Raw genomic sequence first — 57671 nt, 5'->3', positions numbered from 1 at the left:
CTCGCTGATGGCGGGAGCGGGCTCATGAGCCCGGCCCTGGCGCTGGGGGCGACCGGCTTCGGTCTGATTGCCGTGTGTTACGGCTTTGCCCGCTTCGCTTTCGGGCTCTTTCTGCCGCAGATTGATGCCGATCTCTCGCTCTCCTCCACCCTCAGCGGGCTGATCTCGGGCGGGGCCTTTCTGGGCTACTGCCTTGCCATTACCTTGTCGGCCTGGCTGACCGAACGGCTCAGCGCCCGGATCGTGGCTGTCGGCGCGGCGCTGGTAGCCGCAGTGGGCATGGCCGGCATGGCGCTGGCCCCCTCGGCGCCCTGGCTGGCCGCGGCGGTCATGCTGGCCGGCGCCAGCACGGGGCTGGCCTCACCGCCCATGGCGGCCGCTGTGGCGGCCGCGGTTCGCCCCGAGCGTCAGGGTGCGACCAATACGGTCATCAACGCCGGCACCGGGGCGGGCGTGGTGATGTCCGGGCCCGTGGCGCTGATGATGGGCGATCAATGGCGACTGGCGTTTGCAGGTTTTGCCGCCGCCGCCGTGGTGCTGGCGATCGCCGCTGCCTTGTGCGTGCCGAACGATCCCGGTCGCGACCGGAAAACCGCCGGCGGCCTGCCTGCCCTCAACGGCCCGCTCAAACATCTGATTGTCGCTGCCTTTTTGATGGGTGCTTCCAGCACCGCGCTGTGGTCCTTTGGCGGGCAGCTGGTGTCGCTGCGGCTGGACTGGGGCAGTACCGGCGCCGGACTGCTCTGGATCGCCATCGGTGCGGCGGGCATGGTGGGGGCGCTGGCAGGCTCTCTGGTGGCCCGCTTTGGCGTGGACCGGGTGCATCGCGTCTTTCTGATCGCCATGGCAGGCGGCATCGTGATGGTCGGCATGGAAGGCACCACGCCGGCGCTGGCCCTGAGCGGCGGTGTGTTGTTCGGCCTGGCCTATATCATGATTACCGGGGTCTATCTGGTGTGGGGTGTCGAGGCGCTATCACAGCGTCCGGCGACCGGACTGATGATCGGCTTTCTGACCATTGCGATCGGTCAGACGGCCGGGGCACCAATCTTCGGCGCGCTGATGGAGATGCTCTCCCCTCAGTACGCCGTCATCCTCTTTGCCGGACTGGCGCTAACGGCAGGGGTGGCCCGAGCGGACCAGCGACCTGCGGCCCGAACTGCCGTCAAAAAAAATGCCTGACGCGCGGGCAGGCATTGATGCATCTCGGATCGGAAAGGAAAGCGAGCGCTCAGCGCCCGTCCTTGCCCTCATCAAGCTGGGTGACGATCGGGTGGCTGATGCAGCGATCGACCAGGTCGGTCGAGGCACCGATACGGTCGGCCACTTCCTGAATCGACATGCCCTGATCGATGTGCGGCTTCAGCGACATGCCCAGATCCGCCACCGGGTTGTTGCTGTGCTCATGGCCGCCCGGCTCGGCATCCGGCCCGGTGTCGGTAGCGGCTTTGGCATCCTCGATCATGGTGCGCGTGACGTCTTCAAGTCTTTGAACAATCGGCATGACAGCTCCCTGTCTCCAGTGCGTGTTTGTGCAGCGTAGACGAGGGCGGCCGACACTTCGAACGCCCATTCGGGTCGGCGGTTACCCTCTAGCGGGTGTGCTTGAGAAAATCCCTGAGCACCACGGCGTTGTTGCACTCCTCGTCCTTTGCGGCATAAAGCAGCGTCAGCCCTTCCTTTTGGGCGTGCTCGCGCAGGGTCTGGGGAAGCGTTGAGTCCCCCTCGCGCAGCTCCTTGCGGTAGGCGTCATAAAAGCCCTCCCAGCGGTCGCGGTCGTGGCCGAACCACTTGAGAAGATCCTTCGAGGGCGCGATGTCGCGATACCAGTCATCGATGTGAGCGTCCTTTTTGGCCACGCCCCGCGGCCACATGCCGTCGATCAGCACCCGATGGCCGTCATGTTGGTCGACTGGATCATAAATGCGCTTGAGCTGAATCTGCATGTCGCCTCCTGCCGGTGTTGCCGCGGGTTTGATGTCACTGTGCCCTTTCAACATTAGCAGGGGCACATTGAGCTTTCAGGGTCGCTTTTTGCCGCCCCTTGCAAGGCCGGCAAGCCCTTCTAAAGGCTTAAGGAAATCACAATACAATGCCTTGATTGTTATGATATAACTTATCAAATATAGAGCCATCCAGACGGTCAGAGGCGTGCGTTGAACATGTCGGGAAATGACGTGCTAAAGGTCAATGAGCTGTGTATCCGGGTGGATGGCCAGCCGGTGGTGAGCGACCTGTGCTTTCACGTTGCCGCCGGTGAGCGGGTCTGCCTGCTGGGGCCGTCGGGGTCGGGCAAGTCGCTGACGGCCGGCGCCATTCTGGGGCTGTCGCCGCACTCGGTGCATGTCGATGGCAGCGTGTGCATCAACGGTGTGGAAGTGGCCGATATCCGCGCCACCCGCCGCCCGGTGCAGTCGCGCTCGGGGATGGTGTTTCAGGACACCCACTCGGCGCTCAACCCGCTGGTCAGCGTCGGCACGCAGCTGCGCGAGCCCTTCATGCGCTTTCACGGCCTCTCCCGCAGGGCCGCCGACGAGGCGGTCGTGACCCTGCTGCGCGGCATGCAGATGGCCCACGTCGAAGAGATTCTCAAGCGCTCGTCGGCCGAGCTCTCCGGCGGCCAGCGCCAGCGCATCTGCATGGCGCTGGCACTGGCCTGCAAACCGGCACTGATCGTTGCCGATGAGCCCACCACCGCGCTGGATGTGCTGACTCAGAATGAGGTGTTAAAGCTTTTGCGCGAGTGCACCGGCACGGCGGATACCCCGGCGCTTTTGTTTATCTCCCACGATATCGGCGCGGCCTGCCGGCTGTGCGAGCGCGCGGTCATCATCGATGAGGGCCGGCTGGTCGAGAGCAATACGCTGACCCACATCATCGCCAACCCGCAGCACCGTTTTACGCGCCAGCTGGTACGCGCGCTGCACGACAGCGCCCCGGGCCGGCCGCCCTTTGCCCCCGACTTCGATGCCCGCGAGGGGCTTTTGTGCACGGCGTAGATTCCGACGACGCCCCGGTGCCGCTGTTGTGTGCCAACGGGCTCTACAAGCATCTTCACCCGCCGAGCCTGGCGTTCTGGCGCGCGCGACAGGCCCGCACGATCCTGCGCGATATCCACCTGTCGATTCAGGCCGGCGAGCGCATCGGCCTGGCCGGCGTTTCCGGGGCCGGCAAGACCACGCTGTTGAACCTGCTGCTGGCGCTGAAAGGCGCCGATGCCGGGTCGATCACCTGTCAGGGGCGGGCCGTGCGCCCGGCCTCGGTACGCGCCCTGCGCTGGTATCGCCGGCTGGTGCAGTACATCCCCCAGGACCCGGCCGCCTCGCTCGACCCGCGCATGAGCGTGCGCGATCTGATCCGTGAGCCGCTGGTGCGCTTAAGCGTTGAAGGCAATCACACCAGGCGCATCGATGAGGCGCTCGACCGGGTGGGGCTGGATCGGAAATTTCTAAGCCATCGCCCCGGCGCGCTGTCCGGCGGTCAGGCTCAGCGCGTGGCGATCGCCCGCGCCGTGGCCCTGCGCCCGCGACTGCTGCTGGCCGATGAGCCGCTCAGCGGGCTGGATCTGCCGGTGCGCGCCCGGGTCATGCAGCTCTTTGACGACATGAGCCGCCTGGATGGCACGGCCTTTGTGATCATCTCCCATGATCTTGCCGTCATGCCGCGCCTGTGCGAGCGCACGCTCATTTTGCACGACGGCGCCATCATCGAGGACCGCCCCACGGCGGCGCTGTTTGAAGCCCCCGCGCATGAGCACACCAAAGCGCTGGTGCACGCCGCGCATCTGGATCACGACATCACGTCGATGATGCCGGCGACGCCTGCGACCGCTCTTTATCCCGTTTCTTGATACCGACTGCCCAGGAGATCCGTCTTGATCCTTCGTCACGCGTTTTATCTGCCCGCCATGGCGCTGTCACTGGCCCTGCTCACCGGCTGTCAGCAGGAGGAGGCCTCCGAGGAAGATAGTCGCGCTGATGACGGTGACGACCGTGTCCGCGTGGCCATGCTGCAGCCGCCGCGCTCGGGGCTCAATCCGCTGACCGATGACGCCTTCAAGCTGTCGCGCTGGCGCACCGCCGAGACCCTGATTCGTCTTGACGATGACAGTGACCCGCAGCCGTTTCTCGCCACCGACTGGGAACAGCTCGACGAGCGCACCTGGCGCTTCGAAATTCGTGATGATGTGACCTTTCATGACGGCACGCCGCTCACCGTCGAGCAGGTGGTCAAGTCGCTGACGGCGGCCACCAACGCCGTACCGCGCCCGCGCATTCTCGATGGCGTTAAAATGACCATTGAGGCCGACGGCGACAGCGCCGTGCGGGTGCAGACCGAAACGTCCGACCCGCTGGTGCCCAATCGCCTTTCCAGCCCGCAGCTGGCGATCATGGCCGAAAAGGCCTACGGCGAGGATGGCCGGGTCAACCCGATCGAGGCCGGTACCGGACCGTTCGTGTTGAAGGAGATCAACGGCACCCAGAGCGCCCGGCTGGATCGGTATGACGACTACTGGGGCGAGCGCGCCGAGCTTGCCGGCATCGATGCCGACTACGTGCCCGACGGCACCGCCCGTGCCGCAGCGCTGCGCACCGGCACCGCCGACGTGGTCGAGGCCGTGCCGGTCTCCCAGGTCGCGCTGGTCGACCCGGAACTGGTGCATGAGGTACCGATGCCGCGCACCAACACGCTCTATCTCAATACCGACAAGGGCCCGTTCCAGGACCCGGCGCTGCGCGCTGCTGCCCGTGAGGCACTCGATCGGGCGGCCATCGTGAGAACAGTCTACGAAGGGCGCGCCGATGAGGCGAAGGGTCTGCTGGGCCCGGCGCTGGCCTGGGCCGACGGTCTGCGCTCGCCGATCGAGGGACGTGCCGATGCCGCCGACCCGGATGGCGCCGACATTACGCTGGGCACCTTTACCGACCGGGCCGAGCTGCCGGAAGTGGCGGTGCTGCTGGAGCAGCAGCTCGAGGCGGCCGGTTTTGACGTTCATCAGGAGGTTCGCCAGTACGCCCACATCGAGTCCGACATGCTCTCCGGTCAGTTCGACGCCTTTATTCTGTCGCGCGCGACCATGCTCGACTCGGGTGATCCGGTCGCCTACATGTACAGCGACTTCGCCTGCGAGGGCTCCTTCAACATCGCCCAGCTCTGCGACCCGGCCGTCGATGAAGCGCTGGCCCGCGCTGCTGACCTGCCGACCGGCCCCGAGCGCCGCCAGGCGATCATCGACGCCGAGGCCGCCATCCTGAAAACCGATGCCGCGGTGCCGATGCTGCACGAGCGCGTCATTCAGGGCGAGTCACAGCGTGTCTCGGACGCCGTGCGTGACCCGCGCGAGCGCGAGCTGATCACCGAACACACGCGCCTTGACGGCGCCGCTCGTTGAGACGCCGGGCATGAGTACGTCCAGCGTCGGTGTGGCGCCTTCTTTTGCCCTGATATCCGCGCTGCGCGCGCTGGTGCCCACTCTCTCCCGGCTGGTCACGCTGGCCGCGGTGGTGGTGCTGGTGGGGCTGCTGCCCTGGCTGTCCGGGCGCGACCCGGCGCTGAGCATCCTGCGCGCCCGCGCCGGCGATCAAAACCCCACGCCCGAGGCGCTGGACGCCATTCGCGCCCAGCTCGGGCTCGACATGGGGCCATGGGAGAAGCTCGGTCACTGGCTCGGGGGGCTGATGCACGGCGATGCCGGCGTGTCGTGGATTTCGGGCGGGCCGGTGCTGCCCGGCATGCTCGAGGCCACCGGGGTGTCCTTGATGCTGATGTGCGGCGCTCTGCTGGTCGCGCTGGTGACCACCGTATTGCTGTGTGTGACGGCCGTGCGTCGCGGCCTGATGGGCGAGCCGGCACCCACCTCGGGCGCGCTGGGGGCCACGCTCACCGCGCTGCCGGAGTTTCTGCTTGCTGCCATTTTGCTGGTCATTTTTGCCGCCGGACTTAATTGGCTGCCGCCCTATGGCTGGGGCGCGCCACGTCACATGGTCCTGCCCTCGCTGGCACTCGGCCTGCCGGCCGGGGGTTTGCTGGGGCGATTGTTCAGCGATGGCCTGACCGCCAGCTTCTCCGAGCGCTGGGTCGCGACCTGGCACGTGGCGGGGTTCACACGCCGGCGCATTGCCCTGGCCGTGCTCAAGCGCACCCTGCCGAGTCTGCTGCCCCAGGTCGGACTGGTGATCGTCGGGCTGACCGGCGGGGCGATTGCGGTCGAGCAGGTGTTTTCGATTCCCGGACTCGGCCGAGCGACGCTGGGGGCGGCCTCGGCGCAGGACCTGCCGGCGCTGCAGACCGGCATCCTGCTGTTGCTGGCCATCGCCGTGGTGCTGGGCGGCGCGGCCGGCCTGGGCCGCACGCTGCTGCTGGGGCGCACCCTGCGCGCCGGTGCCATGCCGGTGACGCATCATGAGCCTCATCGCGGACGCTGGCCGTGGCTGGTGCCAGCGGTGGTGGCGCTCGCACTGGTAATCATTATTGTGGCCGGCATGGGCCGTGACCCGCTCACTTCCAGCTATCTGCGCCTGCAGACGCCGAGTCTGGCTCTGCCGCTGGGCGCCGATGGCACCGGGCGCGATATTCTCGCCCGCGTCAGTCACGGCGCGCTCTCCACCATGGGCATGGCGCTGGTGGTGGTCACGATCACCCTGATACTGGGCATTTTGATCGGGCTGATGCCACGGCTGGCGGCCGGGCCCATCGAGGTCACCAACGCCACCCCACCGGTAATTGCCGGGCTGGTCGTGGCCGGGCTCATGGGCCCGAGTGCCGGCGGCGCCATTCTGGCGGTCACGCTGGTGAGCTGGGCACCGCTGGCAGCCCATACCGCGGCGCTGGTCACCGAGGTGCAGGGCCAGGCGCACGTGCGCATCACGCCCATGCTGGGGGTGGGCAGGCTGCGTCTGCTCACCCGCTACGTGCTGCCGGCGGTCATCGGCCCGGTCTTTCGCCACGCCATGCTGCGCCTGCCCGGCATCGCGCTGGCGCTCGCCGCACTCGGCTTTCTGGGGCTCGGCCCCCGCCCGCCGGCGCCGGAGTGGGGGCTTTTGCTGGCCGAGGGCATCCCTTACCTGGAGCGTGCCCCCTGGGCGGTGCTGGTCCCGGCGCTGGCGCTGGTGCTGATGTCGGTACTGGCCGTGTCGCTGTCGAGTCTCTGGCGGCGTGGCTGAAAACGCCTGAATGGAAACAACAAGGGCGCCCCTCATGTGAGGGGCGCCTTTTTAATGGGTCACGATTGATCGACACTTGAAAAGCTGGCCGAACAGATCGCGTAGAGGTCATCGGCCCTGGACGCAGCCTGCAAAAAAACAAAAACTTACCAGGTTTCGCTTAAGGTGATCGAAACGGCACAAAACATTTCACTGTCTTTATTAGCATGTTCTTGCTTTAAAAAAATACCGATAACGCAGGGATTTATGACAAATAAAGGGCAACGAATCGAGTGGATCGATGCGGCAAAGGGCGCATGTATCCTTGCCGTGATCCTCTATCACTTCAATATCTTCATCTATCAGGGCGTTCACGAAGGACACGCCATTGCCACGGTATGGAACATCGGTATTTCGGCACTGAAACCGCTGCGAATGCCGCTGTTCTTTTTGATTTCCGGCTATCTGGCCAGCACCGGTATTACACGCCGCAGCTGGGGGCGGATCAGAACCAAAAAGATTGCCTCTCTTTTGTGGGTGTACGTGCTTTGGTCGGTTATTTACTGGGCCGCGGTATCGCATCTGCTGCCTGCCAATCCGTGGCACGACAGCAGCTTCGATGCCGGGCTGACTCTGCCGCTTCTGCTGGAGCGTATGCTCACTGCCAATATCTCGCTGTGGTATCTGTATGCGCTGGTGCTCTATTTCGTGCTGGCCAAGGTGCTGCGCTCTGCCGTCGTGGCGATCGGGTTGGGGGTACTGGCCAATATCGCCATGTACTTTGTCATTGACCCCGAAAACTGGGGCATGCGCAGCCTGATCGGCTATTTTGTCTTCTTCGCGCTGGGCGCCTACGCAAAAGACATCATTACCACGCATTACTCGGCGTTCAATCTGAAACGGTTTGTTGTCACGACGGCACTAACGCTTGGTGGGCTGGCCACGGCCAGTCACTTCAGCGCTCTGACAGCCCCGGGGGTGGAGATGCTGCTGGGGCTTGTGATGGTGTCGACGGTGATCGACCTGTTTGCTCTGGCCTGTCGTCATATCAACATGAAGTATTTGTGCATGGTGGGTCGGCAGACGCTGCCGATTTATGTCATGCACCGGCTGCTGCTTCGCTTTATTTCCCCCTATATGCCGGATACCGTAAATACCTTTCTGCTGGTGATGGAACCGATCATTGCCACCATGGCCGTTGCGGCAGCCTGTCTGTTCATTTATCACGCTCTGCTGCGCATCAGAGGCGGACGGGCGCTGTTCACCATGCCCCATACCCTGCGTCGCGTGGCCTATCGTACCGGGGTTTTGAAGCCGGTCTGAGAACCGCGCGGTAAAAGGTCATGAAGAGGCGCCCCTCGATGAGGGGCGCCTTTTTGATGTGACCTGCGCAGGATCAGTGACGCGCGTGCGGCGTGGCTCCCGGCTGGATCATGAAGAGGTCTTCGCCGGTTCCTGCACGCTGTCGTTGCCCTCCCCGTCGAGCCATTTGACGTGATGCATGCGCCGCACCACCACGAACTCGTCGCGGTTGGAGCCGACGGTGCCGTAGTAGTTGAAGCTGTAGGAGAGCTGCGCGTAGCCGCCGATCATGTGCGTGGGCTTGGGGCACACGCGGGTGACCGAGTTGTGGATGCCGCCGCGGGTGCCGCTGATCTCCGAGCCCGGCACGTTCACGATTCGCTCCTGGGCGTGATACATCATCGCCATGCCGGTCTTGACCCGCTGGCTGACCACGGCGCGCGCGGCAATCGAGCCGTTGGCGTTGTAGAGCTCGATCCAGTCGTTGTCCTCCACGCCCAGCGATTTGGCATCATCCTCGGAGAGCCACACGATCGGCCCGCCGCGGGACAGCGTGAGCATCAAAAGGTTATCCGAGTAGGTGGAGTGGATGCCCCACTTCTGGTGCGGCGTAATCCAGTTGAGCACCCGCTCGGGGTTCTGGTTGCCATCCGGGCGCTTGACCCCGGCCATCGCCGCGCGGGTGTCGATCGGCGGACGATAGGTCAAAAGGCTCTCGCCGAAGGCGCGCATCCAGGCGTGATCCTGATAGAACTGCTGACGACCGCTCAGGGTGCGCCACGGGATCAGCTCGTGGACGTTGGTGTAGCCGGCGTTGTAGGAGACGTGCTCATCCTCGAGCCCTGACCAGGTGGGGCTGGAGATGATCTTGCGCGGTTGGGCGACCACGTCGCGGAAGCGAATCTTCTCCTCGTGCTTGGGCAGCGCCAGATGGGCGTGTTCGCGTCCGGTGATTTTGGAGAGTGCCTCCCAGGCGCGCACCGCCACCTTGCCGTTGGTCTCCGGGGCCAGGGTCAGAATCATCTCGGCGGCATCGATGGCGCTGTCGATGATCGGGCGACCCTTCGCCGGGCCTTCGGACTTGCAGCGGTTGAGCTTGCCGAGCAGGTCGATCTCGGGGCCGGTGGGCCAGCTGATGCCCTTGCCGCCGTTGCCGAGCGTGTCGAGCAGCGGCCCGATCGAGGTGAAGCGCTCATGGGTGGCCGGGTAGTCGCGCTTGACCGCGATCAGGTTGGGCATGGTGCGCCCGGGGATCGGATCGCACTCGCCGCGTTTCCAGTCGCGCACGTCCACCTGCGCCAGCTCCCCCGGGGAGTCGTGCTGCATGGGCTGGGTGACCAGATCGGTCTCCTCGCCCAGATGCCCCACGCAGACCTTCGAGAAGGCTTTCGCAATGCCCTTGTAGATCTCCCAGTCGCTGCGCGACTCCCAGGCGGGGTCGGTGGCCGCGGTGAGCGGGTGGATGAAGGGGTGCATGTCCGAGGTATTGAGATCGTCCTTCTCGTACCAGGTGGCCGTGGGCAGCACCACGTCGGAGTAGAGACAGGTGGTCGACATGCGAAAATCGAGCGTCACCAGCAGATCGAGCTTGCCCTCGGGGGCCTCATCGCGCCATTCGACCTCTTCCGGCAGGGCGCCGCCCATTTCGCCGAGATCCTTGCCCTGCAGCCCGTGGGTGGTGCCCAGCAGGTACTTGAGCATGTACTCGTGGCCCTTGCCGGAGCTGCCCAGAAGGTTCGAGCGCCACACGAACAGGTTGCGCGGGAAGTTCTGCGGGTTGTCCGGCTCCTCGGCGGCAAAGCGCAGCTCGCCACTCTTGAGCTGATTGACCACGTAGTCGTTGAGCCCCTGACCGGCGGCCTCGGCGGCACCGGCCAGGCGCAGCGGGTTGGTGCCCAGCTGCGGGGCGGACGGCAGCCAGCCCATGCGCTCGGCGCGCACGTTGAAGTCGATCAGGCTGCCGGAATAGTCCTCGCGGCGGGCCAGCGGCGAGAGCAGGTCCTTGATCTCGACCTTTTCAAAGCGCCACTGGCTGGAATGGTTGTAGAAAAACGAGGTGCCGTTCATCTGGCGCGGCGGGCGGTTCCAGTCCAGCCCGAACGCCAGCGGCAGCCAGCCGGTCTGCGGGCGCAGCTTCTCCTGACCCACGTAGTGGGCCCAGCCGCCGCCGGTCTGACCGATACAGCCGCACAGGATCAGCATGTTGATCAGACCCCGGTACTGCATGTCCATGTGGTACCAGTGGTTGAGCCCGGCCCCGACGATGATCATTGAGCGGCCGTGGGTCTTGTCGGCGTTGTCGGCAAACTCGCGCGCCAGCCGGGTGACCTGAGCGGCCGGCACACCGGTGATCGCCTCCTGCCAGACCGGCGTGTAGGGGCGCATCTGGTCGATCGAGGTGGCGCCGTCATCCTCGCTGCCTTCCAGTGTCAGGCCCTGATCGATGCCGTAGTTGGCCACCATCAGGTCAAAGACCGTCACCGCCAGCACCTGGCGGCCGTCGGCCAGACTCAGGCGCTTGGCCGGCAGGTTGTGATAGAGCACGTCATTGCCATCGACGTGGTTGAAGTAGTCATGACGGATGTGACCGAAGTAGGGGAAGCCGACCCGTGCCACCTCGTCATGGGCGGGGACCAGCGACAGGCGCAGGTGGATGTCGGCGCCGTCGGCGTCGCGCTGCTCCAGGTTCCAGCGGCCCTTGCCTTCCTCGTTCTCGCCCCAGCGAAAGCCGATCGAGCCGCGCGGCACGACCAGCTGGTCGCGGGTTTCGTCCCAGCCAACCGTTTTCCACTCGGGGTTGTTGTCCTGCCCCAGCGCCTCATCAAAGTCGGCGGCGCGCAGCTGGCGGCCTGGCACGAAGCTGCCGTCTTCCCGCGCTTCCAGCTCGACCAGCATCGGCATGTCGGTGTAGTGACGCACGTAGTTGGTGAAGTACTCGCTCTGCCGCTCGAGGTAGAACTCCTTGAGAATCACGTGGCCCATCGCCATGCCGAGCGCCGAGTCGGTGCCCTGGGTGGGGCTCAGCCACTCGTCGCAGAGCTTGGCGACTTCAGCGTAGTCCGGGGTGATGGCGACCGTCTTGGTGCCCTTGTAGCGCACCTCGGTGAAAAAGTGCGCATCCGGGGTGCGGGTCTGGGGGACGTTGGAGCCCCAGGCGATGATGTAGCTCGAGTTGTACCAGTCGGCGGATTCCGGCACATCGGTCTGCTCACCCCAGGTCTGCGGGCTGGCTGGCGGCAGGTCGCAGTACCAGTCATAAAACGACAGGCACACCCCGCCAATCAGCGACAGATAACGGGCGCCGGCGGCGTAGGAGACCATCGACATGGCCGGGATCGGCGAAAAGCCGGTGATGCGGTCCGGGCCGTACTGTTTGGCGGTGTAGACGTTGGAGGCCGCCACCAGGGTCTGCATCTCCTCCCAGTCGGCGCGCACAAAGCCGCCCATGCCGCGAATCTTTTTGTACTGTGCGGTTTTGGTCGGGTCTTCGACGATCGAGGCCCAGGCATCGACCGGGTCCGGATGGGTTTCGAGCGCCTCGCGCCACAGCCGGATCAGCGCCTTGCGCACCAGCGGATACTTGAGTCGGTTGGCGCTGTAGAGATACCAGGAGTAGCTCGCCCCGCGCGGGCAGCCCCGGGGTTCATGGTTGGGCAGGTCCGGCCGGGTGCGCGGATAGTCGGTCTGCTGGGTCTCCCAGGTGACCAGACCGTTCTTGACGTAGATCTTCCAGCTGCACGAGCCCGTGCAGTTCACCCCGTGGGTGGAGCGCACCACCTTGTCGTGCTGCCAGCGGGCGCGATAGCCGTTTTCCCACTCGCGGCTCTCTTCGCGCACCTCACCGTGACCGCCCGCAAACGGCGTGCGGATCTTTTTCATGTACTGCAGTCGGTCGAGAAAGTAACTCATGGGTCAGTCTCCTTGGGCGTGCCTAGCAGGGGGCCGGGGCGTTACGACGGGCGTAATACCACCAGGTCAGCGCCATGCAGCTGAGATAGAAGAAAATGAAACCGTAAAGGGCCGGCGCCACGCTGCCGGTCATGTCGGTGGCGGTGCCGTAGGCCCTGGGAATAAAGAAGCCGCCGTAGGCCGCCATCGCCGAGATAAAGCCGAGCACGGCGGCGGATTCGCGATTGGCCTCGGTGCGCACCTGATCGAGCCGGTCGTCGCCCAGGGCGTTGCGGCGCTGGTTGAAAAAGATGACCGGCACCATGCGATAGGTAGAGCCGTTGCCGATGCCGGTGGCGACGAACAGCACCATGAACATCGCAAAAAAGCCGAGGAAACTGCCGCCCTGGCCTTGAGCCAGAGAGGCATCGGGCAGGCAGGCCAGTACGCCGAACACGCCCAGCGCCATCAGCGCGAAGTTCCATAGCGTCACCCGGGCACCGCCGAGCCGGTCGGAAAGCCAGCCGCCCAGCGGTCGGGCGAGTGCCCCGACCAGCGGCCCCAGAAACGCATAGCGGGTCGGGTCCACGGCCGGGAACAGCATGTTGGAAAGCAGCGGAAAGCCCGCGGCAAAGCCGATGAAGCTGCCAAAGGTGCCCAGATACAGCCAGCTCATCAGCCAGTTGTGCTTGCGCTTGAAGATCACCGCCTGATCACGGAAGGAGGATTTCGCCGAGGCGATGTCGTTCATGCCAAACCAGGCGGCCAGGGCGGCAATGACAATCAGCGGCACCCAGATAAAGGCGGCGTTTTGCAGCCACACCGGATCGCCAGCATGTGCGCCCTGTTGAGTGATCAGCGGGTCACCGGCCAGCGGGCCCAGCGCACTGGTGGCAATCACCAGCGGGCCGATCAGCTGCAGCGTCGAAACCCCCAGGTTGCCCAGGCCCGCGTTGAGACCCATGGCAGTGCCCTTTTTGGCCTGCGGATAGAAAAAGCTGATGTTGGCCATGCTGGAGGCGAAGTTGCCGCCGCCGAAGCCGCACAGCAGCGCCAGAATCAGCATCACGCTGTAGGGGGTATCCGGATGCTGCACCGCCACGCCGATCCACAGACACGGCAGCAGCAGCGAGGCGGTCGAGAGGGCTGTCCAGCGCCGTCCGCCGAAAATCGGCACCATGAAGCTGTAGAAGATGCGAAGCGTTGCGCCGGACAGCGACGGCAGCGCGGCCAGCCAGAAGAGCTGATTGGGACTGTAGCCAAAGCCGAGCTGCGGCATGCGCACCACCAGGATGCTCCAGATCGACCACACCGCAAAGGCCAGCAGCAGGTTGGGAATCGAGATCCACAGGTTGCGTCGGGCAATGCGCGCCCCGGTGGTCTGCCAGAAGGTCTCGTCTTCGGGGTGCCACTCGCTCAGCACCAGCGAGCGGGGCGCGGCAAGCTCGGGCAGGTCGGTGCTGCGCGGTGTTTTCCCCCAGCTCTGGTGGTCGGCGCGGCTGATGGCGTAGTGCATCCACGCAAGGGCTGCGATCACCACCACAAACAGCAGCATGAAGCAGCTCTGCCAGATGCCCACCACGTCGTTGAGCATGCCGAACGTCAGCGGCAGCAGAAAACCGCCCAGCCCGCCGACCATGCCGACCACGCCGCCGACCGAGCCGACGTGATCCGGGTAGTAGACCGGGATGTGCTTGAACACCGCCGCCTTGCCCAGCGACATGAAAAACCCGAGCACGAAGATCAGCACGATAAACAGCGACAGCGGCGTGCCCAGTGAAAAGCCGACCTCGCCGCGCACGCCGTCGACCACGAACCGGCTCGGCGGATAGCTCAGCACCAGCAGGCACAGCGCCGAGACGCCCAGCGTCCAGTACATCACCCGGCGGGCGCCGATGCGGTCCGACATCACGCCGCCCAGAATGCGAAACAGTGAGGCCGGCACCGAGTAGAGCGCGGCCACCATGCCGGCCGCGGCGATGCCCAGGCCGTAGACTTCCATCAGGTAGTGGGGCAGCCACAGGGCCAGCGCCACGAAACCGCCAAAAACAAAGAAGTAGTACAGCGAGAAGCGCCACACGCGCAGCTCGGCAAGCGGCGCCAGCTGAGTTTTCAACGGCACCGGCGCCCGGCGCTGGGCGTGCTGCGGGTCTTCTTTCGCCAGCACCCAGAACGCCACGCCGGCCAGCGCCAGCACGGTGGCATAGACCAGCGCCGTGCCCTGCCAGCCCATCGCCAGCAGCAGAAAGGGCGCGGCGAAGTTGGTGATGGCGGCACCCACGTTGCCGGCACCGAAAATGCCCAGTGCCGTGCCCTGCTTGCCGGCGCTGTACCAGGCCGAGGTGTAGGCGACCCCGACGATAAAGCCGCCGCCGGCCAGCCCCACGCCCAGCGCTGCCAGCAGCAGCATGGCGTAGCTATTGGCAAAGGTGAGCAGGTAGACGCAGGCGGCGCTGACCAGCATGAGCAGGCTGAACACCCGGCGCCCGCCGAAGCGGTCGGTCCAGATGCCCAGCAACAGCCGGCTGATGGAGCCGGTGAGCACCGGCGTGGCCATCAAGAGCCCGAGCTGCGTATCGGACAGGCCGAACTCCTGCTTGAGACGGACCCCGATGATGGAAAAGATGGTCCAGACCGCGAAGCACAGCGTGAAGGCCAGCGTCGAGAGACCCAGTGCGCGCTGCTGCTGCGAGCGTGGGGGGGATGCGGTGTCTGCGCTCATGATGGTGCCCTCTTTGCCCTGGTAATGGCGTTGGGGCTACTGTGCGCGAGATAGCGCGAGCGCTTTTGATCGTTGTCAAAATAGATTCGTCAAAATAGCGTTAAATCAGTGCGTTATCTCATTGGCGATAGTGACCGACGCACGCGCAGGTCACTGAAGGAAAAGCCCTTTACGGACGCATCTACCTCCTTGGAGGTAGGCAGGTTGCACAGGAGAACGCCATGGGGGTATTCACCCGGTTTGTGCCTTCTCATTACGCCCTGAGCCTGACGCTGGGGCTGATCCTGGCGGGGGTGTCGCTGCTGGCGCTGGGCGGGATGGTGGCCAGCGGCTGGCTGGCGGACACGGCGCGCCATGACGCCCGGGTGATCAATCAGGCCGGTTCGCTGCGCATGCAGACCTGGCGGCTGATGGCGCAGGCCCCCACCGCTGACCCCGCGCAGTGGCAGGCGCTGTTAAACGGCATCGATGACACCTGGCAGCACCTGGATGACGCGGTGCGCCGCGAATACGACGATGACGTGGCCCGCCGCGCGGGTGGCCTGCGCCTTGAATGGGGCAGCACCCTGCGCCCGGCCATGCGCACCCCCGAGCTGGCCGCGCGCGTCGATCCGGGCCGTATTACCGCGCACGTCAGCGATCTGGACGCGCTGACCGGCGAGCTGCAGACGCTGGCCGAGGCGCGGATTACCCGCCTTCGCGCCCTGCAGGTGGTGCTGCTTTTGCTCACCCTGCCGCTGATCGGCTGGGGGGCGTATCAGCTCCACTGGCACGTGCGCCGCCCGCTGGGGCGGCTTTTGAACGTGATCGAGGCCCTGCGCGCCGGCGAACTCAAGGTCCGCAGTGGCTACTGGCGCAACGACGAGATCGGGCTGCTGGCGGCCACCATCGATGATATGGCCGGTCAGCTCGATCTGTTCTACTGCCGTCTCAACGATCAGGTCGAGGACCGCAGTCACCGGCTCGAGCAGAGCCATCTGGCGCTGACGCTTTTATATGACAATGCACGCTATCTGGCCATGACCGCCCCCGAGGCGATCGATCCCGAGCTGGCGCTGCGCCCCTTCGAGGCGCTGATGGCCCCGGCGGAACTGACCCTGCTGCCCCACCAGGACGACGGTGAAGAGGAGGCCGGCGCCTGGCGCTTTCCCCTGCAGGGCGATGCGGAGACGCCGCTGGTGCTGGTGGCCCGGCTGCCCGGCGGGGCGCCGCTGCCGGGCTGGAAGGGGCGGATCTGCGAGACGCTGGCCGATCATCTGGGGGCGGCGCTGGCGCTGCGTGCCCAGGGGCGCCACCGGCGTCGGCTGGCGCTGATGGACGAGCGCGCCGTGATCGCCCGCGAGCTGCATGACTCGCTGGCGCAGTCGCTGAGCTATCTCAACATTCAGGCCCTGCGGCTGGCCCGCGCCCTGCCGGACACTACCGACAGCGACGCCCCGGCCATTCTCGGCGAGCTGCGCGAGGGCATCGATCAGGCCTACCGCCAGCTGCGCGAACTGCTGGTCACCTTTCGCCTGCGCCTGACCGAGCACGGCATCAACGCCGCCGTGCAGGCCACGATTGAAGAGTTTGCCGAGCGCGGTGCGCTGGCGATCGACACCACGCTTGCGATTGGCGATGACGTCTTGTCCCCCGATGCGGAGCTGCATCTGGTGCAGATCCTGCGCGAGGCGCTGGCCAACGTGGTCCAGCACGCCCGGGCGCAGCGGGTCACGGTGACCCTGATCGATCAGGGGGGCTGCATCGATCTGGCGATCGAGGATGACGGGGTGGGCCTGCCCGAGCACCCCACCCGCACGCATCATTACGGCACCATCATCATGGAAGAGCGCGCCCGCAGTCTGGGCACCACGCTGACGCTGGCCCGGCGCGAGGCGGGCGGCACGCGGGTAGCACTGAGCTTTATCAATGGGGCCACATCTCAGGAGGCACCGCAGGATGAATAATCACGACATGAGCCCTGACGACATGAGCCACCGGGCGACGCCACGCGGCGTACTGGTGGTGGATGATCACCCGCTCTTTCGACGCGGCGTGCAGCAGCTTCTGGCCATGAGCGCGTCGCTTTCGCTTGCAGGCGAGGCCGACAGCGGCGCCGGGGCGCTGGATTTCTGTACCCGTCATGTCCCGGATCTGATCCTGCTGGACATGAAGATGGCGGGCATGGACGGCATCGAGACGCTGACCCGGCTGCGCGAGGCGGGCGTGACGGTACCGATCGTGATGCTGACCGTCTCCGAGGAGCAGGACGACGTGCTGGCCGCGATTCGTGCCGGCGCTACCGGCTATCTGCTCAAGGACACCGCGCCGGAAGAGCTGCTGGCGGCCATCGAGGCGCTCGATGAGCAGGAGGATGCCTTTGATCCGCGCCTCATGGGGCTTTTGACCCGGGCGCTGCGTGAACCGGCCCCCGGCCCCGAGGCACTGATCGCGCGTCTTACCCGGCGCGAGCGCGACATCCTGCGCCTGATCGCGCGCAGCTATGCCAACAAGGAGATCGGCCGGCGCCTGGACATCAGCGAGGGCACGGTCAAGGTCCACGTGCGTCACCTGCTCAAGAAAATGGGCATGCGCACCCGCACCGAGGCAGCCGTCTGGGCGGCTCAGGAAGGCTGGAAATAGCGCTGGAAACAAGCACTAAAAACAGGTGCGGGGCTGGTCAGACCCTGCGCACCCGGCTAGTCTGGCGGGCCCTATCGCATGACTGGAGTCTTCCATGCTGAAACCGTTACTGCGCGGGTGCCTGCTGGCGCTGCCACTGCTCTCTCCTCTGGCACTGGCCGATGCCGACCACCCCCATGTCGAGATCCGGACCAGTCAGGGCGATATCGAGCTGGAACTTGACGCCACCGCGGCGCCCAACACGGTGGAGAACTTCCTGCGCTACGTCGAGGATGACTTCTATCAGGGCACCATCTTTCACCGCGTCATCGACGGTTTCATGATTCAGGGCGGCGGCATGACGGTCGACATGGCAACGAAGAAGACCCGCGACCCCATCGCGCTGGAAGAGAGCGAGCTCAAGAACACCCGCGGCACCATCGCCATGGCGCGCACCGGCCAGCCGGATTCGGCCACCAGCCAGTTCTTCATCAACCTGGTCGATAACCCGGCGCTGGACTACCGCAACCTCTACGAGCCCGGCTACACCGTCTTCGGTCACGTGGTGTCCGGCATGGACGTGGTGGATGCCATCGCCGGCGCGCCCACCGCTCAAAAGGGCCCGCACGCCGACGTCCCCCGGGAGCCGATCACCATTCTGGACGTCGAACGGGTGGAGTGATTCCCTCTGATTGCGACCCATCATGATCACGGCCCCGCCCCCCCCTTTCAGGGGGCCGGGGCCGTTTGATGACGGGTGCGCTACCCGGTGGCCAGCGCTACCTCATGATCAGTGCAGCTGACCGGAGGGACCGAAGTATTCGAAATAGCGATACGGCGTATCAACGCCCAGCGCCGCCAGTTCGGTGTCGATATCACGCATGAAACCGGTGGGTCCGGTGAAGTAGCAGCTCGGTGTGGCGTCGCGGGGCAGGTAGTCTGCCAGCAGCGCGCGATCGAGGATGCCCTTGTGGCGCTCGTCTTCGGGCGTTTCCGGGTGGCTGTAGACGTAGCGATAGGTGAGCAGGGTGCCGTACTGCTCGGTCATCGCCTTGAGATGCTCATGGAAGGCGTGAACCCGGGCATTGCGTGCCGCGTGCAGATAGACCACCTGGCGGCCGGCCTCCAGCGCCTGCGCCATCAGAGACAGCATCGGGGTCTGGCCGACGCCACCGCTGATCAGCATGACCGGGGCGTCGCGGTCGTCGAGCACCATCTCACCCACCGGCGCCAGCAGTTTGACGTGATCGCCCACCTTGACGTGATCATGCAGGTGGCGACTGGCACGCCCCTGGCCTTCGCGCTTGACCGAGATGCGGTAGACGTCATCCCCCGGACTGGAGGTCAGGCTGTACTGGCGCAGGGCCTGCTCGCCGTCGATGTCGAGCGACACGCCCAGATACTGTCCCGCCTGGAAGGTACGCACCGGCTGGTTATCGAGTGGCTTGAAGTAAAACGATACGATCTCCTCGCTCTCCGGCACGCGATCGACCAGAGTGAAGTCGCGCTCGCCGCGCCAGCCGCCCGGCGCGCTCTCCAGTTCCTGATAGGTGTGCTCCTCGGCAGCGATCAAGCGATCGGCAAATTCCCAGTAGAGCCCGCTCCAGGCTTCAAAAATCTCGGGCGTGACGGCGTCACCCAGCACCTCGCCGATCGCCGCCATCAGGCACTCGGCGACGATGGCGTACTGATCGGGCTGCAGGTTGATCGCCACGTGTTTGTTGACGATCGGGGTCATGAGCCTTTCAAGCGCCTCGGGGTCGTGACGGTTGAGTGCGTAGGCCACCACCGAACGGGCCAGCGCCCGGGGCTGCTCGCCGGTCTGCTGATGGCGCATGTTGAACATCGAGCGCACGTGCGGATAGCGCTCGAACATCAGCGGATAGAAGGTCATGGCGATGGTTTCGGCGTTCTCGGCCACAACCGGTGCGGTGGCGTTGATGACGTCAAGCTGCTTCTGGTTAAGCATGGCGCGCTCCTGGCGGTGAGATAGCAATATGAGACACCGTTGATATCGCAATCGCCGTGCCAGGTATTCAATGCTGCGGCAGCCTGCCGCATCTCTCCCGCCTTGAAGCCCGCGCGAGGCGGCGCGCGCCCCCTCGCATGTCCCCGCACGCCGGGGCGGCGCTGGTGTCCGTGCCGTCATCATTGTCATAATGACATTGTTCTGGCATGTCAAAATGACAATTGGCCATGAGGAGTGTCGATATGACCATCTTTTCGAGAGCGCTGCGGGAGCTGCTGTCCGCGCTAAGCGACGGCAAGCCTCTTGATGCCCTGCACGCGCAGTGGTCGCACGTGCTGGCCGCGCTGGTGCGTAACTATCCGGCCGATGCCTGCACGCTGATGGTCAGCGTCGAGGGCGGGCTGCAGCCGGTGGCGGTGCTGGGCATGGATGAAGAGGTCTGCGGGCGTCACTTCTCCCTGCAGGCGCATCCGAGGCTCGCCGCGATCGCCGCACATCCGCAGGTCTGTCGCTTCCCGCGCGACTGTGCCCTGCCGGACCCCTTCGACGGCCTGCTCGATGCCGATCTCACCCACGTGCACGACTGCATGGGTGTGGCCCTGCGCGATGGCGACCGGCTTCTGGGCATGCTGACGCTGGACGCGCTGGTGCCCGACCAGATGGCCGATATCGATGACGAGGAGCTGATGGCGGCGGCAGAGCTGCTGGCCACCTGCCTGCGCCTGACCGGGCAGCTCGAGGATACCCGCTCGCGGCTCAATCAGGTGCTCTCACCGGAGGAGAGCGCGCCGCTGCAATCTCCCGGCTGGCACAGCCCGGCCATGGCGCGGCTGTACGAGAGCATGGCGCTGGTGGCGCCGACCGATCTGAGCGTGCTGCTGCACGGCGAGACCGGCGTGGGCAAGGAGCGGCTGACGCGCTATCTGCACGAGCGCTCGCGGCGCTGCAACGGCCCGCTGGTCAAGGTCAACTGCGCCACGCTGCCGGAATCCCTGATCGAAAGCGCGCTGTTTGGCCATCGGCGCGGGGCCTTTTCCGGCGCCAGTCGCGACCATCGCGGCCATTTTGCGATGGCCGATGGTGGCACCCTGATGCTTGATGAAATCGGCGAGCTGCCGCTCTCCCAGCAGCCGCGACTGCTGCGCGTGCTGCAGGAAGGCGAGATTCAGCCGCTGGGCAGTGATCAGGCCATTAAGGTCAACGTGCGCCTGATCGCCGCGACCAATCGGGACCTGGCCGAGGAAGTGGCCGCCGGGCGCTTTCGCGAGGACCTGTATCACCGCCTGAGCGTCTTCCCGCTACGCATCCCGCCGCTGCGTGAGCGCCGCGAGGATATCCTGCTGCTGGCCGGCCATTTCTTGGAGGACAACCGGGTACGGCTGGGGCTGGCCAACCTGCGATTGGACATCAGCGCCGAGCAGGCACTGCTCGCCTGGCACTGGCCCGGCAACGTGCGTGAACTTGAACACACCCTGAGCCGGGCGGGCCTGCGGGCGATGGGCGAGGCACGGCCCGAATCGCGTCGAACGGCGGTGGTGCGTATCGGGGTCGCGCATCTGGACCTGCCGCTTGAGGCATCTTCAAGCCATGACATCCCAGGCACCGCCATGTTATCCACACCGTCACGGCCGCAACCGGCTGTGGATAATACGCTCTCCCTGCGGGAGGCCACCGATACCTTTCAGCGCCATCACATCGAACAGGTACTCACCGCGCATGATCACAACTGGGCTGCCAGTGCCCGGGCGCTGGACATGGACAGCGCCAACCTGCACCGTCTCGGGCGTCGTCTGGGACTCAAATAGGTGCGATTCGAGGCTGCGAAACGCAGATGTTTCACGTGAAACATCTGCGGTGGCCTCTGCCAGAAATGACAACGCCCGCCTGGGTTGCAGGCGGGCGTTTTTGTTCAAACCCTTTCCATCAGGACCCTGTTAGACCTCGACGCTCAACGTGACGTCGATATTGCCACGGGTGGCATTGGAGTAGGGGCACACCACGTGGGCCTTTTCGACCAGGTCGTTGGCCAGTGCTTCGTCCATGTCGGGCAGGCGAATATTCAGCGCCACTTCGATACCAAAACCGGTGGCGATCGCGCCGATGCCCACCTCGGCGCCGGCCCAGGCATTGCCCGGCAGGGTGACCTTCTGCTCGGACGCCACGTGCTTGAGCGCGCTCATGAAGCATGCGGCATAACCGGCGGCAAAAAGCTGCTCGGGGTTGGTGCCATCACCGCCGGCGCCGCCCAGCTCCTTCGGGGTGCTCAGGACAACATCGAGCTTCTCGTCAGAAGAGACGGCGCGACCTTCACGGCCGCCGGTGGCCTGAGCGCTGGCGCGGTAGAGTACCTTTTCGATCGACATGGTTATTTCCTCTGTTCCTGGTTTCGAGCTATTAAATAGCACGCTATATAAATGGACAAAAAAAGGTCAAATACTGTCCAGGTGTCTTTTAAGGTCGTTGAGCTGATCGCGCAGCGCCTTCATTTCCGGTTCCGAACAGCCCGTGGCCCGCTGAGCTTCGATAGGCAGGGCCCGGGCCTGTTCGCGCAGCGCGTGGCCCTTGTCGGTCAACGATACCTCGACCTGGCGTTCATCTTCACGTGAGCGCGCTCGCCGGACCAGCTCAACCCCTTCAAGACGCTTGAGCAGCGGCGTGAGCGTGGCGGAGTCCAGTGACAGCCGTTCGCCGATGCCGGAAACGGTCAGGTGATCCTCCTCCCACAGCACCAGCATGACCAGATACTGGGGATAGGTGATGTCCAGCCGCTTGAGCAGACGCCGGTAGAGCTTGCTCATGGAAAGCTGCGCGGCATAGAGCGCAAAGCAGAGCTGAGACTCCAGTGCCAGCATGTCGCCGTTTTGATCGAGGTTATCGTTGTCGTCTGTCATGGCCGTAATTTATATAGTGCGCTATTAAATGACCAGCGATTTAAATCTATAAGCGTCATAGTACTGGCGCTGAAAATGTCATGACGATCAGGGAATTGCCGTGTCGGCGCATATCCTGATGGCGAAAAGCCATCGCAAACAATAACCTGTATCAGTATTGACGCGCCGGCGCGCCACCACGGGACGCGCCGGGCAGAGAGGATCAGTCGATCAGGAAGTCGAACTTTTCACGCAGGGATTCCCAGCTGTCCCTTGAGTTGGCCGCAATCATGAGCCCCTGGTGGATCGTGGGGTTATAGGGCGTGCCATCGAGCAGGGCGGCGTAACCGCCGGCCTCCTGCAGGATCATGATGCCGGCGGCGTGATCCCAGGGCATCAGCTTGGCAGTCAGCATGAAATCCACGAAGCCGAAGGCCATGGTGCGGTATTCGTGGCAGGCGCAGCCAAAGGCCATCATGCGGGCGAAATCGGGGAAGAGCCCGGCCAGATCGTACTGGGTCTCCTTCGGGAACAGGCGCAGCGAGGTCGAGCCCACCATGTTGGCAAGCTTTGAGGTGTCGGACACCTGCAGGCGCCGCTGGGTGCCGTCGGGGCGGCCATACCAGGCGCCCTCCCCCTTGCGCGCCATGACCCAGTCATCGACCAGCGGGTCATAGAGCAGGCCGAACACGGTTTCGCCGCGGCTGACCACGGCCAGAATCACGCCGAACTGATTGAGATTGCGCGCGAAATTCCAGGTGCCATCGATCGGATCGATGATCACCGCCATCTCGGCGCCAGCAATGGTGTTCAAAAGCGTTTCGTCTTCGGCCACCGCCTCTTCGCCCACGATGGTGGCCTCGGGAAAGGCTTCGGAGACGCCGCGGGCGATGACCTTTTCGGCGCTCTTGTCGGCAATGGTCACCAGATCATCCGGGCCGGACTTGGTGTCGATGGCGTCAGGATCGAGCATGCGAAAGCGCGGCACAATCTCGGTTCTGGCAGCGTGACGAACGATGTCGATAAGCGTCTGGGCAGCGGCCTGATCCAGGGTCATGACGGGGCTCCTTGGTAAGGGGTGACAAGTGGGTATGCAACCATCGCCGGACACATGAACAGGTGATGCGACGATAAAGGATGCCTATAGCATGGCGTTCATTTCAGGGGATCACCAGTACCGATGACGCACGACACGCGGGTGACCTGACCCGCGACCGCGTGTGGCGCTCGATACACCGGCAAGGGATTGTCATGATGTCGCTGCTCTGTTTAAATATATTGATATATTTCTATATCAGTAGGTAAACGACATGACGACTTCTGCACAGACACTGGCCGCGCCGCTGTTTGAACCCCTTTCGCTGGGTTCGGTCACCATTCCCAACCGCATTGTCATGGCCCCCATGACGCGCAACCAGTCACCAAACGGCGTTCCGGGTGACAACGTGGCGGCCTACTACAAGAGCCGCGCCGAAGGCGGTGTCGGCCTGATCATCACGGAAGGCACCTATATCGATCACCCGGGTGCCAACGGCTACCCGGCCGTACCGGCCTTTCACGGCGAGGCCGCACTGGCGGGCTGGCAGAAGGTGGTCGAGGGCGTTCACGCCGCCGGCGGGAAAATCATGCCGCAGCTGTGGCACGTGGGCCGCGAGCGTCGCCCGGGTGTCGAGCCGGATTCCGCCGTACCGGGTTTCGGGCCGATGTCGATCGTCGAGGACGGCGTGGAAGTCGTGAAGGCGATGACCGAGCAGGACATCGAGGACGTGGTGGCCTCCTTTGCCCGCGCCGCACGTGACGCGAAGGCGATCGGCTTTGATGGCATCGAGCTGCACGGCGCCCACGGCTATCTGATCGATCAGTTCCTGTGGCCCGAGAGCAACCAGCGTGAGGATGCCTACGGCGGCAGCCTCGAAAACCGCCTGCGCTTCCCGCGCCTGATCGTGCGCGCCGTGCGCGAGGCCGTCGGCCCGGACTTCCCGATCATCTTCCGCTTCTCGCAGTGGAAGCTTTCGGACTATGACGCGATCATCGCCGAGACCCCCGAGGCGCTGGGCGAGCTGCTCCGTCCGCTGGCCGACGACGGTGTGGACATCTTCCACGCCAGCACGCGCCGCGTGTGGGAGCCGGGTTTTGAGGGCAGCAGCAAGACCATCGCCACCTGGACACGTGAGCTGACCGGCCGCCCGGTGATTGCCGTGGGCAGCGTGGGGCTGGACAAGACCTTCCGCACCGGGCACTTCACCCGTCAGGAAGACCCGACCTCCAAGAGCCGGGTCAACGTCGAGGAGCTGGCCTCCTGGCGCGTGCGCAACGATTTCGATCTGATCGCCATAGGCCGCGCCCTGCTCTCCGACCCGCAGTGGGCCAACAAGGTGCGTGACGGCCGACTGGATGAGCTGCAGGATTTCGATACCAGCGCGCTGGATGTGCTGGTGCGCTGAGTCGTCCCGGCCGGGCGCTCTGCCGCCCGGCCGTGTCTCGGCAGTCCGGCCGTGAACGCGTATACTGGTTCGGCCTCCAACGCCTGGCCCTGATCATGGATATCAATACGGTTTTAAGCGCACTGGCCAACCCGGTGCGGCTGGACATTCTGTGCTGGCTCAAGGAGCCGGAGCTGCATTTCCCGCCCCAGAAGGAGATGGCCCCGCCCGGGGGCATCTGCGTCAGCCACATTCGTGAAAAGACCGGGCTTTCCCAGCCGACCACGTCGCTGTATCTGTCGACGCTGTCGCGCGCCGGCCTGGTCTCGTCCCAGCGGGTGGGTCAGTGGACCTACTACTGCTACGAGCACGAGGTGGCCGAGGCGTTTCTGAATGCCCTGGGCGAGCACCTCTCGCGCCGCTGAGGCGGCGCACTCACTGCGCAGGCACCCGGTCACGGTGTGCCTGCATTTTCGTATGTCCCTCTTCCAGTCCCCAGAGTCGCTCAATGGCCACGCTGGTGTGGCTGCCTGCCGGCTGGGCGGTATGACTGTAGGCGGTCAGTGACTGACCATCCTCCAGGCGCAGGGAGAGCACGTGGCGCTCGCCGCGAAAGATGCAGCGCTCGACCCGGGCCGGCAGCCCGCCTTCCACGCCGAGCACCACATGCTGGGGGCGCACGAAGGCGCGCGCACTGCCCTGCTCGTTTAGTCGCTGGGCATCACTGCCGGTCAGCCACTCACCGGCCGCGGCGCGCGCCAGATGCACCACGCTGCCCTGGCCGATAAAACGGGCCACCTCGACATCCGCGGGCTGGTGATAAAGCGTCTCGGGGGTGGCGAACTGTTTGAGCCGGCCCTCCTGCATCACCGCGACGCGGTCGGCCAGCGCCATTGCCTCGTCCTGATCGTGGGTGACATACACCATGGTGGTGACGGTCTCGCGGTGAAAGTCGCGAAAGTAGTCCTCCATGCTGGCGCGCAGGTGACGATCCAGATTGGCCAGTGGTTCATCCAGCAATATCACCGCCGGCTGGCTGACCAGACAGCGCGCCAGCGCCACCCGCTGGCGCTGCCCACCGCTGAGTTCGCGCGGATAGCGCCCGGCCATGGCGGTCATGTCCACCCGTGCCAGCACGTCTTCCACGCGCCGACGCCGCTCACTGCCGGCCACCTTCTGGACCCGCAGCGGGTAGTCCACGTTGCCCGCCACGCTCAAGTGCGGCCAGAGCGCATAGGACTGAAACACCATGCCCATGCGCCGCTGCTCGGGCGGCACCTGCGCCTGCGGGCTGGAAAGCACCTGATCGCCGAGGCGGATCTCGCCGTGATCCGGCGTCTCGAACCCGGCCAGCAGCCGCAGCGTGGTGCTCTTGCCGCAGCCGCTGGGACCGAGAAGCGCCACGAACTCGCCCGGCTCGATGGCCATCGAGAGCGCCTCCAGCGCCACATGCGCACCGAAGTGCTTGCCCAGCGCCGTCATCGACAGCCGACCTGGATTCATTGCTGCCATGGCAAAACCCCTTTCGGCAGGCGACGCGCCATCAGCTCCAGCATCCCCATGATGGCGACCACCATCGCCACGGTGACCACCGCCACGGCCGAGGCCAGCACGCTGTCGCCGCCGTCATCCAGATTGAAGATAAGAACACCCAGCGTCTCGTTGCCGGCCGACCACAAAAGCGCCGAGACGGTCAGCTCGTTGACCGCGCTCAAAAAGACCAGCAGGCCACCGGCCATGGCGGCCGGCGCCACCAGTGGCAATAAAATGTCCCATAACCTTCGAACCGGGCCCGCACCGGCCAGGCGGGCGGCCTCTTCAAGGCCCGGGTCCAGCTGGGCGAAGGCACTGTGCAGCGGCTTGAGCGCCACCACCAGAAAGCGCGACAGATAGGCAATGAAGATGATGCCCAGCGTGCCGTAGAGCGAGTATTCGATGATTGGCAGCGGCCGGCTGAACACCATGATGCAGGCGATCGCCAGCACCACGCCGGGCAGTGCAAAGGGCACATCAAAGAGTGCGGCGCACACGCCCAGCACCCTTGATCGCCGGCGCGCGAGTTGCCAGGCCAGCGGCAGGGTCAGCGCCACCAGTACCACGGCCGCACTGCCGGCCAGCCACAGGCTGTTGCCAAAGGCGCGCGCGGTGACCGCCTGACGGGTGAACATCTCCTGATAGGCCGCCAGGCTCAGATGCTGCCAGTCCAGCCCCATGCCGAACGCCGGCACCAGCGAGGTGGTGATCAGCGCCGCCAGCGGGGCCACCAGCATCAGCCCCAGAAGGGCCCACAGCATCAGCGTGAGCGGCCACCGCCAGCGCCCGGTGGCAAAGGTCAGCGGCCGGGCGCCCTGCCCGCCGAGTCGATAGTCGCGCCGGGCCAGCAGATGGTGCTGCAGCCAGATGCCCACCCCCACCAGTAACGTCATCAGAAGTGCCAGCGAGGCGACGCGGTCCAGTACGCCGGTGCCAAACCCCGCCAGCTGCTGGTAGATGAGGGTAGGCAGCGTGTAGTAGCCCACCGGAATGCCCAGCATGGCCGGGATGCCGAAGTTGCCCAGTGCCGCAATCGCCGCCATGGCCGTGCCGGCAATCAGGCCCGGCGTGCTCAGCGGCAGGATAACCGTACGCCACACCGTGCGTGGCGCCGCACCGCTCAGACGGGCGACTTCCACCAGTTCCGCCGGCAGTTCGGCCAGGCTGGCCCGAAGCGCCAGAAACACCATCGGCGCATGCTGAATGCCCAGCAGCAGCGCAATGCCCTCGGCGGAATAGAGCGGCTGCGGTGCGCCCAGTGCCGGGGCGATGCCGAGGGTAATCAGCAGCGTGCTGGCCGGGCCGAACAGTTGCAGCCAGGCCAGCGCCGTGACCTGGGGTGGAATCATCATTGGCAGCATGAAACAGATCACCAGCGCCCGCCGGCCACGCAGGTCGGTCAGCGCCAGCGTAAAGGCAAAGAGTGTGCCCAGTGCCACGCTGATCAGGGTCCCCAGTGCCGTGGTGTACAGGCTGTGGCCGGTGGCCCGCCAGGTGCTGGCGCTGCTCAGCACCTCAAAAAGCGGTGAGTCACGCCACTGCGTCGGCGCGGTGATCGTTGCCAGCACTGCCTCGATGAGCAGTTGGCCCACCGGCAGTAGGCAGATGAGCAGTGCCGGCACAAACAGCAGTGCCGGCCCCAGCCGTGGCAGGCCTCGCGTCATGACCGTTGCCGCCATCAGGAAGAGAAGATATCGGCAAAGCGTGCCTTTTCGTCCTCGGCCTGCTCGAGTGCCCGGGTGGCCGAGAAGGGCAGCGGTTTGATCTGCGCGCGGTCGGGATAGCCCTCGGGGGCGTCCACGTCATCGCGCGCCGGCAGGTAGCCCTGCCGGCTTACCAGCTGCTGGCCCTCGCGGGAGAGCAGAAAATCGACAAAGGTCTGCGCGGCATCAATATTTTGAGCCTCCTTCATGATCGCCACCGGTTCGGTAACCACGCTCACCCCTTCCTCGGGATAAACGAACTCGATCGGCGAGCCCTTGGCCTTCTCGCGCAGCGCCATGAAATCGACCATCACGCCATAGGGTTTGGTGCCGGCCGCCACCTGCTTGAGAACGCCGCCGTTGCCGCCGTTGGGGGTCACGCCGTTGTCAGCCAGGGCCTGGTAATAGTCCCAGCCAAAGCGCTCATCGTTGACCATGCTGTCCAGATGAATGAGTGCCGCGCCTGAGTAAAGCGGGCTGGGCATGGCGACCTGGCCCTGGTATGCGGGCTCGGTCAGATCCTGCCAGCGCTGCGGCTGCTCGGCGGCGCGCTGGTGATAAACGATGCCGGTGGCGATCTGCTTGGTGCCGAAGTAGTAACCCTCCGGGTCATACAGCGCATCCGGGTAATGGCTCAGCGCCTCGGGCTGGTATTGGGCCAGCAGGTCCTGCTGGCGCAGATTCTCGAGGCTGACTGCATCGGCGACCAGCAGCACATCGGCGCGGTTCTGCCCGGCGGCACGTTCGGCCTCCAGACGCGTCATCAAGCGCGTGGTGCCATCGCGTACCCACTGCACGTCGATCTCGGGGTGGGCCTTCTCAAAGGCGTCCACCGTCTGCTGGGCATCGGTGTTGGGCTGGCTGGTATAGAGCATCAGCGACTCGGCGCTGGCCAGGGGGGCGACGAGCGTGAAGGCCACGGCGGCCAGAGCGGAGAGTCCGGAGCGAAACGCAACAAATGGTGTGACAGTCATGGGCAGGGGCATTGGTAGAGGCATCGGCAGATGAACGGGAACACGGGCCGTCATCGTGGCCGGGCAACATGACAGGCATGTGACGGATGCAGCGCGTCGGGCGCGGTTCAAAAGGCGCTCACGCAGCGCCGGACTCCTGGACATCAGCTCGCTGGTGCGAGTTGAGCAAAATATCGCTCATTTTTTGGGCATGGAGCTCTTCTTGAGCAATTTGTTGCTCAAAAAAACGCCCGCTCTCGATTCGAGGGCGGGCGTTGTGTCGGTAGCGACAAGCGTAGCTCAGGACGGCGGTTGATAATCGTCCAGCGCCTGTTGCAGCACCTCGTGGGCCTCGCTGACCGGGGCAAAGCCCTTGAGCTCGATCACCTTGCTGCCTTCCGGCAGCTGCTTGTAGACCCGGAAAAAGCCCTCAAGACGCTCGCGTTCCATGGCCGGCAGATCATCGAGGCTTTCGACCTCATCCCAGGTCGGGTCCACTTCATGGGTGGGCACGGCGATGATCTTGTCGTCCGCCTCGCCGCCATCAACCATGCGCAGCATACCGATGGGCCGCACGGCCATGATCGCGCCCGGCACGATCGGCGTGCGGGTAAATGCCATCACATCGAGCGGGTCACCATCGCCGCCCTGCGAGCTGGGGATCGAACCATAGTTGGCCGGATACGCCATCGGCATGGACAAAAAGCGATCGACGATCACATGCCCCGCTTCATCCAGCTCGTACTTGATGGCGCTGCCCGCCGGGATCTCGTTGACCATCAAAAAGGTGTCCGGGGCGCTATCGGGTTGGGAGACATCCCCCAGACCGCCGGCCGCCTGGGCCAGCAGTGAGGTCGACAGCGCCGCGGTGGTCAGCACGGCAGTGGTAAAGCGGCGGGTAACGGACATGTTGGTCAACTCCGGATCGGTGGACGAAAAAGGCGTCCAGATTGAGACAGGGTCATGTCACGGCGATGACAGCTGTCGATGCAACTGGTTGACAATATCAACCATATAGCGGATCGTATCGAGAATCACTTTCATTGACGGTCATGACGTTATGCCTACCGCCGGCAATGCGCTTTTCGGGCTTTTGCATGTCTACAAGCGTGCCTTGCGCGAGCGCTATCTCAGAGACGGTATCACCCTGCCGCTGTCGCACCTGCGCGTACTCGGCGAGATCGGTCGCCACGACGGCGTGATGGCCCGCGAGGTGGCCACGGCGCTTTTGCAGGACAAGGGCCTGATCACCCGAGTGACACGCGAGCTGGAGCGCGAGGGCCTGATCGAGCGCCACCCGCACCCCACCGACAGCCGCGCCGCGCATCTGGCGCTCAGCGCCGACGGCCGGGCGTTGCGCGAGCGCCTTGATGCCATCGAGCAAACGCTCGAGGCGCAGATGGCCGCCGGATTAAGCCCGGCCCGGACCCGTGATTTCATCGACACCGTCAACGCCATGACCGATCAGCTTGATCGCGACCAGGAGAGCCCATGAGCCGCCCCGCCCCCCGTCGTTTTACCGTGCTGGACAAGACCCTGATCACCCCGCACATGCTGCGCGTGACGCTCGGCGGTGAGGGTATGCAGACCTTCCCCGCCGATCAGGCCGGCACCTACATCAAGCTGATGTTCACCCGCGAGGACGGCACGCCCTTCATGCGCACCTACACCGTGCGCGCCCAGCGTGATGACGCCATCGATGTGGATGTCGTGCTTCACGAGGACGGCGGCCCGGCCGCGCAGTGGGCCGACAGCGCCGCCGCCGGTGACACCATCGAGATCGGCGGCCCCGGTCCGCGCAAGCGCGTCGATGACAGCGCCGACTGGTTCTTGCTCGCCGGGGACATGACCGCCCTGCCGGCGATCAGCGACAACCTGGAAAATCTCCCCGCCCACGCCCGCGGCCACGCCGTCATCGAGGTGTTGAGCGAAGCCGATATTCAGCCGCTTGATGCGCCCGAGGGCATCGAACTGCACTGGGTGGTCAATGAACATCCGGGTGAAGACAGCGAGGCGCTGCCTGACGCGGTGCGGACCATCGACTGGCAGGACGGCCGCCCGGCGGTCTGGGCGGCGTGCGAGTTCTCCGCCATGCGCCAGCTGCGCCACTACTTCAAGACCGAGCGCGCGGTGGCCAAAAGCGATCTTTACGTCTCGAGCTACTGGAAGCTGGGCCTGAACGAGGAGCGCCACAAAAGCGCCAAGCAGGAAGACGCCGAACAGAGCGGCTGAGTGCAAAACCCGGGGGCAGCGCCCTGGTGGGCAGGGGGCGCCGGCCGTACAATGGGCGCCGATCGTACCCTGCCTATTCGCGAGCGCCCATGACTCTGTCTTCATCAGAACCGTTTTCACCGGAACTGCTGCCCCCGGAACTCGAGACCGACCGCACCCCGACGGGCGCCTGCCCCTATGACGCCCTGACAGATGACGCCCTGCTGGCCCGGGTGCTGGAGATCTTTGATCGGGGCGCTGTCGCCGAAAAACTGGCTAAAGTGAGCGCTCACTGGACCCGCGACACGCTGGCTCGCTATCTCAAGCAGGGCCACCCAACGCCCTTGGATGAGGCCGAGCGCCGGGTGCTGATCACCCTGCTGCCGGCTCCGCCGTTCCATCAGCATCGGGCCGATTTCACCTTTATCGATCTGTTTGCCGGCATCGGCGGCATTCGTCAGGGGTTCGAGGCCGTGGGCGGTGAGTGTGTGTTCACTTCCGAGTGGAACACCTACGCGGTGCGCACCTACAAGGCGAATCACTACTGCGACCCGCAGACCCACCGCTTCAACGAAGACATCCGCGATGTGACGCTCTCTGCGCGGGATGACGTTGATGAAGAAGCGGCCTACGCCCACATCCGCGAGCAGATCCCCGCGCATGACGTGCTGCTGGCGGGCTTTCCCTGTCAGCCCTTCTCGCTGGCCGGGGTCTCCAAGAAAAACGCGCTGGGGCGCAAGCACGGCTTCGAGTGCGACGCCCAGGGCACGCTCTTTTTCGACGTCGCCCGCATCATCGCCGCGCGAAGGCCGGCCGCGTTCGTGCTGGAAAACGTCAAAAACCTCAAAAGCCACGACCAGGGCAAGACCTTTCGGGTGATCTGCGAAGCGCTTGATGAACTGGGCTATGACGTCGCCGACGCAGACGCCCTGAAGGGCCGCGACCCGAAGGTGATCGACGCCCGCCACTTTGTGCCCCAGCACCGCGAGCGCATCGTGCTGGTCGGCTTTCGCCGCGATCTCGACGTGCATGAGGGCTTCACCCTGCGCGACATCAGCGCCCACTTCCCCGCCCAAAAGCCCACCTTCGGTGAGCTGCTCGATAGCGAGGTCGATGCGAAGTATGTGCTCACTCCCAAGCTCTGGAACTATCTCTACCAGTACGCCCGCAAGCACAAGGAAAAAGGCAACGGCTTCGGCTTTGGCCTGACCCGGGCAGAAGACACCGCCCGCACCCTGTCAGCGCGCTATCACAAGGACGGCTCGGAGATCCTCGTCGACCGCGGCTTTAATGACGCGCTGGCCTTTGATGCCCCCGAGAACCTGCAACACCGCCCCCGGCGGCTCACGCCGCACGAGTGCGCGCGCTTGATGGGCTTTGACGCCCCCGGGGAGCGACGTTTCGTGATTCCGGTCTCCGACACCCAGGCCTATCGCCAGTTCGGCAACTCGGTGGTGGTGCCGGTGTTTCAGGCCGTGGCGGAGATGATGAAGCCGAGAGTGCTGGCGGCGAAGGGGAAATTGGCCGATAAAAGGCTGCTCAAACGTGCCTGACGACGTTTCCATGTCGTGATAGTCGGTAGCGACCTTGATCAGAGATGGCGTGCCAGGTTCGAGGTCGATTGGTTCCAATGTAAAAAGCGACAGTGAATTCAAGTCACTGCCGCTTTTGCGTTCAAGGCCCCGGTGGCCCATCAGCGTGCTTCAGTCGGCACGTCATACGGCGCGCATGATCAGAGGGACGAGACGGCAGGGTTGAGCGCGCGACGTGTCACCAGGCTCACACCGACGTAGCAGGCCGCCGAGGCGAGGCAGCCGTAGAGTGGGCCCTGCACCCAGCCGAGATCCGTACCCAGTAGAAGGAACGCGCTGACGCTGAAACCGGTGGCGATGGAGGCGAACGCCCCCGCGCTGTTGCCCTGCCAGAACGTTGAGCAGAGCGTCACCCCGAACAGTGACGCCATCAGCGTGCCGTTACCCAGAATACCCAGCCAAAGGATCATTACCGGGGGCATGTAGGCCATGCCGACAAAGCCGCAGATCCCCACGATCAGCACCATCAACCGGTTGAACGTCATGGTGGTTGTGAAGCCTTCATGCAGCCCCAGTGCTGCGCGCAGATCATAGGAGAGCGCCGTCGAGACCGTATGCATCAGTGAGTTCGCGGTCGACTTCATGGCGAAAAGGATAAAAAGCGTGATGACGCTGGACATCAGAGGGCTGACCCCCTCCGCCAGAAACGTTGGCATGGCCATGTCCGGGGAAGCGAGGTCGGGGAAATAGGCTTTGGCGTAGAGTCCTGCCAGCGGCGTGAAGTTGAGCAAAAGACCAAGAATGGCGACCCAGATGCCGACCCGCGCCATGCTGACGTTCTGCTTGATGGCGAGAAAGCGTACCGACATGAACGGCAGCGCCGCGGCCCACAGAAAGGCGTAGGGAAGCAGCAGCAGCGCAGAGGCCGGGCTATCGCCGTAGGGCGCTCCGGATGAGGGGTTGGCAAGCTCCGGGTTGATCACATCGAGTCTGGCGATAAGCTCGCCCATGCCAATCTCGATGAAGACGACATAGGCAATGGCGCAGGAGGCGAACACCATCCCCAGCACCATCACGGCATCGGTCCAGGCAACGGCCCGCAGCCCGCCGAACATGGTGTAGCCGATCACCAGCAGCGTGATCAGCAGCGCGCCCATCGTCGGTGAAATCCCCAGCCAGCCGGACACGAGGAGGCCGATCGCCTTGATCTGGGAGACGAGAAAGACGCTCAACAGCAAAATGATGATGACGGCCACCACCCCCTGCAGCCAGCGTCCGGCCATGCCCGACGAGTGGGTCTGCGCGATGTACTCGGGCATGGTACGACTGCCCAGCGTTCGCGCCTTGCGGCGTAAATAGTTGGCGAAAAAAAGCGTGGCAATCAAAAAGGCGGGTGTGTAGAACGCGTTCGAAAAGAGCTCGAGCGAACCGTACTCGTAGACGACACCGGGGGAGCCGATGAATACGAAACCGCTGTAGCCGGTGGCGATCAGGGTGGCGGCGGCGACGAAGGGGCCGAGCGAATTATTGGCGACGAGAAAGCCGGACTCGTCCTGGTCGCCGGCGACTCGCATCGAGTAGAGCGACAGACCAATTAGGATCGTGGCGGACACGATCAGTAGGGCCCAGTTCAACATGGGAATAGTCCTCGGATCATTGTTATTGAAAGAGGTCTTGCAGTCGATGGGACTAGCGTTGCTTGTCCAGCAGCAGCGCCATGACAGCGAGCGCAAGTGTGGCTGCCGATACGACACCGAAGGCGACGAAGGTCCAGGAACTCATGGCGTTCTCCCTAGAAGGCGGTACCTGATTGGGTTACGCGGTCACTGCGCAGGACGCGACCGGAAACGATACGAAGACCGTGACGATCGATGGGGCCTGGTCGGGCAGTGCTTGAGCAAAGGCGCTAGCGTCTGAGCGCTTGTGGATTGAGTGCGAGGACATGGAAACTCCGTTATTGGCTGTTGTTATGAGTTGATGTTGCGATGGGCCAGCTGTTGTTATACGTCGTTCGGAAGGCGTGGCGCCTTGAGCGGTGAGCTTCTGTTCCTGTAATACGAAAGTCTCGCCGGGTAGCTCCACGATAAGCAGGGCCCCGGATTGGTTAAAATACTTTTATGCGAACATCGGGATAGGTTTCGCTGATGCAATCTCGCCCTGCCCTCGTCGTTGGCGAGACGTTGACGGGGCGAGCGATCAGGGCCCGGGCGTGGAAGACGAGAAGATTGAGCGCGACTGAGTGATCGTCTCGAGGACGAGGTCGGTCTGCAGGGCGAGCTGGCGCAGCGCATTAGCCGCAGGGCTGAGGGTGAGGTGACGAAGGTTGGCGATGCCCATGGAGAGCGGGCGGGCGTCTTCTTCAAGCGTGAGTGCCACAATGCGTTTGCCATCAAACGCCTTATCGGTCGTCAGCGGCGTGTTGAACAACGAAAAGCCAAAGCCGTTGGCGACAAGGCCGCGAATCATGTCGAGTGATTTCGCCCGATAAATGATGTCCGGAACGATGCCCTCGACCTCGAACAGGGAGAGAAAATATTCGCGGCTCTGAGGCCAGTCCAGCAGCACCATTGGATGCTCGATGAGCCGGGCAAGGCTTACGCTGGTCTGCCGGGCGAGTGGATGATCCTCGGCCACGACGGCATAGGGAGGAAAGCGTGAGAGCGGGGTGAACTCGATCTCCTGGGGCAGTTGAAGGTCATAGGCGAACGCCAGTTCGTACTCGCCGTTGTGCAGTCCCTTGAGGATGTCTTCCTGCGTCATCTCGTGGCAGCTCAGGTTGACGTCTGGATAGGCATCCGCGTACTTGCGCAGCAGGCGAGGAAGGAAGACAGGGGCAAACGTGGGAAAGGCCACCAGCTTGAGTTCGCCGGCGATCGTGTCCCCCAGCGACATCGCGTACTGCATCAGGCTGTCCGCATCGCGAAGCAGCTGCCTTGACCGCGTCATCAGCTGTCTTCCCGAGGGAGTGAGGGACAGCCCCTGAGCGTGGTGGCGCACAAAGAGCTGAAGTCCCGTCATCTCCTCGATTTGATGAATGGCGGCAGAGATCGAGGGCTGCGAAACGTAGAGTTGTCTCGCCGCGCCCGTCACGCTGCCGAGTTCGCCGGCGACGACGAAATAGCGAAGTTGCTTGAGGGTGAATTGACGCATCGAGCCGGCCGTCCTGTAGTGGGAGTAAGCGTTACGCTGGAGAAGAGTCTGTCTTACGCCAGCGTACCAGACGGCTCCGATGTCGCATGTTTGCCAGGCCTGAAACGTCTATTGGCCGGGCGGGAAAGCCTCGATGAACGGCGCGCGGCCTCCATAGCTACTTTCAATGGCGTCTGTCGTCAAGGATTCGACCATCTCGTGCAGCCAAACAACGCACTGGTGCAGTTGATCCGTTTCGATGAACTCATCCGGTGTGTGACCCTGTGCCATGTCGCCGGGACCGCAGATGAGGGTGGGAATGTCGAGCTCGTTCTGGAAAAGCCCGGCCTCGGTGCCGTAGCCGATTCGGGCGCGGTTTTGATCCTCGATTAACCCCAGCGTGAACGCCAGCAGCGGACTGGTCTCCTCGACCGAGAGCCCCGGATAGTCGCCGAGCCGGGTGATCTCGATTCGAGCCTCGTCGTGATGAGTACGCATGTCGGCTTCGATCCTCTCGCCGACGGCTGTGAGGGCCTCGAGCAGTGCTTCGGGGTCATCCTCGGGGACGGTGCGCATCTCGATATCGAGATGGCATTTCGCTGGTACGATGTTCAGCGCCTCCCCCCCCTGCACGACGCCGACCTGAAGCGTGGTATAGGGCACTGAAAACCGCTCGTCGAACGGACCGCTTTCGGCTTTTGTCGCCGCCTGCGTGTCGACCCAATGGATCAGATGCCCTGCGGCATGAATCGCATTGACGCCCTCCGGGGCCATGCCCGAATGGCTTGCCTTGCCGGTGATCGACACGCGTACGGCGAGCTTGCCCTTGTGCGCCGTCGCCACCCTCATCCGCGTGGGTTCTCCGACAATGCAGGCCACGGGGCGATGGGCAACGCCCTTGAGATCGTCGAGAAGACTGCGCACCCCGACGCAGCCGACCTCTTCATCGTGAGAGAAGGCAAGGTGGATAGGCACGGCAAGCTCGGCCCGGGTCATCGCCGGCACGGTCGCGAGCACGGCGGCGAGAAAGCCCTTCATGTCTGCCGCCCCGCGCCCGTAGAGACGACCTTCATGCGCCGTTAGGGTAAAGGGATCGCTGCGCCATGTCTGGCCGGTAACGGGGACAACATCGGTATGTCCCGACAGGATGACGCCACCACGGTCCTGCGGGCCGATGGTCGCGAAGAGATTGGCCTTCTCGCCGGTGGTGTCGAGTACGCGACGCGAGGCGACCCCATGGTCGTCGAGATAGCGCTCGATGAAGGCGATCAGTTCAAGGTTGGAGCGGTGGCTGGTGGTATCAAAACCCACCAGAGTGGTGAGCAGGTCAACGGCATCAGTAGTGGGCATGGCGGTTCAAAATCCCATAAAAGAACGGCGCACACGATGATTTGTCATTTGCGCCGTCAGGAAGGAAGCAGGCTTCTCGACGGGCCGCGGCCATGTTCTGGCGAAGCCGGGGCTTAGCGCACGTCTCCTGGCACTCCATAGGAGGGCGACTCATCGGGGCGGACGGCGCGGCAGACGTAGTCGTCGCGCTGGGGCAGGTAGCGCGTCCAGAGCTGGCGCAGCTCGACGATGGGGTCGTCGTGCCAGTCGACACGCAGGTCGACGACCGGCCAGCTGGCCTGACTGGTGACCTTCAGGCCCGCGGAGTGGACGGGCCCCATTTCACCACCGGCTTCGACGCCGGCGGCCAGGGCCACCAGTAGACGCTCAGCCAGTTCGCCCGTGGCATTTTCGAAGGCGGCGACCGTGACGTCGACCACGCTGGCATCGGCCAGCATGTTGCCCCCCGCCACGCAGTCGCTGCCGGCGCGCGTCGCATGAATACCCAGCGTCTCGGCGCCGTTGTGAATGGCGCTGTCGCCGTTGGCATCGAGCACCTGAAGCTGGCGCCATTCAGGATAATCTTCACTGTCCAGAAGCTTCGTCAGCACGTCGCCGGCGGCCAGGCCGGATTGCAGGTGCTCGAGCCCCAGCTGCCCAAGGACCGGATTGGTGACGTTCTGCGTCAGCACCACCCCATGGCGCGGGCCGACGAAGACGCAGCGGCTGGCCACGCAGATACTCGACGAGGTGATGGCCGCGCCGAACTGGCCTGTCTTACGGCAGAAACCGGCAATCGATAGCGTCATTGTTCACTCTCCTGCTGAGGGATGACAGCGATCACGTCGATCTCCATCAGCCACTCGGGCTGGGCCAGCCCCGCGACGACCAGGCCGGTAGAGATGGGAAACACCCCCTTGATCCACAGCCCGACTTCCCGATAGACCGGCTCGCGAAAGCGCGGGTCGGTGATATAGGTCGTGGTCTTGACGATATGCGAGAGATCGCTGCCCGCCTCCTTCAGCAGCTGGGCGACGTTTTTCATTGCCTGTTCTGCCTGGGCGCGCGGGTCGCCGAGGCCGACGAGATTGCCGTCGAAATCGGTGCCGACCTGCCCGCGGACATAGACGGTGTCACCGGCCCGCACTGCCTGACACAGGTCGTTGTCCAGGCTCTGATTGGGGTAGGTGACTCTGGTGTTGAACATGCGAATACGTGTATGCGTCGGCATCAGATCGTCCTCTCGACATCGGCGGGCGTACCCTGTGACTGGGCGTCGGCGTGATAGGCCAGATACTTGCGCTGGGTCGCGATGTGGTCAGCGACGTGTTTGGCATCGTGCCAGACCCCCCAGATGAAGCTCGACCCGCGACGGGAGAGCCACGGCAGACCCAGGAAATAAACGCCCGGCTCTTTTGACACGCCGCGCTGATGCTGGGGTTTGCCCTGGTCATCGAAGGCATTGACGTTCAGCCAGATGTAATCCTGGGAAAAGCCGGTCGCCCAGACGATGGCACTTACACCGGCGTCGTCGAGATCGAGCGTGCTCAGCGGGTTCGTCAGGCAGTCAGGGTCGGGCAGACGCTCCCTCGCTTCGGGGTCGGGCGGCAGATCAAGCCCGTTGCGCGTCGCGTAGGCGTCGGCGGCATCCAGCAGCGAGAGATGGTTGGCATCGCCCAGGGCGATGTTTTTCGCCAGGTCCGGCTCGAACGTTACCACGCCCTCGTCGAAGCTTCGTGTCATGCCCACGAGCGTCATGCCTTCGGCGGCAAGTCGGCGAAAATCGATCGTATTGCCACCCCGCGCCCCGCTCACGGCGATGGTCACATGCTCGGTGCCCGGCTTCATCGCCTCGGCATCCCACTCGCCCAGCACGCCCAGCCACCAGCAAAAATCGCGGCCGCGATAGGCGCGCGGTGGGCGGTGATGCGGCCCTACGGAGAGATAGACCTGTCGGCCTCCTGCACGCATCAGCTCTTCGGCGATTTGAACGCCTGATGAGCCTGCGCCGACCACCAGTACGGCGCCCTCGGGCAGCTGTCCGGGGTTGCGGTATTCGGAGCTGTGGATCTGCGTCAGGGCTTCGGTTCGGGGAGCGATCGGCGGAATCACCGGTCGCTGGAAGGGGCCCGTTGCAACCACCACGCGGGCGGCCTCGAGCGTGCCTTCCGAGGTCTCGATCTTGAATCCGGGGTGGCCTTCGTTGCGTACCACGGACGTCACCTCGACGCCGGTCTGGACGGGGGCGTCCATGTTCGCTGCATAGGTTTCAAAATACGCCGCGACCTGCTCCTTGCCCGCAAAGGCATCGGGGTCGACATCGGCAAACGTCATGCCCGGGAAGCGATCATGCCAGGCGGGGCCATTCGCCACCAGGGAGTCCCAGCGCTGTGACCGCCAGCGTTCCGCGATGCGGTCGCGCTCCAGTACCAGGTGTGAAACATCAGCCTGTATCAGGTGTTCGCTCATGGCGATGCCGGCCTGTCCGGCGCCAATCACGAGCGTGTCAACGTAGCTTTTCTTTAGGGCCATGATGTTGTTTTCCGTTGAGTCGGCGAAAGGCGGGGTGATATCGACACTGTCTCGCCTATCGATCGTCGAAGAGAAACCGGATGTATTACCGGGAGATGCTGGCGTGGTGACAGCGGGACGATGAGGGCTGCGGACGAGGCAAATCGAACATGAACTCGGCTGACATGGGGGCTTCCTTGGGTTTTATTGTGTCTGGAAGCTTACGAAGACAGGATGGATCATTAAAATATACTTATTTTTTCTTTTGGATCAGCTTTAGTGATCCATAGGCGTTTCAATATCGATTTCTCGGTGCACTGGAACGTCTTTACCCGAGTGGCGAGTTCCACTCTCTCAAGCCGGGTTTCTTTCCATGCGCCAATGCTGGCACTATCGGATGCGTAAGCGGCGCTCTTGCCGTCGGCCCTCGTCAGCTATCCGATTACGATCGTTTGCTGTTTCAACCTGAGCCGGCTATGTCTATCGAATGAACATTGCCAAGGCTGACCAAGCGTCAACATCCTATGAAAATCGCTTTCCATGAATGTAAAGACGTCACTCAGCATGCCGCGCAGCTACCTGGGTGGCAGCAGGAGTTTGATCAGATCGAGACAGGGCACTTTGCTGGCGAAATCGTCGATATCGTGGGCCCCGGGGTGAGGCTGTATCGCGAAAAGGCCAACCTTGGCGTTTCGCAATCGATTCATTTCCCAGCCGATCAGTGGCATTTCGTACTTCCTCTGAACTGGTCGAGCAATAGTCTGTATCGGTTCGACGCACTCACCGTGCTGCCCAGCTGTGAAGAGTTCTTGAGTGTCGCGCCGGCCGATTACGACCTGCTAGTGCTGTCGATTGAGCGCCAGCATCACCCTTGGCTCGAGCGTGACGAGAAAAAGTTGCGCTTGCTCGAGGTGGCGCCGGCCCTCTTGACGCGTCTGAAGCAGGAGTGGCGACTATTGACGGAGTATTCGAGGTACGTCGAAGGGACGCTGCCGGCAGTCACCCAGCAGGCCATGCTTCGCCAGCTACAGGGTGGCATCGAGCTATTGCTGGATACGCCGTCGCAGCGCGTCACGAGCGATGACAGCGGCAATTACCGTACCCGTCGCTACATTGTGGATCGCTGCCATGCCCTGACCCGATTGCGGCCAGATGCCCCCCCCTCGCTGATGGAGCTGTGCGGCCAGCTCAAAATCTCGCGGCGTACGCTGCAATACAGCTTTCAAAGCGAGACCGGGCAGACGCCGATACACTACCTGCGGGCGCTGCGTCTCAACGCCGTTCGGCGTCGCCTGCTGCAGGACCCGACCGTCCCTTTGGCCGATGCCGCCGCGCAGCATGGATTTTTCCATCAGAGCTACTTCACCCGAGAATATCGCCGGTTGTTTCTCGAGCCGCCGTCGGTGACTCGCCAGCGTCTTGCCGGGTGAGTCGCAGGTTCTGATCGGCCGTTCAGAAGCGATCGAATCGGTAGGGGGCGGGGTCGATGAGCGGCTCGACACCGGTGACCAGATCCGCTGCCAGCTGGCCCGCCGCCGGTGATGTGCCAAAACCGTGCCCTGAGAAGCCAGAGGCGACCGTGAGTCCCGGTATGCCAGGTATTGGCCCGATTACCGGGTTGGAGTCTGGCGTGATGTCGATCATGCCGGCCCAGGTATCGGCCACGGTGGCCTGCTCAAAGGCGGGCCAGGCAGCCCTGAGGTTGCCCATTGCCTCGTTGTTGAGGGAGTCATTGACGGGGGGATCCATCGTGCGAACCCGCTCGAAAGGAGAAGTCCCGTCCGCTTTCCAGCGCCTCGACAGCGCCATGTCGCTGACGAAATGTCTGTTCAGTTTTACGCGTAGAACGCCGCGCTGTCCGCGTAACGCCTTCAGGTACTTCGTACCGATCAGCATGTGATCCAGGGTCAGGGGCGCATCGAGCGCGCCCCGTTGCGTAATGATGAATCCACCGTCTCGGTGCTGACGAAACGAGAAGTCAGGCGCGCCGACCGCGATCTCCGTCGGGCCTTTCATCGGAGCGGTTCTAAGCACTGAGCTGATCAGAGGCAGAGTCGGCAGCGACACGCCAAGATTGCCGAGAAACCGCCGCGACCAGAGACCGCCAGCCAGCAGCACCTGATCGCAGCGTATCTCCCCTTTTTCGGTGACCACACCCTCGATTCTGCCACCCGCCATGGAGAGGCCACGCACGGCGCATTGCTCGACGATGATCGCCCCCTTCGCCATGGCGGCTCGAGCGATGGCGCTGGACGCCAAAGTGGGTTCCGCCCGGCCGTCGGAAGGGGTATAGATACCACCGGCCCACTTGCTTCGGTTGCCGGGAGCCAGGGTATCGATCTCTTTCGAGCCGAGCAGGCGAGAATCGAGCGCGAGCTCGTCGACCGTTTTCAGCCACTGCTCATGCAGCGCCATCTCCGCATCGGTACGCGCCACGAACATGATGCCTGACTGGCGGTAGCCGACATCGCTACCGACGCGTTCGGACATGCCCGCCCAGAGGCGGTCAGCCGCCTGGGCGAGCGGAATGTCGTGGCCATGCCGACTCGTCTTTCTGACCCAGCCCAAATTGCGCGAGGACTGCTCTCCCGCAATTCGGCCCTTTTCCAGCACTACCACCGGGATATTGCGCTCCGCCAGCGTCAGCGCCGCCGTAAGGCCAATGATTCCGCCGCCAATGATGACCACTGTTGCCGATTCAGGGCAGTTTTGGGATGTCGTGACGGGCGTGATTGTCGGTGCCATACAGGGCTCCTGCGTGACGCGTTGAAAGAACGAAAATCCTGGCGGTGAGCGCCGGGCAAGATCACTGCTGGGGCAGAGTGATCTCGTCGACGTCGGCGCTGGCGGCACCTCGGTAGGCCGTCACTTCCAGTTCGACCTTGTACTCTGTCGTACCCAAAGGTGGACAAGTGACGGTGGTCGCCGGATCGATTCCCCGGAACTTCTCACCAACGATGTCCATGACCGGCATCACGTGCTCGGGGTTTTGGACAAAGACCCTGGAAAACACCACGTCGGCAAGGCTTGCATCCACGGCGGCCAGCGCTCTTTCGATGTTGGCAAAGACTTGCAGCGTCTGTTCGCCGAGATCTTCGGGAATCTTCTTTGTCTGGGGATTGCGTCCGGCTGTATTCGATACATGGATCCAGCCGTTGATCTCGACCAGCCGTGAATAGCTGCCGTGAACTTCAAACTGCGAACCGGTTTTGACTTTCGTGATTTTGGTCATTGGTTATTTCCTGATGGCATTGTTATGAAGACGACGTCACGTTCTAACAAGCGGCGGCTGCAGGGAGACGCCACTTATTTCAAGGCTGGGGTATCCCAGAGATTGAGTTTGACCCCAATGCCTTTTTCGATGGCATTGCGATAGACGACCGTAGCCCAGCCCACGTCTTCGACAGGCAAACCGCCGACCGACAGGATGATGATCTCGTCTTCCGACTGACGACCCGGGGCATCACCTGCGACGATTTTTCCAAGATCTTCCAGCTGCTCCAGCGTCAACGTGTCTTCTGCCATCATGTCCATGAAGCGCACGCCGATCATGGGAATATAGTTGTGCGCTGGCTTGGGCACTTCTCGATACCAGGCTTGATACAGACCCGTGTTATCCAGCACCTTGCGAACGCCGGACTGCTCCATTTCTTCGTCCAGACTGCACAGTGAAGGCATAGAGAGAAAGGCGCCGGGCTTGACCCATTCGCGTTGGACGATGGGGTAGGTCGAGGGATCACCGCCTTTGCCGGAGTTGCAGTAGGTGACGATGTCGGCGCCTCTGACGACCTCCTCGAGGCTATCGACGATGTCAACGGTCGTGATCTGTGGGTAGTGTTCTGCCACCCAGGCCTTGAAGTCGTCGAGGCTTTTCTGTCCCCGACCCTTGACCCGGATCGTATCGATATCGGGACACGTAGCCATGAAGGCGGCGATCGAGGTCTTGCCCATGACGCCCGGGCCGACCAGACCCACGACGCGAGCATCCTGCCTGGCTAGGTGGCGGGCGCCGACACCTGGCACGGCGCCGGTGCGATAGGCGGAGAGAAGGTTGGCCGACATGTAGGCCAGCGGTGCGCCCGTGTCAGCATCGTTCAAAATGAACGTCAGGATGGAGCGTGGTAGGCCTCTGTCTCGGTTCTCGATGTTGGATCCATACCACTTGACCCCGGCGGTACCGAAACTGCCGCCCAGATAGGCGGGCATGGCCATCATTCGACGATCGGCCGTCGGTTTGGGCATACCCGGAAAGGGCGACTCTTCCGAGAACATGATCATGGCGCCGTGAGAATCGTTATCGGCGCCGGCCATACGGTAATCACCCTGATAGAGCAGCCGAAACACTTCCTCCATGGTATCCACGCAAGTGGGCATGTCAGTGACGCCGGCACGTATCATGTCGGGCTCGGATAGGTAGATAAAATCGATTTTTGTATTGTTCGTCATGATCGGTACTCGATCCGTATTCTGAGTGAGAGCTAGGCGCCGCACGGGTGCCTGTACCTCAACGCCGCCGTGGTAGGTCTCGACCCGGCAACTGTTTCTGGCATTAACCACGCGAAGCGACCCTTCTCGAATTCAGCTATTGATAGCCGGCCTACTCCGAGGAACCGAGTCTGTCGTGCTCTAGGGGAGAGGCGTTAGCACAAATCGGCAACCTCCTACGTTCATCGTTTCGCTCAGAGCGGCTGGGCCGTAGGGGGCTGGCTATCGGAAAGCAGTAGCCTGGCCCCTGCACTTGGCAACGGCTTGCGGCGCTTTCTGGCGAGAGTAGGGTGATGGCGCTAGGCGGAAGGGAATGGCCAGCGAAAATCAGGGAATCGTCGAGATGCGATCGAGTTATTAGAATGAATGACGCCGCTTGGCATGCTTTTCAGCGACTCTTCACCCTCCCCGCGCACGACCTCCAGCATGCAATTCCCGCTGTGCGACTCTATTAGGCGATTTCGATCGACATTAGCGGAACAGGACTGATTCGCGACTAAGCGCGGCCGCAAACGGCAGTGACTTCTAACGTTTGTCGTTGGCCCGTTTTTCCGATCTGTATTAATAAAAATGATCCAAAAGCTCGCATAATAATATTTTGTCGAAGAATGTCGGATACCTATCGTGGTTATAAGCAGGGTGCAGCCCTGCGAATCCTCCAATAACAACGCGATATCTTCTTCGATGGAGTTTTAAATGGCCGAACATGACTGCACCTACTGGCGTCAACTTCGCGAAGAGCTTCGTATCCCCGATGCTGCGTTTATCAATGGTGAATTCACCGCCGCTTCCGACGGTGCCACACTGACGACTCATTATCCCGCTACCGGCGAAGCCTTGGGCACCGTGCCGGCCTGTACAGCAAAGGATGTTGATCGTACCGTTGTCGCCGCGCGGGCCGCTTTCGAAGCCGGCAATTGGTCGCAGGCCGCCCCGGCCACTCGCAAGAAGGTACTGCTGCGCTTGTCGGCGCTGATCCTCGAGCACGTCGAGGAGCTGGCGCTGTTGGAGGCCTTGGATACAGGCAAACCGATCAGTGACGCCTTCACGCTGGATATCCCCGGTGCAGCGGGCTGTTTTGCCTGGTATGCCGAAGCCATCGACAAGATGTATGGAGAGGTGGCCCCCACGGACAGTGCCAATCTGGCCACGATTACCCGCGAGCCCTTGGGCATAGTGGCAGCGGTGGTACCGTGGAACTTTCCTCTCGATATTACGGCCTGGAAGCTGGCCCCTGCACTCGCCGCGGGTAATAGCGTGATTCTCAAGCCCGCGGAACAATCCCCTCTGACCGCCTTGCGTCTGGCTGCCCTCGCCCAAGAAGCTGGCATTCCCGATGGCGTTTTCAACGTGCTTACCGGACACGGCCACATCACCGGTCAGGCGCTTGGACGACATGCAGACGTAGACTGCCTGACGTTTACCGGCTCTACCGCCACTGGCAAACGGTTCTTGGAATATTCGTCCGCGTCGAACATGAAGCAGGTTTGGCTAGAGTGTGGCGGCAAGAGCCCTAATCTCATTTTTGGTGATTGCGACATCGATGCTGCCGCAAAGGCGGCAGTACAGGGCATTTACTTCAATCAGGGCGAAGTATGCTCGGCGAACTCGCGAATTCTGATCCAGCGCGATGCCAAAGAAGCGTTTGTCGAGCGCTTCTTGGCCGCTGCTTCCGAGTTGGTGGTGGGCGATCCGCTGGATCCGGCTACCAATGTTGGCTCGCTGATCGATAGCAGCCAGGCCGACAAGGTACGCGGCTACATTTCGCTGGGCTTGGAAGAGGGCGCACATCTGGCGCTGGGCGAGACGCCCAGTGGCGAGGAGCAGGGCGCTTTTGTGTTGCCGACGCTATTTCACGACGTAACGCCGCAGATGACCATTGCACGGGAAGAGATCTTCGGGCCGGTAGCAGTGCTGATCGAGTTCGACGATGAGGATGAGGCCGTCGCCATCGCCAACGACTCGATCTACGGTTTGGCAGCGTCGGTATGGACCGACAACCTATCACGAGCACATCGAGTCTCGCGCCGCCTGCGCGCGGGCACCGTCTCGATCAACACGGTGGACGCCCTTGATTTCACCACGCCCTTTGGTGGCTACAAACAGTCAGGGTTCGGGCGTGATCTGTCGTTGCATGCGCTCGATAAATTCACCCAGCTCAAGACCACTTGGATTCGTCTTTAACGAAATCCGGCAAAATCATCGATAAAGCGCGGATAGCGCCAACCGCGTCAGAACCTACAACAACAAAGAGGCTACAACCATGCAAGATACATCCGCGGGGTCCAATGGCACTGCAAAGAGCGCCCCGGTAGATCGCCTCGCCAGACCCACGCGTCTGCTCGGTCTGAAATCGCTGATGGCTGTCGCCGTCGGCTTGGTGGTCTCCCAAGGCGTCATGGTGATCATGCTTCAGGTCGTCGGCATTGCCGGGCTTGGATTCATCGTGCCGCTGACAATCGCCTGGATACTGGCATTGTGCTACGCTGCGTCCTTTTCCGAGCTATCGCTGATGATTCCTCGTGCTGGCAGCCTTGGTACCTATACCGAGGTGGCTCTGGGCCACTTTCCGGCAATCCTGTCGGTATTTTCCGGGTACGTGGTAGTGGCGATGTTCGCGCTTTCCGCCGAACTGTTGCTGATCGACCATCTTCTCGGCGTGCTTTATCCGGTACTGGGCGGCACCCAGTTCATCGCCTTTGGCATACTGGGGCTATTCGCCCTGCTCAACCTGATGGGCATCGACGTTTTCGCCCGGCTGCAGAACGTGCTGGCCTTTGCCATGGTCCTGGCGTTGACGCTGCTGGGCTTGAGTGCCCTGACCGGCGGTTTTGCGCCCCACACTATCCATGCCGGTGATTTGGTGGCCGATTTCAGCTTGGGTAACGGTGCTTTCACGCTCATCGCGCTGGCCATCTGGGGCTATGTAGGTGCTGAGTTCGTCTGCCCGCTGATCGGCGAGACACGAAATCCGGGCCGCCACGTGCCGCGCGCCATGTACATGGGGTTGACGGTGATTTTCGCTGTCTTTGCTCTTTATTGTCTGGGCGCGCTGTTCTACCTGCCCCAAGACGTCATGCTCTCCGCCAGCCTGCCGCATCTAGAGTATGCTCGCGCCGTTTTCGGCAATTCTGGGAATCTTTTGCTGGCTGTCGCGGCGATCACGGCTACCTGCAGCACCTTGAATACCTCGCTGGCGGCAGTGCCGCGTATGCTGCAAGGCATGGCCGGGCGAGGACAGGCCTTTCCAATACTGGGGCGGGTCACACGAGGTAACCGAACTCCTTGGGTGGCGGTACTCTTTGTCGCCATCGTCACCGGGCTGCCGCTACTGGTGTGGGGGGACGATCCGAGTACCGTGGAATTGCTGCTGACCGCTGCCGCCATCGCCTGGCTGATCGCCTACATCATCGCTCATTGCAATGTCATCGCCCTGCGTCGGCGATATCCCGAGGCCCGCCGGCCCTATCGCTCACCGCTCTATCCCTTGCCCCAGATAATCGGTATCGCGGGCATGCTCTACGCGATTGTCTATGCTTCGCCGGCACCGGATCTGACCATGCAGATATTCATGAGCGCCGGCGTGGTACTTGGGATCGTCAGTGTGATTGCCATTGTCTGGATCAAAACTGTAATGAAAAAGCCCCTGTTCAAACCTGAGCCTCTTGATAGCGTCGAGGACTGAAACTCGACATCCGCATGAATTGGCATCCGTGGCGCTATCTTTAGTAACCTCCGGTAAAGGCTCGTCTAACGCCGGGCCTTTACCATCTGACGTCCCCTGTCGTCATTCGTCGACTCGAGTACGGCGTGTCCCGCGTGATAAAGACCGTGGCCCCTGACGGCCCTCGTTGCGCACCAAAGAGGCCACCTTTATGCCCACCTATAGAAATGGTGGCGATCGGCGTTAGTGCGAACAAGCGAACTCATAGGGTGTGATGGGAAACGCGCTCTCTTTGGCGAGACGCTTATTGTCGGTGTATCGCAAGCGGTATGGCGCTGCGGCGAAAGTTAAACATGCATCCAACGTCGTCGCTTGCCCTGATCGCATTCAGGCCGCTATCGTCACCGCCCACGCTCTAATCCTCCTTCAAAATCGCCAACCCAGGTTGGCATTACCTCCATAGTCGATGAGGTTACCATCGAATCGGCCGACGAAGCCGACATCAAGCGAAACGTCGCGGGTGAGATTCACGCCCACGCCGGCACCTGCATCGTGATTCATCTGCCGCTGCTGGGCAGGCATGATCACGCCGCTACCGCTACCGGTTCCGACGAGGACGAGCTGCTGGCCCCGGAAACCTCCCCTGATCCGAGATAAGTCCCTTGAGCGCTCCTGCATTCTGATCGTTGATGACGAACTCCAGATTCGCCGCTTTTTGCGCATCAGTTTGGTTTCGCAGGGGCATGAGGTGATCGGGGTGGCTAACGGCGGCGAGGGCTTGGTTTGTGTGATCGGCGATCGGCCGGATCTCGACCTGCCTGACATCGACGGGTTGCGATAATGGACCAGCAATGGTGTGCTCAAAAAAAAGCGCCCCGCAGGGCGCTTTGTCTCTCAATGGTTTGCCTTTCCTGTCAAAGATTTACTCCGGCAGCGCGTAGGTCAGCACGTAATCTCCCGACGGCGTTTCCATGAAGTGGTGGCCGGTGGCCACAATCATCAGATACTCGCGACCGTTGGCTTCATACACCAGCGGATTGGTCTGACCGCCGGCAATGGCGCGCGCCACAGCGTTTCGCCGCTTTCGATGTCGATAGCCTGAATCAGGTCGTGATGAATGTGACATCCAATGTTCTTAAATTGTAAATAAGGTGTAACCGAATGCACTGAAGATGGCTCCTGCAAAAACAGTGTTTGCGTTTGAACAATCGGCGCTGGCTAAACAATTGCAGGGAACTGGAGTCATTCATCATGCGTTATTCGACACTTGCCTCATGGATCGCGCTCGCCGCCTTTACGGGGGCATCGGCTCACGCGCTGGCCGGCGTGGTGCGCACTCCGGGCGATCAGGATCTGATCGTCGACGCCGGCTCCGGTGGCCTGGACGTCACGACCGAGGACGAGCGGTTCAGTTTCGGTGTGCACGGCCGGGTTCAAGCCGATTACGACAGCTTTGATGGCATCTATACCGACAATGGCAAGACCGGTGATGAAGCCGAATTTCGCCGTGTCTATCTGACGGTCAAGGGCAAGGCGTTCGGGGACTGGGGCTACAACGTTACGACCAAGCTCGACAACAGCGACAACGATTTCGATAACGCCACCATCTTCTACGCGGGTGCCTCGCCTGCGACCGTGACATTTGGGATCTTCGATCCGGACTTTGGCCTTGAGAAAGCGACCAGCTCCAAATGGGTCACCGCGACCGAGCGCAACATCGGCTACGACGTGGCGCCCTGGATCAACGGTTCCGATCAGGATCTCGGTCTTCAGATCCAATCGAACCTTGCTGACAGCATCTACGCTTCGGCCAGTCTGGTGAGCCGTGACGGCCTCGATGATGTCAATGGAAAAGCGCCCAAACAGTTCAACGCGCGCGCCGTCTATGCGCCATTTCATACCGCTGGCAACGTGCTCCATTTTGGCATTGACTATGCCTATCGCGACCTCGGTGACGTCGATTTCGGCGACAACATCGATACCGGGCTTGGCGTTCACGGTGATGCCGGCGACAACGACTACGATCCGGTGCTGACTCGGATCGCGCCGGGTACGCATTACGGCGACGACTCGGTACTGGGCGCCGAATTTGCCTGGGCCAGTGGGCCTTTCTCGCTACAGGGGGAGTATCTGCACCGTGAACTTTCAGGCGACGACGCCGGCTACGACGACGTCAAATCCGACGGCATGTATGGCCAGGTGGCCTGGACACTGACCGGTGAGTCACGCAATTACAAGTTCGACGGCGCTCGCTTCGATGCGATCAAACCGGAAAACCCGAGTCTGGGCGCCTGGGAGCTTTTCTACCGCTATGGTCGCGTCTCCTCTGATAGCGCCGTAATCGTCAATGACATTCCAAGCGGTGCGGTCGATGGCGAAAACAAGGCTTACGTACAAACGCTCGGCGTTAACTGGTACGCCAACAATAGCGTCAAGGTGTCGTTGAACTACAACCACGCCAGGGTCGACAGCGCGCTTGAAAACGCCAACGGCGACGACAGCGGTGATGCGATCATGACTCGTCTGCAGTATGTGTTTTGAACCGATGGCGTGACCGTTTAGATTTCCTTGACTGAGCTATTTTGCCCTGTCCTGCGACAGGGCTTTTTTGTTGCCCTGAAAGCGCCGGGTCGTCATGGCGTCCGCCCTGGACGGTTCCACCGGCCAAAAAAAAGCGCCCCGCAGGGCGCTTTATCTCTCAATGGTTTGCCTTTCCTTCCAACGATTTACTCCGGCAGCGCGTAGGTGAGCACGTAATCCCCCGACGGCGTTTCCATGAAGTGGTGGCCGGTGGCGACGATCATCAGATACTCGCGACCGTTGGCTTCATACACCAGCGGATTGGCCTGGCCGCCCGCCGGCAGCGGTGCGCTCCAGAGCGTTTCACCGCTTTCGATATCGATCGCCCGAATCAGGTCATCGGTCGCCGCGGCAATGAAGATCAGACCGCCAGCGGTGACCACCGAGCCGCCGTTGTTGGGCGTGCCGATGTTGATCGGCAGTCCCGAGCGGATGCCCCAGGGGCCGTTGGCACGGGCGGTGCCCAGCGGACGGTCCCACAGCGTGTTGCCGGAGGCCACGTCGACCGCACGGATATGGCCATAGGGCGGCTGCTTGCAGAGCATGCCGGTGAAGGGCACCCGCCAGCCGGCATTAACGTTCACGGCGTAGGGTGTACTGGCCTGCGGCGCGCCGGCCCCTTCGGCACCGCCATCGTCGCTTTGCTGCTCTTCACGCGGTTTCCAGCCATATTCATCGGCCTTCTCGCGCGGCACCAGAATGTTGTAGTTGGGCATGTCGTTGTAGTTGGCGATCAGCACGCCCCGATTGGGGTCGACCGAGATGCTGCCCCAGTCCGAGCCGCCGTTGTAGCCGGTATATTCGACCCAGTGGCGATCGGCGGTCGGCGGGGTGTACATGCCCTCGTAGCTGGCGTTCTGGAACTGGATGCGACAGAACATCTGATCAAAGGGCGACATGCCCCACATGTCGCGTGCGGTCAGCTCGGGCTGCTCCAGGGTGTGATAGAGCGAGTAGGGCTGGGTTTTTGTACGCTGCTCGGGCTCGACGCCGCCCTGGGGTACCGGACGCTCCTCGGCGCCCCCACCGAGCAGTTCGCCGCTGCGTCGATCAAAGACGTAGATGCCGCCCTGCTTGGTGGGCATGAGCACCGCCGGCACCTTGCCGCTGTCGGTGGGAAAGTCGATCAGCGTGGGCTGGGAGCCGGGGTCGTAATCCCAGACATCCTTGTGCGCGGTCTGGAACTTCCACTTTGGCAGCCCGGTGGTGACATCCAGCGCCACCAGCGAACTGGCCCATTCATTTTCGGCCGGCGTTCGCGAGCTGCTCCAGTAGTCCGCCGCCGAGTTGGCCATCGGCAGGTAGACCAGCCCCAGCTGGTTGTCGCCGACGGCCGTGGTCCACATGTTGGGGGAGCCGCGCACGTAGGTCTCGTCACCACTGAGCAGTTCGCTGCGCTCCGGACGACCGGCATCCCAGGCCCAGAGCAGTTCGCCGGTGACGGCGTCATAGCCCTTGATCACGCCGGAGGGCGGATAGCGACGCTGACCGTCCAGCACCTGGTGACCGGTGACCAGCACGTCATCGACAATCACCGGCGCCGAGTTGATGGAGACATAACCCGGCGGTGTCTCGCCCATGTTCTGTTTGATATCGACCTGGCCGTTGTCACCGAACCCGGTGCAGGGGCTGCCGGTCTCGGCATCCACGGCGATGATGCGCCCGTCCAGCGTGCCGGAGAAAATGCGTGTCTGGCACTGCTGCGCGCTGTTGTTTGAGGTGCCGGCGACGACAGTGCTTTCGGCCGTGTCATTGTTGTTGGCCGTGTCATTGTTGCCGACCAGGCCACGGTCATTGGCGCTGTTATCGTCGTTTTCGGTCTGCGTTGAGGAACTGTCCGGGACCTGGTAGTAGGTGACCCCGCGGCAAGCCGCCGTATAGGGGATGGCGTCATCGGAGACCTGCGGATCATGGCGCCAGCGCTCCTCGCCGCTGGCGGCATCCAGCGAAATCAGGATGTTGCGTGACGTGCACAGAAAGACATCATTGCCGACCTTCAGCGGCGTGGTTTCAGCCCCCCAGCGGTGGTCGAGCAGATCCCCGGTGCGATAGGTCCAGGCCTTTTCCAGCTGGCCGACGTTATCGGGCGTGATCTGATCCAGCGAGGTATAACGGGTGGCGGCATTATCGCCACCGTAGGCGGCCCAGTCACCGCGCGCCGGCTGGTCCGCCGGCTGAGCGTTGCCGGTATCCGTGGCAAGCGACGCTGATTGCGGCTCGGGGACATTCCCCGAATGGGTGAAGTTGTGCGGCAGAAAGGCCAGCGCCCCGGCGCCTGCCAGCACCAGCGTCAGCCCGCCGGCGGTTAAAAATGAGGCGCGTCGTGACAGGCCATCGACGGTGCGCCAGGCCACCAGCGCCACCAGAATGCCGAGGATCAGCACCACATCCATGCGCGGGATCCAGCGCCAGTAGTCAAGCCCCGACTCCCAGGCCGCCCAGATCAGCGAGCCGATAAAGACCACGGCGTAAAGCGCCACCCCGGCGCGACGCTGCATGGCCAGCAGCCCCCCGGCCAACAGCATGCCGATGCCGGCCAGCAGGTAATACCAGGAGCCGCCGACGATCGCCAGCCAGGCGCCCCCCACCGTTAACACCAGTCCGACCAGCGCGACCAGCGCGCCGACCAGCAGCAGCGCGATATCGCGCCGGCGTTCCTTCCCTGAAGATGTTGTCATGGCGCTCTCCCTTGAGCTTGTCGTTATCCGGGCACGCTTGTTTATAGCTTAATGGCTTGCCCGTTATGACAGCCTGGCCGCATTTCTAATAAAAAGAAACCGAATCAAAGTTTGAGGGCCGGCCTGTGCATACCGGAGCCCGCGGGGATCTTGCCTCGATCACGGTGGCTTTCACCCACACTCGCCAGCCCCACCCCCTTTCCATCACAATGACGGCTTTTCACCACAGCGAGGGGGCCATGGAAAGCAGGATCATCGACAAGCTGGCAGAGCTGAGTTTTCTGAGTCGCGCGCGGCTGAGCGAGCTGGCCCGCCGCGAGGGAATCACCCTGCCCACCTTTCAGCTGCGGGTGCTGTCGGTCGTGGGCCGCTTTCCCGACCAGGCGCAGCAGGCCATCCTGCAGCGCCGCGGCTGGGACAAGGGTCAGGTGGCGCGGGCTTTTCGGGAGCTGGAGCAGCAGGGCCTGATCGAGCGCTGTGGCAGCTCCACAGCCCGGCGCATCTCCGAGGCGGCGCTGACCGCGGAAGGCCGGGCGCTGTTTGAGCAGCTTGAGAAGATTCGAAGCGAGCTGGCCGCGACCATGACGGCCGGCTGCACGCCGGAGGAGACCCGGCAGTTCGATGCGCTGCTGGAGCGGGTGCTGGGCAATGTGGGTGATGCGCCTCCCGTGAGTTGATCAGGGCGCGTTGGATGCGATAAGGGCTTGACCAAAAGTTGACAAAGTCAACTTGTAGCGATAGGTTGCCCACCCCGGGTCGGCCTCCCCGCCCCTCATCCATCGCAAAGAGTGTGTCATGTCCCTGCGTCTGGTTCTCGGCCTGGTCGGTATGCTGCTGGCCTGTGTCGGTGCCGATATCAATGAAGAAGCCACCTCTCTGGCCCTGGCCGATATCCGCGGTGCCTACGGCTTCAGTGCCGATCAGGGCCAGTGGTTCACCACGCTCTACGCTGCCGGGGTGGCCATGGGCATGCTGGTGGCGCCCTGGCTTGCGACCACGTACTCCATGCGTCGCTTTGCGGCGGTAGCGGTGCTGGCTCTCGGCGCGCTGGGCCTTTGCTTTACGGTGATCGATTCGCGCGCGCTGATGCTCGCCCTGCGCTGGCTGCAGGGGCTGACCAACGGCTTTCTGATTCCCCTTTTGATGGCGGTGGCGCTGCGCTTTCTGACCCCGTCGATCAAGCTCTTTGGTCTGGCCGCCTACGGCCTGACGGCCACCTTCGCGCCCAATATCGGGGCGCCGATCGTGATCCGGGCCCATCAGGGGCTGGGCATTGATTTCGTCTTCTGGGCGGTGGTGCCGCTGTGCGTGCTGGCCGCCGCGCTGCTGCTCTACGGCCTGCCGCAGGATCCGCGCCCGCCCGGGCGCTGGCGTCAGTTCGACTGGCCCGGGTGGATGCTGGGCTGGGGCGTGTGTTCAGCCGTGGTGGTGGTGTTTACCCAGGGCGAGCGGCTGGACTGGTTCAATTCACCGCTGATCTGCTGGCTGGCGCTGGCCAGTGCCACGCTGGTGCCGCTGTTCATCCTGCGCTGCTGCGTGGCCCCGGTGCCGCTGATCCAGCCGGCGCTGGTCAAGCGGGTCAATTTCGGCTTCGGCATTGTCATGCTCATGGGCGTGATCGCACTGGGCGCCTCGGCGGCGTCACTGCCGGAGGAATTTCTTGCCGAGGTGCAGGGCTATCGGCCGCTGCAGAGTCTGCCGGTCGCCCTGGCGCTCGCCCTGCCCTCGCTGGTGATGCTGCCGCTGACGGCGTTTGTGCTCAACTTCGAGCGCGTCGACAGCCGCTGGATGGTGGCGCTGGGGCTGGTGCTGATGGCGCTGTCGAGCTGGATGAACAGCCACGCCACCATCGCCTGGACGCGCGATCAGTTCTATCTCTCGCAGATGATCTTCTCGGCCGGTCAGTCGATCGTGGTGGTGAGTCTTTTGACCACCTCCACCGCCGTGATCGACCCGAAGGAAGGGCCGTTCGCTTCGGCGACGATCAACACGACCCGGGCGCTGGCCGGCCCCGTGGCCGGCGGCCTTATCGGCCACGCCATGACGGTGGCCGTGGATCACCACCTTCATACCCTGCTCGATCGTATCGGCACTATGCGCTTTGCGCTTGCCCGCTCGATGCCGCTCGGCGGTCATGATGGGGCGGCGCTGGCCTGGTCGTCGGGCCCGGCGCACGGCGAGCCCTTTCATCATCTGTTCGAGCAGCTGGAGGTGCAGGCCCAGGTGATGGCCCATGCCGATCTCTGGCGGGCGCTGGCGTTGGGCGCCCTGCTGCTGCTGCCGCTGTGTCTGCTGCCCAAACGCACCTTTGCGCCGCGTTTCAACCGCCCCAGACCCCTTTGATTTCAAAGCACTTTTATTTCAAAGCACTTTGATTTCCAGGCCCCTTTTGATTCCCAAAACCCTTTTGATCCCTCGAGAGTGCCATGAGTAACCCTGCCGATGACGCCCGACCCCGGTCGCGCAAGACGTTGATTCTGACGATCGCGATCGTGCTGATCGCCGCCGTGGCGGCGGCCCTGCTGGCCCGCCATCAGTTCCGCGGCGGTGAGGTCTGGACCAACGATGCCCGCCTTGATGCTGACTACGTAGTGATCGCCCCGCAGGTGGAAGGCGATCTGGTGGCGGTACACGTTGATGATCACGACCGCGTCACGCGCGGCGATGCGCTGATGGATATCGATCCGCGCGACTATCAGGCAGCCGTCGATGACGCCGAGGGCCAGGTGGCCGCGGCCCGGGCGTCGCTGGCGCAGATCGAGGCGCAGCTGGCCCAGCACCCGGCGCAGGTGCAGCGCGCCCGGGCGCAGGTGGCCGAGGACGGCGCCAATGCCGACTACGCCCACGCCACTGCCGAGCGCTACCGGCGGCTGCGCCACAACGGCAACGTCTCCGATCAGAACGCCCAGCAGGCCGAGGCCAACGCCCACGCCCAGCAGGCCAAACGTCGGGCCGATCAGGCCGAGCTGGCGCGCGTTCGCCAGCAAAAACAGGTGCTCGAGGCGCAAAGGGAGAGCGCTGAAGCGACGCTGGATCAGGCGCTGGCGCAGCAGGAGAAGGCCCGGCTGTCGCTGTCGCGCACCCATCTCACCGCGCCGGTGGATGGCGTGATTGCCGAGCAGTCCGCCCGCGTGGGCGGCTGGGTCAATGCCGGCAGCGCCCAGCTGGCCATCGTGCCGGTGCAGGGCATCTACATCACCGCCCACTACCGCGAGGTCGATATCACCGATGTCGAGCCCGGTCAGCCGGTGGATATCTCGGTCGATGCCTGGCCGGACCTCAAGCTGCACGGCCATGTCAAAAGCCTGGCGCCGGCCACCGGGGCCACCTTCTCACCGGTGTCGAGCAACGACACCTCCGGCAACTTCACCAAGATCGTCCAGCGCCTGCCGGTGCGCATCGCGCTGGACCCCGACCAGCCCGGGCTCGATCGGCTGCGGGTGGGGCTGTCGGTGGAGACGACGATTCACACCGACGCGCATGGTTGAGAGACGGCATGATCCACGCGTTAAAAAGCTCGGCCGGTGCCGAGCTTTTTTGGTCATGAGCCTGCCTGTCGACGGGCCTATCCGAACGTATCGAGCGCCAGATAGTCGCCGCTTTGTTGCCGAATCTCGCGGCCCTGGGCGTCGACCGCTTCCGACACGTGCTGGAAGTGCGCTCGGCGGGCCAGCCCTTCAAGCCAGGCATCCACCTGCGGATAGCCGTCAAAGCGGTAGCCGGCGGCGCGGATCTGATAGAGCTCGCAGCCCATGGCGAGATCGGCAATGGTGGGGTGCTCATCCCCCAGCAGCGTTGGCGCATGGCCGCTACGTTGCTGATGCTGGAAGTGCGCCTCGAGCCGTTCCAGACCCGGTCTGAGACCCTCCTGCAGCGGCTCAAGCAGCGTGGCCTGAATCTCGCGCTTGAGCATCGGCAGGGTCAGGTGCAGGTTCATGATGTGGTGGAACATGTCGAAGCGGCGCAGGTTGTTGTGATACCAGGCAAGCCACTGATCAATTTTTGAACTGCGGGGGATGTCCTGCTCCCCCGGATACCAGCGCTGGGCGACATGCTGGTCTTCGGCGATGCGACACAGCGTCATCATGATCGCCTGGCTTTCGGCCAGATGGAGTGTCTCGCCGTCATGTTCGACCACCAGCGCCGGCACGGTCTGGAAGGGATTGATGGCGTCAAATTCATCGGTGCGGGTCTCGCCACCGGCGAAGTCGATCTCATGAAAGTCGTACTCGATGGCCAGCTCGCGAAGGAGCATTTCCGCGGCGCGCGAGGGTTGGGAGAGGCGATGGGCGTAGAGGGTCGTGGCCATGAGGGATTCACCTGAAGGATTTTGCTTCAGCCTGGCACAGTCGTCTGCCCTGCCCCTGGCTGATCACCCCTGAAACAGCGCCCCGACAAGGCCAATGGACGAGACAAGGGCGTGGAGCAGCATGGGCAGCAACAGCC

General features: G+C 63.4%; 49 protein-coding genes (2 of these 49 cut by a window edge). 23 read left to right on the top strand and 26 right to left on the bottom strand.

All coding sequences use genetic code 11. The features are described 5' to 3' along the window. Positions 1-28 carry the end of a TetR/AcrR family transcriptional regulator gene (locus C8D72_RS09220; RefSeq protein WP_115854114.1) on the top strand. The gene continues 497 nt to the left of window position 1, outside the view, so only the last 28 of its 525 coding nucleotides appear in the window; the start codon falls outside the window, past its left edge; the stop codon is at positions 26-28. Further along, on the top strand, positions 25-1182 hold the full coding sequence (locus C8D72_RS09215) for an MFS transporter (protein ID WP_115854113.1): 1158 nt from the start codon (positions 25-27) through the stop codon (positions 1180-1182). The genes C8D72_RS09220 and C8D72_RS09215 overlap by 4 nt, the downstream gene beginning before the upstream one ends. Before the next feature lie 49 nt (positions 1183-1231). On the opposite strand, the gene C8D72_RS09210 is transcribed toward C8D72_RS09215, so the two are convergent. Both C8D72_RS09210 and C8D72_RS09205 read right to left on the bottom strand, forming a co-directional pair. Beyond that, positions 1232-1504, bottom strand: coding sequence for a hypothetical protein (locus tag C8D72_RS09210; RefSeq protein WP_115854112.1), 273 nt, complete (start codon positions 1502-1504; stop codon positions 1232-1234). 88 nt (positions 1505-1592) lie between these two features. Beyond that, entirely contained in the window at positions 1593-1946 is a 354-nt protein-coding gene (locus C8D72_RS09205; protein WP_115854111.1) for a DUF488 domain-containing protein, read from the bottom strand. 231 nt (positions 1947-2177) lie between these two features. Here C8D72_RS09205 and C8D72_RS09200 point away from each other — a divergent pair, with 231 nt between their 5' ends. The 5 genes from C8D72_RS09200 to C8D72_RS09180 all read left to right on the top strand — a co-directional run bounded on the left by C8D72_RS09200 (position 2178) and on the right by C8D72_RS09180 (position 8465). Further along, entirely contained in the window at positions 2178-2999 is an 822-nt protein-coding gene (locus tag C8D72_RS09200) for an ATP-binding cassette domain-containing protein (RefSeq protein ID WP_245955211.1), read from the top strand. Continuing rightward, positions 2987-3850, top strand: a complete 864-nt coding sequence (locus C8D72_RS09195; protein WP_245955210.1) for an ABC transporter ATP-binding protein — start codon at positions 2987-2989, stop codon at positions 3848-3850. Before C8D72_RS09200 ends, C8D72_RS09195 begins: the two co-directional genes overlap by 13 nt. Before the next feature lie 24 nt (positions 3851-3874). Beyond that, positions 3875-5392: an ABC transporter substrate-binding protein gene (locus C8D72_RS09190; RefSeq protein WP_245955209.1), complete on the top strand. Its 1518-nt coding sequence runs from the start codon at positions 3875-3877 to the stop codon at positions 5390-5392. Between the two features lie 10 nt (positions 5393-5402). Then, entirely contained in the window at positions 5403-7163 is a 1761-nt protein-coding gene (locus C8D72_RS09185; RefSeq protein ID WP_115854109.1) for an ABC transporter permease subunit, read from the top strand. A 246-nt stretch (positions 7164-7409) separates the two neighbouring features. Then, positions 7410-8465, top strand: a complete 1056-nt coding sequence (locus C8D72_RS09180; RefSeq protein ID WP_115854108.1) for an acyltransferase family protein — start codon at positions 7410-7412, stop codon at positions 8463-8465. A gap of 108 nt (positions 8466-8573) precedes the next feature. On the opposite strand, the gene C8D72_RS09175 is transcribed toward C8D72_RS09180, so the two are convergent. Further along, the gene (locus tag C8D72_RS09175; protein ID WP_115854107.1) at positions 8574-12353 is read right to left on the bottom strand and encodes a nitrate reductase subunit alpha; all 3780 of its coding nucleotides are present in this window, start codon (positions 12351-12353) and stop codon (positions 8574-8576) included. A gap of 22 nt (positions 12354-12375) precedes the next feature. Beyond that, a complete protein-coding gene (locus C8D72_RS09170) occupies positions 12376-15054 on the bottom strand; it encodes a nitrate/nitrite transporter (protein WP_115854106.1) in 2679 nt (892 codons plus the stop codon). A 221-nt stretch (positions 15055-15275) separates the two neighbouring features. Here C8D72_RS09170 and C8D72_RS09165 point away from each other — a divergent pair, with 221 nt between their 5' ends. The 3 genes from C8D72_RS09165 (at position 15276) to C8D72_RS09155 (ending at position 18337) form a co-directional block, all read left to right on the top strand. After that, complete coding sequence (locus C8D72_RS09165; RefSeq protein ID WP_115854105.1) at positions 15276-17000, top strand: histidine kinase; 1725 nt, start codon at positions 15276-15278, stop codon at positions 16998-17000. Further along, on the top strand, positions 16993-17676 hold the full coding sequence (narL, locus tag C8D72_RS09160) for a two-component system response regulator NarL (protein ID WP_245955208.1): 684 nt from the start codon (positions 16993-16995) through the stop codon (positions 17674-17676). The genes C8D72_RS09165 and narL overlap by 8 nt, the downstream gene beginning before the upstream one ends. Positions 17677-17770: 94 nt before the next feature. After that, on the top strand, positions 17771-18337 hold the full coding sequence (locus C8D72_RS09155; RefSeq protein WP_115854104.1) for a peptidylprolyl isomerase: 567 nt from the start codon (positions 17771-17773) through the stop codon (positions 18335-18337). Positions 18338-18445: 108 nt separating this feature from the next. Here C8D72_RS09155 and hmpA read toward each other — a convergent pair whose 3' ends face one another. Further along, positions 18446-19624: an NO-inducible flavohemoprotein gene (gene hmpA / locus C8D72_RS09150; RefSeq protein ID WP_115854103.1), complete on the bottom strand. Its 1179-nt coding sequence runs from the start codon at positions 19622-19624 to the stop codon at positions 18446-18448. Between the two features lie 242 nt (positions 19625-19866). Here hmpA and norR point away from each other — a divergent pair, with 242 nt between their 5' ends. Continuing rightward, complete coding sequence (gene norR / locus C8D72_RS09145) at positions 19867-21429, top strand: nitric oxide reductase transcriptional regulator NorR (RefSeq protein ID WP_115854102.1); 1563 nt, start codon at positions 19867-19869, stop codon at positions 21427-21429. 129 nt (positions 21430-21558) lie between these two features. Here the strand turns inward: norR and C8D72_RS09140 are convergent, their stop codons facing one another. The 3 genes from C8D72_RS09140 to C8D72_RS09130 form a co-directional block, all read right to left on the bottom strand. Next, on the bottom strand, positions 21559-21987 hold the full coding sequence (locus tag C8D72_RS09140) for an organic hydroperoxide resistance protein (protein WP_115854101.1): 429 nt from the start codon (positions 21985-21987) through the stop codon (positions 21559-21561). 66 nt (positions 21988-22053) lie between these two features. Next, positions 22054-22515: a MarR family winged helix-turn-helix transcriptional regulator gene (locus C8D72_RS09135; protein WP_115854100.1), complete on the bottom strand. Its 462-nt coding sequence runs from the start codon at positions 22513-22515 to the stop codon at positions 22054-22056. Positions 22516-22717: 202 nt separating this feature from the next. Further along, positions 22718-23551, bottom strand: a complete 834-nt coding sequence (locus C8D72_RS09130; RefSeq protein WP_115854099.1) for an inositol monophosphatase family protein — start codon at positions 23549-23551, stop codon at positions 22718-22720. Between the two features lie 253 nt (positions 23552-23804). Between C8D72_RS09130 and C8D72_RS09125 the strand changes: the two genes are divergently transcribed. Beyond that, complete coding sequence (locus C8D72_RS09125) at positions 23805-24938, top strand: NADH:flavin oxidoreductase (protein WP_115854098.1); 1134 nt, start codon at positions 23805-23807, stop codon at positions 24936-24938. Between the two features lie 95 nt (positions 24939-25033). After that, on the top strand, positions 25034-25342 hold the full coding sequence (locus C8D72_RS09120; RefSeq protein ID WP_245955207.1) for an ArsR/SmtB family transcription factor: 309 nt from the start codon (positions 25034-25036) through the stop codon (positions 25340-25342). 10 nt (positions 25343-25352) lie between these two features. Here C8D72_RS09120 and C8D72_RS09115 read toward each other — a convergent pair whose 3' ends face one another. The 4 genes from C8D72_RS09115 to C8D72_RS09095 form a co-directional block, all read right to left on the bottom strand. Next, complete coding sequence (locus tag C8D72_RS09115) at positions 25353-26429, bottom strand: ABC transporter ATP-binding protein (protein ID WP_342768069.1); 1077 nt, start codon at positions 26427-26429, stop codon at positions 25353-25355. Further along, complete coding sequence (locus C8D72_RS09110; RefSeq protein ID WP_245955206.1) at positions 26417-28114, bottom strand: ABC transporter permease; 1698 nt, start codon at positions 28112-28114, stop codon at positions 26417-26419. The genes C8D72_RS09115 and C8D72_RS09110 overlap by 13 nt, the downstream gene beginning before the upstream one ends. Before the next feature lie 14 nt (positions 28115-28128). Then, entirely contained in the window at positions 28129-29127 is a 999-nt protein-coding gene (locus C8D72_RS09105) for an ABC transporter substrate-binding protein (RefSeq protein ID WP_115854095.1), read from the bottom strand. Between the two features lie 279 nt (positions 29128-29406). Next, positions 29407-30015 (bottom strand): inorganic diphosphatase, encoded by a 609-nt coding sequence (locus C8D72_RS09095; protein WP_115854093.1) that lies wholly within the window; start codon positions 30013-30015, stop codon positions 29407-29409. A gap of 151 nt (positions 30016-30166) precedes the next feature. Here C8D72_RS09095 and C8D72_RS09090 point away from each other — a divergent pair, with 151 nt between their 5' ends. The 3 genes from C8D72_RS09090 (at position 30167) to dcm (ending at position 32870) form a co-directional block, all read left to right on the top strand. Beyond that, on the top strand, positions 30167-30601 hold the full coding sequence (locus C8D72_RS09090; RefSeq protein WP_115854092.1) for a MarR family winged helix-turn-helix transcriptional regulator: 435 nt from the start codon (positions 30167-30169) through the stop codon (positions 30599-30601). Further along, entirely contained in the window at positions 30598-31338 is a 741-nt protein-coding gene (locus tag C8D72_RS09085) for a siderophore-interacting protein (RefSeq protein ID WP_115854091.1), read from the top strand. Before C8D72_RS09090 ends, C8D72_RS09085 begins: the two co-directional genes overlap by 4 nt. An 89-nt stretch (positions 31339-31427) precedes the next feature. Next, positions 31428-32870: a DNA (cytosine-5-)-methyltransferase gene (dcm, locus tag C8D72_RS09080; protein ID WP_115854090.1), complete on the top strand. Its 1443-nt coding sequence runs from the start codon at positions 31428-31430 to the stop codon at positions 32868-32870. 179 nt (positions 32871-33049) lie between these two features. On the opposite strand, the gene C8D72_RS09075 is transcribed toward dcm, so the two are convergent. From C8D72_RS09075 to C8D72_RS09050, 6 genes are all read right to left on the bottom strand, one after another. Beyond that, on the bottom strand, positions 33050-34486 hold the full coding sequence (locus C8D72_RS09075; RefSeq protein WP_115854089.1) for a sodium:solute symporter family protein: 1437 nt from the start codon (positions 34484-34486) through the stop codon (positions 33050-33052). A 559-nt stretch (positions 34487-35045) separates the two neighbouring features. Next, a complete protein-coding gene (locus C8D72_RS09070; protein ID WP_115854088.1) occupies positions 35046-35999 on the bottom strand; it encodes a LysR family transcriptional regulator in 954 nt (317 codons plus the stop codon). Positions 36000-36107: 108 nt separating this feature from the next. Beyond that, entirely contained in the window at positions 36108-37328 is a 1221-nt protein-coding gene (argE, locus tag C8D72_RS09065; protein ID WP_115854087.1) for an acetylornithine deacetylase, read from the bottom strand. A 113-nt stretch (positions 37329-37441) separates the two neighbouring features. Then, on the bottom strand, positions 37442-38116 hold the full coding sequence (locus C8D72_RS09060) for a DUF1028 domain-containing protein (RefSeq protein ID WP_115854086.1): 675 nt from the start codon (positions 38114-38116) through the stop codon (positions 37442-37444). Then, entirely contained in the window at positions 38113-38538 is a 426-nt protein-coding gene (locus C8D72_RS09055; RefSeq protein WP_115854085.1) for a RidA family protein, read from the bottom strand. Before C8D72_RS09055 ends, C8D72_RS09060 begins: the two co-directional genes overlap by 4 nt. Next, on the bottom strand, positions 38538-39839 hold the full coding sequence (locus C8D72_RS09050; protein WP_115854084.1) for a flavin-containing monooxygenase: 1302 nt from the start codon (positions 39837-39839) through the stop codon (positions 38538-38540). Before C8D72_RS09050 ends, C8D72_RS09055 begins: the two co-directional genes overlap by 1 nt. 503 nt (positions 39840-40342) lie before the next feature. On the opposite strand from C8D72_RS09050, the gene C8D72_RS09045 reads away from it, so the two are divergent. Further along, positions 40343-41248 carry a helix-turn-helix domain-containing protein gene (locus C8D72_RS09045; protein WP_115854083.1) on the top strand — a complete coding sequence of 302 codons (906 nt, stop codon included), beginning with the start codon at positions 40343-40345 and terminating at the stop codon, positions 41246-41248. A 22-nt stretch (positions 41249-41270) separates the two neighbouring features. On the opposite strand, the gene C8D72_RS09040 is transcribed toward C8D72_RS09045, so the two are convergent. The 3 genes from C8D72_RS09040 to C8D72_RS09030 form a co-directional block, all read right to left on the bottom strand. After that, on the bottom strand, positions 41271-42563 hold the full coding sequence (locus C8D72_RS09040) for an NAD(P)/FAD-dependent oxidoreductase (protein ID WP_115854082.1): 1293 nt from the start codon (positions 42561-42563) through the stop codon (positions 41271-41273). Between the two features lie 61 nt (positions 42564-42624). After that, positions 42625-43050, bottom strand: coding sequence for a Rid family hydrolase (locus C8D72_RS09035; RefSeq protein ID WP_115854081.1), 426 nt, complete (start codon positions 43048-43050; stop codon positions 42625-42627). Between the two features lie 74 nt (positions 43051-43124). After that, complete coding sequence (locus tag C8D72_RS09030) at positions 43125-44264, bottom strand: ornithine cyclodeaminase family protein (protein ID WP_115854080.1); 1140 nt, start codon at positions 44262-44264, stop codon at positions 43125-43127. A 735-nt stretch (positions 44265-44999) separates the two neighbouring features. Between C8D72_RS09030 and C8D72_RS09025 the strand changes: the two genes are divergently transcribed. Beyond that, positions 45000-46487, top strand: a complete 1488-nt coding sequence (locus C8D72_RS09025) for an aldehyde dehydrogenase (protein ID WP_115854079.1) — start codon at positions 45000-45002, stop codon at positions 46485-46487. Between the two features lie 79 nt (positions 46488-46566). Further along, the gene (locus C8D72_RS09020; protein WP_115854078.1) at positions 46567-47988 is read left to right on the top strand and encodes an APC family permease; all 1422 of its coding nucleotides are present in this window, start codon (positions 46567-46569) and stop codon (positions 47986-47988) included. A gap of 405 nt (positions 47989-48393) precedes the next feature. On the opposite strand, the gene C8D72_RS17535 is transcribed toward C8D72_RS09020, so the two are convergent. Both C8D72_RS17535 and C8D72_RS17370 read right to left on the bottom strand, forming a co-directional pair. After that, positions 48394-48549 carry a hypothetical protein gene (locus tag C8D72_RS17535; RefSeq protein WP_170140556.1) on the bottom strand — a complete coding sequence of 52 codons (156 nt, stop codon included), beginning with the start codon at positions 48547-48549 and terminating at the stop codon, positions 48394-48396. Positions 48550-48889: 340 nt separating this feature from the next. Beyond that, positions 48890-49093, bottom strand: coding sequence for a hypothetical protein (locus C8D72_RS17370; protein WP_147301523.1), 204 nt, complete (start codon positions 49091-49093; stop codon positions 48890-48892). A 125-nt stretch (positions 49094-49218) separates the two neighbouring features. Here C8D72_RS17370 and C8D72_RS09010 point away from each other — a divergent pair, with 125 nt between their 5' ends. Further along, a complete protein-coding gene (locus C8D72_RS09010; RefSeq protein WP_115854076.1) occupies positions 49219-50508 on the top strand; it encodes an OprO/OprP family phosphate-selective porin in 1290 nt (429 codons plus the stop codon). Positions 50509-50693: 185 nt separating this feature from the next. Here the strand turns inward: C8D72_RS09010 and C8D72_RS09005 are convergent, their stop codons facing one another. Continuing rightward, positions 50694-53225 (bottom strand): membrane-bound PQQ-dependent dehydrogenase, glucose/quinate/shikimate family, encoded by a 2532-nt coding sequence (locus C8D72_RS09005; RefSeq protein ID WP_115854075.1) that lies wholly within the window; start codon positions 53223-53225, stop codon positions 50694-50696. A gap of 239 nt (positions 53226-53464) precedes the next feature. On the opposite strand from C8D72_RS09005, the gene C8D72_RS09000 reads away from it, so the two are divergent. The 3 genes from C8D72_RS09000 (at position 53465) to C8D72_RS08990 (ending at position 56713) form a co-directional block, all read left to right on the top strand. After that, positions 53465-53902, top strand: a complete 438-nt coding sequence (locus C8D72_RS09000) for a MarR family winged helix-turn-helix transcriptional regulator (protein ID WP_170140555.1) — start codon at positions 53465-53467, stop codon at positions 53900-53902. Positions 53903-54020: 118 nt separating this feature from the next. Beyond that, positions 54021-55568 carry an MFS transporter gene (locus C8D72_RS08995; protein WP_115854073.1) on the top strand — a complete coding sequence of 516 codons (1548 nt, stop codon included), beginning with the start codon at positions 54021-54023 and terminating at the stop codon, positions 55566-55568. 83 nt (positions 55569-55651) lie between these two features. Then, complete coding sequence (locus tag C8D72_RS08990; RefSeq protein WP_115854072.1) at positions 55652-56713, top strand: HlyD family secretion protein; 1062 nt, start codon at positions 55652-55654, stop codon at positions 56711-56713. Between the two features lie 77 nt (positions 56714-56790). Here C8D72_RS08990 and C8D72_RS08985 read toward each other — a convergent pair whose 3' ends face one another. Beyond that, entirely contained in the window at positions 56791-57534 is a 744-nt protein-coding gene (locus C8D72_RS08985; protein ID WP_115854071.1) for a glutathione S-transferase family protein, read from the bottom strand. A gap of 63 nt (positions 57535-57597) precedes the next feature. Beyond that, positions 57598-57671, bottom strand: the 3' portion of a protein-coding gene (locus C8D72_RS08980) for a CPBP family intramembrane glutamic endopeptidase (protein ID WP_170140554.1). 634 nt of this gene lie beyond the right edge of the window; only the last 74 of its 708 coding nucleotides appear in the window; its start codon lies beyond the right edge, outside the window; the stop codon is at positions 57598-57600.

The sequence above is a fragment of the Kushneria indalinina DSM 14324 genome, from assembly GCF_003385845.1.
Lineage (GTDB): Bacteria > Pseudomonadota > Gammaproteobacteria > Pseudomonadales > Halomonadaceae > Kushneria > Kushneria indalinina.
The sequence above is the reverse complement of the archived record's forward strand: the minus strand, read 5'-3'. Positions and strand labels throughout refer to the sequence as shown.

Excerpts from the sequence above, each read along its gene's own strand:
- C8D72_RS09215 (WP_115854113.1), top strand. The coding sequence starts at position 25 with ATGAGCCCGGCCCTGGCGCTGGGGGCGACCGGCTTCGGTCTGATTGCC.
- C8D72_RS09210 (WP_115854112.1), bottom strand. The coding sequence starts at position 1,504 with ATGCCGATTGTTCAAAGACTTGAAGACGTCACGCGCACCATGATCGAG.
- C8D72_RS09205 (WP_115854111.1), bottom strand. The coding sequence starts at position 1,946 with ATGCAGATTCAGCTCAAGCGCATTTATGATCCAGTCGACCAACATGAC.
- C8D72_RS09185 (WP_115854109.1), top strand. The coding sequence starts at position 5,403 with ATGAGTACGTCCAGCGTCGGTGTGGCGCCTTCTTTTGCCCTGATATCC.
- C8D72_RS09180 (WP_115854108.1), top strand. The coding sequence starts at position 7,410 with ATGACAAATAAAGGGCAACGAATCGAGTGGATCGATGCGGCAAAGGGC.
- C8D72_RS09175 (WP_115854107.1), bottom strand. The coding sequence starts at position 12,353 with ATGAGTTACTTTCTCGACCGACTGCAGTACATGAAAAAGATCCGCACG.
- C8D72_RS09170 (WP_115854106.1), bottom strand. The coding sequence starts at position 15,054 with ATGAGCGCAGACACCGCATCCCCCCCACGCTCGCAGCAGCAGCGCGCA.
- C8D72_RS09165 (WP_115854105.1), top strand. The coding sequence starts at position 15,276 with ATGGGGGTATTCACCCGGTTTGTGCCTTCTCATTACGCCCTGAGCCTG.
- narL (WP_245955208.1), top strand. The coding sequence starts at position 16,993 with ATGAATAATCACGACATGAGCCCTGACGACATGAGCCACCGGGCGACG.
- C8D72_RS09155 (WP_115854104.1), top strand. The coding sequence starts at position 17,771 with ATGCTGAAACCGTTACTGCGCGGGTGCCTGCTGGCGCTGCCACTGCTC.
- hmpA (WP_115854103.1), bottom strand. The coding sequence starts at position 19,624 with ATGCTTAACCAGAAGCAGCTTGACGTCATCAACGCCACCGCACCGGTT.
- norR (WP_115854102.1), top strand. The coding sequence starts at position 19,867 with ATGACCATCTTTTCGAGAGCGCTGCGGGAGCTGCTGTCCGCGCTAAGC.
- C8D72_RS09140 (WP_115854101.1), bottom strand. The coding sequence starts at position 21,987 with ATGTCGATCGAAAAGGTACTCTACCGCGCCAGCGCTCAGGCCACCGGC.
- C8D72_RS09135 (WP_115854100.1), bottom strand. The coding sequence starts at position 22,515 with ATGACAGACGACAACGATAACCTCGATCAAAACGGCGACATGCTGGCA.
- C8D72_RS09130 (WP_115854099.1), bottom strand. The coding sequence starts at position 23,551 with ATGACCCTGGATCAGGCCGCTGCCCAGACGCTTATCGACATCGTTCGT.
- C8D72_RS09125 (WP_115854098.1), top strand. The coding sequence starts at position 23,805 with ATGACGACTTCTGCACAGACACTGGCCGCGCCGCTGTTTGAACCCCTT.
- C8D72_RS09120 (WP_245955207.1), top strand. The coding sequence starts at position 25,034 with ATGGATATCAATACGGTTTTAAGCGCACTGGCCAACCCGGTGCGGCTG.
- C8D72_RS09115 (WP_342768069.1), bottom strand. The coding sequence starts at position 26,429 with ATGGCAGCAATGAATCCAGGTCGGCTGTCGATGACGGCGCTGGGCAAG.
- C8D72_RS09110 (WP_245955206.1), bottom strand. The coding sequence starts at position 28,114 with ATGACGCGAGGCCTGCCACGGCTGGGGCCGGCACTGCTGTTTGTGCCG.
- C8D72_RS09105 (WP_115854095.1), bottom strand. The coding sequence starts at position 29,127 with ATGACTGTCACACCATTTGTTGCGTTTCGCTCCGGACTCTCCGCTCTG.
- C8D72_RS09095 (WP_115854093.1), bottom strand. The coding sequence starts at position 30,015 with ATGTCCGTTACCCGCCGCTTTACCACTGCCGTGCTGACCACCGCGGCG.
- C8D72_RS09090 (WP_115854092.1), top strand. The coding sequence starts at position 30,167 with ATGCCTACCGCCGGCAATGCGCTTTTCGGGCTTTTGCATGTCTACAAG.
- C8D72_RS09085 (WP_115854091.1), top strand. The coding sequence starts at position 30,598 with ATGAGCCGCCCCGCCCCCCGTCGTTTTACCGTGCTGGACAAGACCCTG.
- dcm (WP_115854090.1), top strand. The coding sequence starts at position 31,428 with ATGACTCTGTCTTCATCAGAACCGTTTTCACCGGAACTGCTGCCCCCG.
- C8D72_RS09075 (WP_115854089.1), bottom strand. The coding sequence starts at position 34,486 with ATGTTGAACTGGGCCCTACTGATCGTGTCCGCCACGATCCTAATTGGT.
- C8D72_RS09070 (WP_115854088.1), bottom strand. The coding sequence starts at position 35,999 with ATGCGTCAATTCACCCTCAAGCAACTTCGCTATTTCGTCGTCGCCGGC.
- argE (WP_115854087.1), bottom strand. The coding sequence starts at position 37,328 with ATGCCCACTACTGATGCCGTTGACCTGCTCACCACTCTGGTGGGTTTT.
- C8D72_RS09060 (WP_115854086.1), bottom strand. The coding sequence starts at position 38,116 with ATGACGCTATCGATTGCCGGTTTCTGCCGTAAGACAGGCCAGTTCGGC.
- C8D72_RS09055 (WP_115854085.1), bottom strand. The coding sequence starts at position 38,538 with ATGCCGACGCATACACGTATTCGCATGTTCAACACCAGAGTCACCTAC.
- C8D72_RS09050 (WP_115854084.1), bottom strand. The coding sequence starts at position 39,839 with ATGGCCCTAAAGAAAAGCTACGTTGACACGCTCGTGATTGGCGCCGGA.
- C8D72_RS09045 (WP_115854083.1), top strand. The coding sequence starts at position 40,343 with ATGAAAATCGCTTTCCATGAATGTAAAGACGTCACTCAGCATGCCGCG.
- C8D72_RS09040 (WP_115854082.1), bottom strand. The coding sequence starts at position 42,563 with ATGGCACCGACAATCACGCCCGTCACGACATCCCAAAACTGCCCTGAA.
- C8D72_RS09035 (WP_115854081.1), bottom strand. The coding sequence starts at position 43,050 with ATGACCAAAATCACGAAAGTCAAAACCGGTTCGCAGTTTGAAGTTCAC.
- C8D72_RS09030 (WP_115854080.1), bottom strand. The coding sequence starts at position 44,264 with ATGACGAACAATACAAAAATCGATTTTATCTACCTATCCGAGCCCGAC.
- C8D72_RS09025 (WP_115854079.1), top strand. The coding sequence starts at position 45,000 with ATGGCCGAACATGACTGCACCTACTGGCGTCAACTTCGCGAAGAGCTT.
- C8D72_RS09020 (WP_115854078.1), top strand. The coding sequence starts at position 46,567 with ATGCAAGATACATCCGCGGGGTCCAATGGCACTGCAAAGAGCGCCCCG.
- C8D72_RS17535 (WP_170140556.1), bottom strand. The coding sequence starts at position 48,549 with ATGCCTGCCCAGCAGCGGCAGATGAATCACGATGCAGGTGCCGGCGTG.
- C8D72_RS17370 (WP_147301523.1), bottom strand. The coding sequence starts at position 49,093 with ATGTCACATTCATCACGACCTGATTCAGGCTATCGACATCGAAAGCGG.
- C8D72_RS09010 (WP_115854076.1), top strand. The coding sequence starts at position 49,219 with ATGCGTTATTCGACACTTGCCTCATGGATCGCGCTCGCCGCCTTTACG.
- C8D72_RS09005 (WP_115854075.1), bottom strand. The coding sequence starts at position 53,225 with ATGACAACATCTTCAGGGAAGGAACGCCGGCGCGATATCGCGCTGCTG.
- C8D72_RS09000 (WP_170140555.1), top strand. The coding sequence starts at position 53,465 with ATGGAAAGCAGGATCATCGACAAGCTGGCAGAGCTGAGTTTTCTGAGT.
- C8D72_RS08995 (WP_115854073.1), top strand. The coding sequence starts at position 54,021 with ATGTCCCTGCGTCTGGTTCTCGGCCTGGTCGGTATGCTGCTGGCCTGT.
- C8D72_RS08990 (WP_115854072.1), top strand. The coding sequence starts at position 55,652 with ATGAGTAACCCTGCCGATGACGCCCGACCCCGGTCGCGCAAGACGTTG.
- C8D72_RS08985 (WP_115854071.1), bottom strand. The coding sequence starts at position 57,534 with ATGGCCACGACCCTCTACGCCCATCGCCTCTCCCAACCCTCGCGCGCC.